The sequence below is a fragment of the Eikenella sp. Marseille-P7795 genome, assembly GCF_916618725.1.
GTDB classification, from domain to species: Bacteria; Pseudomonadota; Gammaproteobacteria; order Burkholderiales; family Neisseriaceae; genus Eikenella; species Eikenella longinqua.
In genome coordinates this window covers 164,721-218,256 of the sequence record NZ_CAKAJZ010000001.1, presented here as the reverse complement: position 1 = coordinate 218,256, position 53,536 = coordinate 164,721, and the positions used below count along the sequence as shown (strand labels likewise).

General features: G+C 58.0%; 60 protein-coding genes, 2 pseudogenes and 2 riboswitches (2 of these 64 only partly in view). Of the genes and pseudogenes, 26 read left to right on the top strand and 36 right to left on the bottom strand.

Annotation, left to right across the window (positions count from 1 at the left end; all coding sequences use genetic code 11):
* The 4 genes from LG371_RS01210 to LG371_RS01195 form a co-directional block, all read left to right on the top strand.
* Positions 1-331 carry the 3' end of an ABC transporter permease gene (locus tag LG371_RS01210; protein WP_225747518.1) on the top strand. Its footprint begins 794 nt before the window's first position, so only the last 331 of its 1,125 coding nucleotides appear in the window; the start codon falls outside the window, past its left edge; it ends in the stop codon at positions 329-331.
* Between the two features lie 120 nt (positions 332-451).
* Positions 452-1,816, top strand: a complete 1,365-nt coding sequence (locus tag LG371_RS01205) for a TolC family protein (RefSeq protein ID WP_225747517.1) — start codon at positions 452-454, stop codon at positions 1,814-1,816.
* A 168-nt stretch (positions 1,817-1,984) separates the two neighbouring features.
* A complete protein-coding gene (locus LG371_RS01200) occupies positions 1,985-2,518 on the top strand; it encodes an ankyrin repeat domain-containing protein (protein WP_225747516.1) in 534 nt (177 codons plus the stop codon).
* A gap of 124 nt (positions 2,519-2,642) precedes the next feature.
* Positions 2,643-3,071: an SRPBCC family protein gene (locus LG371_RS01195; protein ID WP_225747515.1), complete on the top strand. Its 429-nt coding sequence runs from the start codon at positions 2,643-2,645 to the stop codon at positions 3,069-3,071.
* A 17-nt stretch (positions 3,072-3,088) separates the two neighbouring features.
* Here LG371_RS01195 and LG371_RS01190 read toward each other — a convergent pair whose 3' ends face one another.
* Genes LG371_RS01190 through LG371_RS01180 form a run of 3 tightly spaced genes read right to left on the bottom strand, consistent with a single transcriptional unit; the run spans position 3,089 to position 5,526 of the window.
* Positions 3,089-3,757, bottom strand: a complete 669-nt coding sequence (locus LG371_RS01190; RefSeq protein ID WP_067594647.1) for a lysophospholipid acyltransferase family protein — start codon at positions 3,755-3,757, stop codon at positions 3,089-3,091.
* 4 nt (positions 3,758-3,761) lie between these two features.
* Positions 3,762-4,142 carry a hypothetical protein gene (locus LG371_RS01185; RefSeq protein ID WP_225747514.1) on the bottom strand — a complete coding sequence of 127 codons (381 nt, stop codon included), beginning with the start codon at positions 4,140-4,142 and terminating at the stop codon, positions 3,762-3,764.
* Between the two features lie 28 nt (positions 4,143-4,170).
* Positions 4,171-5,526, bottom strand: coding sequence for a phosphatase PAP2/dual specificity phosphatase family protein (locus tag LG371_RS01180; RefSeq protein WP_067594714.1), 1,356 nt, complete (start codon positions 5,524-5,526; stop codon positions 4,171-4,173).
* A 263-nt stretch (positions 5,527-5,789) separates the two neighbouring features.
* On the opposite strand from LG371_RS01180, the gene LG371_RS01175 reads away from it, so the two are divergent.
* Positions 5,790-6,158 carry an adhesin gene (locus tag LG371_RS01175; RefSeq protein WP_067594641.1) on the top strand — a complete coding sequence of 123 codons (369 nt, stop codon included), beginning with the start codon at positions 5,790-5,792 and terminating at the stop codon, positions 6,156-6,158.
* 48 nt (positions 6,159-6,206) lie between these two features.
* Here the strand turns inward: LG371_RS01175 and LG371_RS01170 are convergent, their stop codons facing one another.
* From LG371_RS01170 to LG371_RS01160, 3 genes and pseudogenes are all read right to left on the bottom strand, one after another.
* Positions 6,207-7,949: a bifunctional alpha/beta hydrolase/class I SAM-dependent methyltransferase gene (locus LG371_RS01170; RefSeq protein WP_225747513.1), complete on the bottom strand. Its 1,743-nt coding sequence runs from the start codon at positions 7,947-7,949 to the stop codon at positions 6,207-6,209.
* An 81-nt stretch (positions 7,950-8,030) separates the two neighbouring features.
* Positions 8,031-8,653: pseudogene (locus tag LG371_RS01165) on the bottom strand (DUF2238 domain-containing protein).
* A gap of 43 nt (positions 8,654-8,696) precedes the next feature.
* Complete coding sequence (locus LG371_RS01160; protein ID WP_067594635.1) at positions 8,697-9,296, bottom strand: CDP-alcohol phosphatidyltransferase family protein; 600 nt, start codon at positions 9,294-9,296, stop codon at positions 8,697-8,699.
* 281 nt (positions 9,297-9,577) lie between these two features.
* Between LG371_RS01160 and LG371_RS01155 the strand changes: the two genes are divergently transcribed.
* Entirely contained in the window at positions 9,578-9,937 is a 360-nt protein-coding gene (locus tag LG371_RS01155; protein WP_225747512.1) for a diacylglyceryl transferase, read from the top strand.
* A gap of 330 nt (positions 9,938-10,267) precedes the next feature.
* On the opposite strand, the gene secF is transcribed toward LG371_RS01155, so the two are convergent.
* The 5 genes from secF to LG371_RS01130 all read right to left on the bottom strand — a co-directional run bounded on the left by secF (position 10,268) and on the right by LG371_RS01130 (position 14,735).
* A complete protein-coding gene (gene secF, locus LG371_RS01150) occupies positions 10,268-11,209 on the bottom strand; it encodes a protein translocase subunit SecF (RefSeq protein WP_067594629.1) in 942 nt (313 codons plus the stop codon).
* Between the two features lies 1 nt (position 11,210).
* The gene (gene secD / locus LG371_RS01145) at positions 11,211-13,040 is read right to left on the bottom strand and encodes a protein translocase subunit SecD (RefSeq protein WP_225747511.1); all 1,830 of its coding nucleotides are present in this window, start codon (positions 13,038-13,040) and stop codon (positions 11,211-11,213) included.
* Between the two features lie 67 nt (positions 13,041-13,107).
* Positions 13,108-13,407 carry a preprotein translocase subunit YajC gene (gene yajC / locus LG371_RS01140; protein WP_067594711.1) on the bottom strand — a complete coding sequence of 100 codons (300 nt, stop codon included), beginning with the start codon at positions 13,405-13,407 and terminating at the stop codon, positions 13,108-13,110.
* Between the two features lie 266 nt (positions 13,408-13,673).
* Positions 13,674-14,381: a UDP-2,3-diacylglucosamine diphosphatase gene (locus LG371_RS01135; RefSeq protein WP_370632591.1), complete on the bottom strand. Its 708-nt coding sequence runs from the start codon at positions 14,379-14,381 to the stop codon at positions 13,674-13,676.
* Positions 14,382-14,384: 3 nt separating this feature from the next.
* Positions 14,385-14,735, bottom strand: a complete 351-nt coding sequence (locus LG371_RS01130) for an arsenate reductase (protein WP_067594620.1) — start codon at positions 14,733-14,735, stop codon at positions 14,385-14,387.
* A gap of 88 nt (positions 14,736-14,823) precedes the next feature.
* Between LG371_RS01130 and LG371_RS01125 the strand changes: the two genes are divergently transcribed.
* The 3 genes from LG371_RS01125 (at position 14,824) to LG371_RS01115 (ending at position 17,911) form a co-directional block, all read left to right on the top strand.
* Complete coding sequence (locus LG371_RS01125; RefSeq protein WP_156503579.1) at positions 14,824-15,441, top strand: hypothetical protein; 618 nt, start codon at positions 14,824-14,826, stop codon at positions 15,439-15,441.
* A gap of 504 nt (positions 15,442-15,945) precedes the next feature.
* Positions 15,946-17,283: a sodium-dependent transporter gene (locus tag LG371_RS01120; RefSeq protein WP_067594613.1), complete on the top strand. Its 1,338-nt coding sequence runs from the start codon at positions 15,946-15,948 to the stop codon at positions 17,281-17,283.
* A 193-nt stretch (positions 17,284-17,476) separates the two neighbouring features.
* Positions 17,477-17,911 carry a hypothetical protein gene (locus tag LG371_RS01115; RefSeq protein WP_082890793.1) on the top strand — a complete coding sequence of 145 codons (435 nt, stop codon included), beginning with the start codon at positions 17,477-17,479 and terminating at the stop codon, positions 17,909-17,911.
* Positions 17,912-18,111: 200 nt separating this feature from the next.
* On the opposite strand, the pseudogene LG371_RS01110 reads toward LG371_RS01115, so the two are convergent.
* The 11 genes and pseudogenes from LG371_RS01110 to LG371_RS01060 form a co-directional block, all read right to left on the bottom strand.
* A pseudogene (locus tag LG371_RS01110) lies at positions 18,112-18,935 on the bottom strand (LysR family transcriptional regulator).
* 872 nt (positions 18,936-19,807) lie between these two features.
* Positions 19,808-20,167 (bottom strand): hypothetical protein, encoded by a 360-nt coding sequence (locus tag LG371_RS01105; RefSeq protein WP_067594588.1) that lies wholly within the window; start codon positions 20,165-20,167, stop codon positions 19,808-19,810.
* Positions 20,168-20,361: 194 nt separating this feature from the next.
* Positions 20,362-21,459 carry a 5-methyltetrahydropteroyltriglutamate--homocysteine S-methyltransferase gene (locus LG371_RS01100; protein ID WP_067594586.1) on the bottom strand — a complete coding sequence of 366 codons (1,098 nt, stop codon included), beginning with the start codon at positions 21,457-21,459 and terminating at the stop codon, positions 20,362-20,364.
* Positions 21,460-21,742: 283 nt separating this feature from the next.
* On the bottom strand, positions 21,743-22,591 hold the full coding sequence (locus LG371_RS01095; protein WP_067594583.1) for an ABC transporter ATP-binding protein: 849 nt from the start codon (positions 22,589-22,591) through the stop codon (positions 21,743-21,745).
* Complete coding sequence (locus tag LG371_RS01090; protein WP_067594580.1) at positions 22,581-23,441, bottom strand: SDR family oxidoreductase; 861 nt, start codon at positions 23,439-23,441, stop codon at positions 22,581-22,583. Before LG371_RS01090 ends, LG371_RS01095 begins: the two co-directional genes overlap by 11 nt.
* Before the next feature lie 116 nt (positions 23,442-23,557).
* Positions 23,558-24,511 (bottom strand): zinc-binding dehydrogenase, encoded by a 954-nt coding sequence (locus LG371_RS01085; RefSeq protein ID WP_067594577.1) that lies wholly within the window; start codon positions 24,509-24,511, stop codon positions 23,558-23,560.
* Positions 24,512-24,553: 42 nt separating this feature from the next.
* Positions 24,554-24,940 carry a DUF664 domain-containing protein gene (locus tag LG371_RS01080; RefSeq protein WP_225747510.1) on the bottom strand — a complete coding sequence of 129 codons (387 nt, stop codon included), beginning with the start codon at positions 24,938-24,940 and terminating at the stop codon, positions 24,554-24,556.
* Positions 24,889-25,080: a hypothetical protein gene (locus tag LG371_RS01075; RefSeq protein ID WP_225747509.1), complete on the bottom strand. Its 192-nt coding sequence runs from the start codon at positions 25,078-25,080 to the stop codon at positions 24,889-24,891. The genes LG371_RS01080 and LG371_RS01075 overlap by 52 nt, the downstream gene beginning before the upstream one ends.
* Before the next feature lie 144 nt (positions 25,081-25,224).
* Positions 25,225-26,751 (bottom strand): ABC transporter permease/substrate-binding protein, encoded by a 1,527-nt coding sequence (locus LG371_RS01070; RefSeq protein WP_067594571.1) that lies wholly within the window; start codon positions 26,749-26,751, stop codon positions 25,225-25,227.
* A gap of 281 nt (positions 26,752-27,032) precedes the next feature.
* On the bottom strand, positions 27,033-29,201 hold the full coding sequence (locus tag LG371_RS01065; RefSeq protein WP_225747508.1) for a cation-translocating P-type ATPase: 2,169 nt from the start codon (positions 29,199-29,201) through the stop codon (positions 27,033-27,035).
* A gap of 214 nt (positions 29,202-29,415) precedes the next feature.
* Positions 29,416-29,625, bottom strand: coding sequence for a heavy-metal-associated domain-containing protein (locus LG371_RS01060; protein ID WP_067594565.1), 210 nt, complete (start codon positions 29,623-29,625; stop codon positions 29,416-29,418).
* Positions 29,626-29,733: 108 nt separating this feature from the next.
* Here LG371_RS01060 and cueR point away from each other — a divergent pair, with 108 nt between their 5' ends.
* Positions 29,734-30,126 carry a Cu(I)-responsive transcriptional regulator gene (gene cueR, locus LG371_RS01055; protein ID WP_067594562.1) on the top strand — a complete coding sequence of 131 codons (393 nt, stop codon included), beginning with the start codon at positions 29,734-29,736 and terminating at the stop codon, positions 30,124-30,126.
* A gap of 162 nt (positions 30,127-30,288) precedes the next feature.
* Here cueR and LG371_RS01050 read toward each other — a convergent pair whose 3' ends face one another.
* Positions 30,289-31,383, bottom strand: a complete 1,095-nt coding sequence (locus LG371_RS01050; protein ID WP_225747507.1) for a porin — start codon at positions 31,381-31,383, stop codon at positions 30,289-30,291.
* A gap of 372 nt (positions 31,384-31,755) precedes the next feature.
* On the opposite strand from LG371_RS01050, the gene LG371_RS01045 reads away from it, so the two are divergent.
* Both LG371_RS01045 and LG371_RS01040 read left to right on the top strand, forming a co-directional pair.
* A complete protein-coding gene (locus LG371_RS01045; protein ID WP_067594557.1) occupies positions 31,756-32,730 on the top strand; it encodes a PhoH family protein in 975 nt (324 codons plus the stop codon).
* Between the two features lie 99 nt (positions 32,731-32,829).
* Entirely contained in the window at positions 32,830-33,420 is a 591-nt protein-coding gene (locus LG371_RS01040) for a hypothetical protein (RefSeq protein WP_225747506.1), read from the top strand.
* A gap of 124 nt (positions 33,421-33,544) precedes the next feature.
* Here the strand turns inward: LG371_RS01040 and gcvH are convergent, their stop codons facing one another.
* The 5 genes from gcvH to gcvT form a co-directional block, all read right to left on the bottom strand.
* Positions 33,545-33,931: a glycine cleavage system protein GcvH gene (gene gcvH / locus LG371_RS01035; RefSeq protein WP_067594551.1), complete on the bottom strand. Its 387-nt coding sequence runs from the start codon at positions 33,929-33,931 to the stop codon at positions 33,545-33,547.
* A gap of 194 nt (positions 33,932-34,125) precedes the next feature.
* Positions 34,126-34,317, bottom strand: a complete 192-nt coding sequence (locus LG371_RS01030) for a YqaE/Pmp3 family membrane protein (RefSeq protein WP_067594548.1) — start codon at positions 34,315-34,317, stop codon at positions 34,126-34,128.
* 72 nt (positions 34,318-34,389) lie between these two features.
* Positions 34,390-35,226, bottom strand: a complete 837-nt coding sequence (locus LG371_RS01025; RefSeq protein ID WP_067594545.1) for a hypothetical protein — start codon at positions 35,224-35,226, stop codon at positions 34,390-34,392.
* Between the two features lie 54 nt (positions 35,227-35,280).
* Positions 35,281-35,940 (bottom strand): hypothetical protein, encoded by a 660-nt coding sequence (locus LG371_RS01020; protein ID WP_067594542.1) that lies wholly within the window; start codon positions 35,938-35,940, stop codon positions 35,281-35,283.
* Between the two features lie 101 nt (positions 35,941-36,041).
* Complete coding sequence (gene gcvT / locus LG371_RS01015) at positions 36,042-37,142, bottom strand: glycine cleavage system aminomethyltransferase GcvT (RefSeq protein ID WP_225747505.1); 1,101 nt, start codon at positions 37,140-37,142, stop codon at positions 36,042-36,044.
* Between the two features lie 32 nt (positions 37,143-37,174).
* A riboswitch (glycine riboswitch) is annotated at positions 37,175-37,268 on the bottom strand.
* Between the two features lie 45 nt (positions 37,269-37,313).
* A riboswitch (glycine riboswitch) is annotated at positions 37,314-37,405 on the bottom strand.
* Positions 37,406-37,786: 381 nt separating this feature from the next.
* Here gcvT and LG371_RS01010 point away from each other — a divergent pair.
* Complete coding sequence (locus LG371_RS01010; RefSeq protein WP_067594536.1) at positions 37,787-38,275, top strand: Lrp/AsnC family transcriptional regulator; 489 nt, start codon at positions 37,787-37,789, stop codon at positions 38,273-38,275.
* A 208-nt stretch (positions 38,276-38,483) separates the two neighbouring features.
* Complete coding sequence (locus LG371_RS01005) at positions 38,484-38,843, top strand: YbaN family protein (protein WP_067594709.1); 360 nt, start codon at positions 38,484-38,486, stop codon at positions 38,841-38,843.
* An 81-nt stretch (positions 38,844-38,924) separates the two neighbouring features.
* On the opposite strand, the gene LG371_RS01000 is transcribed toward LG371_RS01005, so the two are convergent.
* Positions 38,925-39,530 carry a nitroreductase family protein gene (locus tag LG371_RS01000; protein ID WP_225747504.1) on the bottom strand — a complete coding sequence of 202 codons (606 nt, stop codon included), beginning with the start codon at positions 39,528-39,530 and terminating at the stop codon, positions 38,925-38,927.
* Between the two features lie 591 nt (positions 39,531-40,121).
* Between LG371_RS01000 and LG371_RS00995 the strand changes: the two genes are divergently transcribed.
* Both LG371_RS00995 and LG371_RS00990 read left to right on the top strand, forming a co-directional pair.
* The gene (locus LG371_RS00995; protein WP_067594530.1) at positions 40,122-41,327 is read left to right on the top strand and encodes a DUF1294 domain-containing protein; all 1,206 of its coding nucleotides are present in this window, start codon (positions 40,122-40,124) and stop codon (positions 41,325-41,327) included.
* 11 nt (positions 41,328-41,338) lie between these two features.
* Positions 41,339-41,887 (top strand): DNA-3-methyladenine glycosylase I, encoded by a 549-nt coding sequence (locus tag LG371_RS00990; RefSeq protein WP_067594527.1) that lies wholly within the window; start codon positions 41,339-41,341, stop codon positions 41,885-41,887.
* Between the two features lie 242 nt (positions 41,888-42,129).
* Here LG371_RS00990 and LG371_RS00985 read toward each other — a convergent pair whose 3' ends face one another.
* Both LG371_RS00985 and LG371_RS00980 read right to left on the bottom strand, forming a co-directional pair.
* Positions 42,130-42,444: a hypothetical protein gene (locus LG371_RS00985; RefSeq protein WP_225747503.1), complete on the bottom strand. Its 315-nt coding sequence runs from the start codon at positions 42,442-42,444 to the stop codon at positions 42,130-42,132.
* A 458-nt stretch (positions 42,445-42,902) separates the two neighbouring features.
* Complete coding sequence (locus LG371_RS00980) at positions 42,903-43,808, bottom strand: LysR family transcriptional regulator (protein ID WP_067594520.1); 906 nt, start codon at positions 43,806-43,808, stop codon at positions 42,903-42,905.
* A gap of 156 nt (positions 43,809-43,964) precedes the next feature.
* On the opposite strand from LG371_RS00980, the gene LG371_RS00975 reads away from it, so the two are divergent.
* The gene (locus LG371_RS00975) at positions 43,965-45,077 is read left to right on the top strand and encodes an MBL fold metallo-hydrolase (protein WP_225747502.1); all 1,113 of its coding nucleotides are present in this window, start codon (positions 43,965-43,967) and stop codon (positions 45,075-45,077) included.
* Between the two features lie 177 nt (positions 45,078-45,254).
* On the opposite strand, the gene LG371_RS00970 is transcribed toward LG371_RS00975, so the two are convergent.
* Positions 45,255-45,740, bottom strand: a complete 486-nt coding sequence (locus LG371_RS00970; protein ID WP_067594513.1) for a cupin domain-containing protein — start codon at positions 45,738-45,740, stop codon at positions 45,255-45,257.
* Between the two features lie 515 nt (positions 45,741-46,255).
* On the opposite strand from LG371_RS00970, the gene LG371_RS00965 reads away from it, so the two are divergent.
* The 4 genes from LG371_RS00965 to rplT all read left to right on the top strand — a co-directional run bounded on the left by LG371_RS00965 (position 46,256) and on the right by rplT (position 48,014).
* Positions 46,256-46,597 carry a hypothetical protein gene (locus LG371_RS00965; RefSeq protein WP_225747501.1) on the top strand — a complete coding sequence of 114 codons (342 nt, stop codon included), beginning with the start codon at positions 46,256-46,258 and terminating at the stop codon, positions 46,595-46,597.
* Positions 46,598-46,775: 178 nt separating this feature from the next.
* Positions 46,776-47,297 carry a translation initiation factor IF-3 gene (gene infC, locus LG371_RS00960; protein WP_082890789.1) on the top strand — a complete coding sequence of 174 codons (522 nt, stop codon included), beginning with the start codon at positions 46,776-46,778 and terminating at the stop codon, positions 47,295-47,297.
* Between the two features lie 149 nt (positions 47,298-47,446).
* Positions 47,447-47,644 (top strand): 50S ribosomal protein L35, encoded by a 198-nt coding sequence (gene rpmI, locus LG371_RS00955; protein WP_067594504.1) that lies wholly within the window; start codon positions 47,447-47,449, stop codon positions 47,642-47,644.
* Positions 47,645-47,657: 13 nt separating this feature from the next.
* A complete protein-coding gene (rplT, locus tag LG371_RS00950) occupies positions 47,658-48,014 on the top strand; it encodes a 50S ribosomal protein L20 (protein ID WP_067594501.1) in 357 nt (118 codons plus the stop codon).
* Between the two features lie 410 nt (positions 48,015-48,424).
* Here the strand turns inward: rplT and LG371_RS00945 are convergent, their stop codons facing one another.
* The 3 genes from LG371_RS00945 to LG371_RS00935 form a co-directional block, all read right to left on the bottom strand.
* Positions 48,425-48,697, bottom strand: coding sequence for a hypothetical protein (locus LG371_RS00945; RefSeq protein WP_225747500.1), 273 nt, complete (start codon positions 48,695-48,697; stop codon positions 48,425-48,427).
* Between the two features lie 43 nt (positions 48,698-48,740).
* The gene (locus LG371_RS00940; RefSeq protein ID WP_064086528.1) at positions 48,741-49,217 is read right to left on the bottom strand and encodes a hypothetical protein; all 477 of its coding nucleotides are present in this window, start codon (positions 49,215-49,217) and stop codon (positions 48,741-48,743) included.
* 65 nt (positions 49,218-49,282) lie between these two features.
* Complete coding sequence (locus LG371_RS00935) at positions 49,283-49,561, bottom strand: helix-turn-helix domain-containing protein (protein WP_081253534.1); 279 nt, start codon at positions 49,559-49,561, stop codon at positions 49,283-49,285.
* 184 nt (positions 49,562-49,745) lie between these two features.
* On the opposite strand from LG371_RS00935, the gene LG371_RS00930 reads away from it, so the two are divergent.
* From LG371_RS00930 to LG371_RS00910, 5 genes are all read left to right on the top strand, one after another.
* Entirely contained in the window at positions 49,746-49,892 is a 147-nt protein-coding gene (locus LG371_RS00930) for a hypothetical protein (RefSeq protein ID WP_225747499.1), read from the top strand.
* On the top strand, positions 49,889-50,584 hold the full coding sequence (locus tag LG371_RS00925; protein ID WP_225747498.1) for a helix-turn-helix transcriptional regulator: 696 nt from the start codon (positions 49,889-49,891) through the stop codon (positions 50,582-50,584). The genes LG371_RS00930 and LG371_RS00925 overlap by 4 nt, the downstream gene beginning before the upstream one ends.
* Before the next feature lie 289 nt (positions 50,585-50,873).
* Positions 50,874-51,641 (top strand): SDR family oxidoreductase, encoded by a 768-nt coding sequence (locus LG371_RS00920; protein ID WP_067594498.1) that lies wholly within the window; start codon positions 50,874-50,876, stop codon positions 51,639-51,641.
* The gene (locus LG371_RS00915) at positions 51,638-52,126 is read left to right on the top strand and encodes a Fur family transcriptional regulator (protein ID WP_067594495.1); all 489 of its coding nucleotides are present in this window, start codon (positions 51,638-51,640) and stop codon (positions 52,124-52,126) included. Before LG371_RS00920 ends, LG371_RS00915 begins: the two co-directional genes overlap by 4 nt.
* Positions 52,114-53,043 (top strand): GTP-binding protein, encoded by a 930-nt coding sequence (locus LG371_RS00910; RefSeq protein WP_067594492.1) that lies wholly within the window; start codon positions 52,114-52,116, stop codon positions 53,041-53,043. The genes LG371_RS00915 and LG371_RS00910 overlap by 13 nt, the downstream gene beginning before the upstream one ends.
* A 223-nt stretch (positions 53,044-53,266) precedes the next feature.
* Here LG371_RS00910 and LG371_RS00905 read toward each other — a convergent pair whose 3' ends face one another.
* Positions 53,267-53,536, bottom strand: the 3' end of a protein-coding gene (locus LG371_RS00905; protein ID WP_156503575.1) for a hypothetical protein. Its footprint extends 285 nt past the window's final position; only the last 270 of its 555 coding nucleotides appear in the window; its start codon lies beyond the right edge, outside the window; its stop codon occupies positions 53,267-53,269.

Below are 53,536 nucleotides of genomic sequence, written 5' to 3'. Positions count from 1 at the left end.
GTACCTTTTTTCCATGGCCGGGCTGGGCGTGCTGCTGGCTACGCAGGCGCCCACCATGCCGCAGTTCAGCCTGTTGTGTATCATTGTGTATATCGCCGTGTTTCTGCTCTCCGGCAGCTCTTCGCCCATGGAAAATCTGCCGCCCGCCGTGCGCTCGCTCTCCGAGCTCTCGCCGATGACCCAGTTCGTCGCCATCAGCAAGGAAATCGTCTTCCGCGGCGCGGGCTGGAGCATCATCCGCCACCGCGTGCTGATTACCGCCGTTGCCGGCGCCCTCTTCACCGCCCTGGCCGTGATCCGCTTCCGCCGGATGCTGGCGCAGCAGAATTAGCCAAATAGAAAGGCTACCTGAAAAAGTATGTTTTACTTTTCAGGTAGCCCAAGATGCCCGAAAGTCTGCCTGAGCCCACCTCCCTTCTGTTTTCAGGTAGCCCACCCCAAGGAAACCACCATGTCCGCCTCCAAACTCCTCCCCATCGCCCTGGCCCTCCTTCTCACCGCCTGCACCGCCACCCAAATCAACCGCCAGTCCAACATCACGCTGCCCGAACACTTCCAGCACACCGGCCAATCCAACCCCGCCCCCGGCCCCGACCGCTGGTGGCGGCAATGGCCCGACCACCAGCTCGCCCGCCTCATCGAACAAGGCCTGCAACACAACCACAGCATCGCCCTCGCCCAAAGCCGGCTCGAAGAAGCCCGCGCCACCGCCCGCCTCGCCGAAGCCGACCTCCTCCCCAGCGCCGGCCTCGCCGCCAACGCCTACGGCTACCGCAACCACCGCCGCGACCCCTACCTCGGCAACGGCGGCCACCTCGCCTCCGCCAGCTTCAGCGCCGCCTGGGAGCCCGACATCTTCGGCCAAAAAAGCAGCGACGCCGATGCCGCCCGTGCCGCCGCCCTCGGCGCCCAAGAGCAGCTCCACGGCAGCCGCCTCCTCATCAGCGCCCAAATTGCCGAACACTACCTGCGCGCCGCCCACATCCAGCAGCAGCAAACCCTCATCGCCCAACAGCTCGCCACCCTGCGCGAACTGTCGCGCTACATCGCCGGCCGCTTCCAAGCCGGCCACGCCACCGCCCACGACACCGGCGCCATCGCCGCCCAAATCCAAGCCCTGGAAGCCCGACAAAGCACCCTGGCCGCCCAGTTCGATGCCCAACAGCGCAGTATCGCCGTGCTCATCGGCCAAACCCCGCAAAGCTTCCGCCTCGATAGCGAAGCCATGCGCCGCGCCGCCGAAATCCAAGCCCGCAGCGCCCAGCTCGCCAGCGCCAAAGCCGACCTCCTTCCCCGCTTCAACATCCAATTCCTCTGGCAAACCGGCCGCATCGAGCTCAACAGCGACCTCGCCCCCCTCAACCGCGCCCGCAGCGGCAACGGCGGCCTGCTCAGTATCGGCGTGCAGCTCCCCCTCTTCACCGCCGGCCGCATCCGCGCCAACATCCAAGCCGCCGACGCCCGATTGCAATCCGCCCTCATCCAATACGACCAAACCCTGCTGCAAGCCCTCGCCGACGTAGACAACGCCTACCAAGCCCAACACGCCCTCGCCGCGCAACAGCAGCAGCTTCAGCAAGCCGAGCGCACCGCCCGGCAGCAAGTGCGCAACGACCAACAGCTCTTCCGCTACGGCCGCAAAACCCTCGATACCCCCCTGCAATCCCGGCTCACCGCCGCCGACTACAGCCAGCACCTCCTCGACAACCAGCTCGCCGCCGGCCTCAACCTGCTCAACCTCTACAAAGCCATCGGCAGCGGCTGGCAGCAGGAAGGCAGCCAGCCCGCCGCAGCGGAAAGCGCAGCCAGGCCGTAAAATAGGCTACCTGAAAAATCTAGCTTCGCAGACACTTTGCTGCGCTGCGTTTTAACTTCATTGAAACTCACGTTTTCAGGTAGCCATAATAGAAAATGAATGGAGAAATGGCTGCGTTAGGCAGCATTAAGACCAGATGCTATTCTCTTGAGAACAGGAAAATAAATAATGACAGACCCATATGAAAACGATATTGGAATGCAGATAGCCCGTGCAAACCGAGAAGGTAATATCATTTTTCTGGAGGAAATGAGTGATACAGGTAAATTTGATCCGCTTTATATTACTGATCCTGAAAAATGGAACTATTTACATAGAGTTAATAGAAATGCTCATAACCCGGCTCCTCTCTCCACAGTCCTCTTCTATTTGGGAAAAGGCGTAGAGGTAAACGCCCAAGATGGCTACGGCATGACCCCGCTGCATTACGCCATGCTGGCTGAGAACGGCGATGCTGCCCTAGCCCTATTGGAAGCGGGCGCTAACCCCAATATACCCAATCGGGACAATGTGATCCCCTTGGGCATGATGGGCGCCATGCCGCATCGGCTGGATGTGTTGAAAAAAATGCTGGAAAACGGTGGGGATGTGCACTACCCCAATGCCAATAGCGGGATGGAACTGCTGGCTTTTACCAAGCACTATCGTTCCGAACGAGATGGCTTTAAAGAAATTATTGAACTGATGGAGCAATATGCTTAAATCACCATCGCAGCCGATGGATTGCCAAATTAAGGCTACCTGAAAAATTTCGCTTCGCAGACTCTGCTCCAAAACTCACATTTTCAGGTAGCCTCCACAGCCCTAGCCCCGAAGCTAAAGCATCATGCCCATCCAACCCCGAATCCGCCGCACCGTTCCCGCCGACATCCAAACCGTGTGGCGCACCGTTACCTCGCTCACCGACTATGCCTGGCGCAGCGACGTGCAAACCATCGAGCCGCTCGGCGCCGCCCGGTTTTGCGAATGCAGCACATCCGGCATCCGCACCCTGTTCACCGTCACCCAATCCCAGCCGCCGCACCTGTGGGCGTTCGATATGGAAAACGAGCTTTTCTCCGGCAGCTGGGTCGGCCGCTTCACCGCGCTGGGCCAGGGCCGCACCGGGCTGGATTTCACCGAATCCGTTACCCTGAAGCAATGGCGGCCGCGCTGGCTGGTGCGGCTCTACCTGCGCCGCCAGCAGCGCCGCTACTGCCGCGATTTATGCCGCAAATTGCAGCAAACCCTGCCGGAAACCGAAAAGGCTACCTGAAAAATGCCGCCACATTTTCAGGTAGCCTTTTCCTGTTCCCGGCCAGTTTGCGGCTTTAACGCCAGCAGGGCTTCGCGGGTGCGCGTGAGGAAACTTTCCTTGTCTTCGTTATCGCGCAGGGTCAGTGGTTCGCCGATGTGGACTTCGCACAACAACGGTACGGGCAATATCTTGCCTTTGGGCAGGACGCGGTTGATGTTGTCTATCCATATCGGCACAAACTCGGTGTCGGGTTTGCTTTTTGCCAGATGGTAAATGCCTGATTTGAAAGGGAGTAGGATGGAGTCGTCGTCCGTGTTGCGCGTGCCTTCGGGGAAGATGATCAGCGAATCGCCCGCTTGGAGCGCGTGGTTCATCTGTTCGGTAATCGCCTGCGGGTTGTCGCTGTGGCGCGGAATCAGGAGGGCATTGAAGACGTTTTGGATGATGAAGCGTTTGAGTTTGCCGGTCAGCCAGTAGTCCGAACCGGCAACGGGGCGCGTGGACTGCCGCCAGCGGCGCGGCAGGGAAATCCACACCAGCACGAAATCGCCGTGGCTGCCGTGGTTGGCGTAATACACTTTCTGCTGCGGGTTGAACGCCAGCTCGCGCGGGCTTTTGGGGCGCACGCCGGTGAGGAAGGATACCGACAGGGATAAGAGTTGGTCGGTCAGCCAGGCAAGTTGTTTTTTAAGAAAATTTTTCATGGCATCAGAGGATTTGGATAAGGAAGGCTGAGGATTGCGCGGCGGTCAGATACAGGCTTTTGCGCCACAGGGCAAGTGCGCCAGATACGCGGCGCGGCATGGAGGGGTCGTCTGAAACGCGGCGCAAACCGCTTTGCCGCAAGGATTGGTCGAAGGCTTCGGGCGTGTATTTCCCTTCTGCAAAATCTTGGAACACGCGGTGGTCGAACCCGATGCGGATGTGGCAGTACAGCAATGCCGCCGCCAAGACAAGCTGCACCGCCGACCACGCGCCGCCGCGCTGCGCGGAGAGGGCGAACAGCAAGGCATTGAACACGGCGGTGCAGCGGGAGGTGGCGAGCAGGCGGGCGGCAATCAGGCTGTCGGTTTCGGGTGTTGTGTTCATGTTTGTCCTTTTCGTTTCCGCAAAATTTTCAGGTAGCCCGTTTCAGACGACCTGCCGCGTTTTCCACTGCTTTTGCCGTTTCTTCGGGCAGCACCGTCTGCGGGCGCACCTGTTTCAGTTCCGCCGCCGCCTGCGCCAAATCGCGGCAGCCGCCGTAAACCAGCAGCCAAGTGAGTATCACCGCCGCGCTGCGTCCGTAGCCCAGCGCGCAACAGACCAAAACCTTGCCGTGTTGCCGGCGCAATGTTTCCAGCAACGAAGCCGCCTTCATCAAATCGTTTTCAGACGGCGCAACCATGTCCAATAGCGGCAAAGCGCGGTATGCGCCGCGATAACGGGGGCGGGGATATTCGGCGCATACGTCCAATACGGCGGGAAGGTCGTCTGAAATCCCTAACACACTGCCGATTGCCACATCATCGCGCACCCGAGCCGTTTTCGCCTTGCCGCGCAGCCAATAAGCCATGTTCAGCCGCACGCCCGCCAGATAAGGCAGCAGCAAAACCGTTGCCGCCGCCGACAACCTGCCGTCCGCCTGTTTTTGGAACACCGCCGCGTTGCCCGTCAAATAGGCAAACGCCACCAACGACAGCGAAACGCCGACCCACAAAACCCACAACCACGCGCCGCCAAGCAGGACGGGCAAGACCGTCAACATCGCGCCCGCCAGATACAACATGGCGGTTTTGCGTTCGTGGGAACGCGTTTTCGGAGTTTTAAGCCCGCAAACACCTGCATTTCCTGCTTTCAGACGACCTTGTGTTGCAAAAGGTCGTCTGAAACCTAAAGGCGATACGCCGTGTTGCGGGATTGCCCACAACACCAGCCAACCCAGCAGCGCGCCGGTCGGCACGTCGATAAAATGGTGTTGGTACGTCGTCAATACCGACAAGGCAATCAGGCTCTGCCACAGTAAAAGCGGCACGCGGATTTTGGGAAACCGCGTCCAATAAAACGCACCGACAATGACCGCCAGCGCGATATGCAGCGACGGAGCCTGGTTATACGGCAAATCGAATGCCGCCAGCGAATCAAAAAGCCAACCCCACAACCCGTCGGTAGGCGGCTTCGGCCAGCCGAAATGCAGCGGAAACAGCATGAAGCAAATGGTAGCGACGATTTGCGCCGTCACCAGCCGTGCGACGTAGCGGTTTTGTTCGCCCGCATCTCGGCAAAGGAAAAATGCCGCTGCATACATCAAATTCAACGACCAATACGGCACAATCGTCCACGCCCAAAACGGAATGTTGCGCTCCCACGCAAAAGCGATTTCCGGCACATAGGCCAGCGATGCCGCGTAGCGGTTGGACAGGCCATAGCTGGTGTAGAACAGTGCGCCGACCAAGGCAAGCTTGAGTAGAGAGGTTTTCAGGGTGGGTTTCATGGAGTGGATTGTAAACGTTCGGTGCAAATCAGATGAAATCTGCTTTTAATACAAGGCATGCTGATGTGGTGGCAGAAAGTAAGTTAAATTTCCATATCGGAAGCATAATATTATTTTACTGTTATGTTAGTTGCATATTCTTGCCGGAGGAATACAATAGCGCCCGCTGTTGGGCAGATTATTCATTTGCTTTAGAAGCAGCGCAGGCAGCTTTGAGGCTACCTGAAAAATTTCTTGATGCTCAATTAGGAGTCATAACTATTATGAAACTATTATCTGTTGTTACTGCGGCTGCACTGGCTGCCGTTTCCCTGAGTGCTGCGGCTGCGCCCGGCGGCATGGTTTCCTACACCTGCGACAACGGCAAACAGTTGAACGTGTTGTATGAGTTCAACCGCCAAGGCAAGCCGGTAAGCGCTGCGGTTAATGCCGCCGGTACGCAGGTAAACCTGGCTTATAACAGAAGACAGTCCGACAGCACTGGTACCACCTTTACCAACCGTCGCGGCTACTCTCTGTCTGCCGGCTACATCGACAGAAACACCCACACCACCTCCGATGTGGTGGGCTTGACCGCTCCTGGCGGCCGTTTCGTGGTGAAAAACTGCTCACCTGTGAACGCCAGCAACTAAGATTTTTCAATAAAAGGCCGTCTGATTTTCAGGCGGCCTTTTCTTATTTTATTTTTTCACCGCCAGACTTACGGTGAAAATACCGTATTCGTCTATCCATTGGCGGATTTTTTCAAAACCGGCTGTTTCAACCAGCTGATCCATTTCCCACTGGCTGCGGCGGCGCATTACCCAATTCGGGCTGCCTGCTTTGTGGCTGGTCAGCGCGCGGGCAATCATTTCGAGCTGCGGATGCCATGGCTGTCCGGTGTAAATCAGGTAGCCGCCTGTTTCAATCGCATCGCCGAAGCCGTAGAGCGAGTTCAAAATCAAATCGTTGTCGGCAAACAATTCATGCAGGCCGGAAACGATACCCAGTGTGGGGCGGGGCTGCAAATCCTGATAATTAGCGCGGTCGTAGGCATTAACTTCGTTAAAAGTAACCGTGTCTTGCAGGCCGCGTTCGGCAATCAGCTTGCGTCCGGCTTCGACGTTAATCGGGCTGTAATCGCGCAGGCGCACGGAATCGGGCAGCGTGTCGGCAGTCAACGCGTCGAGCACATAGCGGCCGTGCCCCGAGGCAATATCGAGAACGTGTACCGGTTTGCCCGCTTCGCGCAGCTTGGCAAATGCCGTCTGAATCGCTTTGCCGATATTGATTTTGCGTTGGCGGATGCCGCGCCAGCCGATGACGTTGAGATAGTGTTTGTCCACTGCCACACCAAAGGCATTGCTGCCCTGCGGCTGGTTGCGATAGACGTAATCCAGCGTGTTGCCCGAATCGAATCCCGTTTCCTTGCCGATTTTCAAGCCTTCACTCCAGCGTGCGCCGAGGTCGAGGGAGGCGCGGTAAGCTGCCCAGAATGCACCACGCGGCGACCAGACGGGCAGGGGCGTTGCCAGTTCGTCGGCTTCGCGGCGGCTTTCGCCGTGTAAGTGGGCTTGGGTCAAATCGACTTGATATAAAGGCTGATTGAAACGTTCACGGATAAAGCGGTGCATTTCGACAAAGGCAATTTCGCGGTTTTGCTCGCCCAATGTGTCGTGATAGAAGCCGGGCAGGATATGGCGTTCTTTGATGCGGCTGCCCAAGCGGTTGTAGAAATCGTGTTGCGGTTTGTGGTGGACAACCCAGTCGCTGCCGGAAATCAAAAGCTGCACGGGCGTAGTAATCGCCTGCGCGTCGGCGACGACGCGTTCGGCGGCTTCGTACAAACCGAGCAGGATGCGAACGGAAATGGCGCGGGCGATCAGCGGGTCGTTGTCGTAGTTGGTTTGGCGTTCTTTGTTGTGGGTCAGGTAATGGGCTTTGACGTAGCTGTTGACAAAGAAATTGCCGCGCCATTTCTGCATGATTTTCAAGCCGGTGCGGGCGAAGGGGACGTAGAGTTTGACTTTGAACGCGGGCGATGCCAATACGGTGCAGCGGATTTTCGGCGCGTAGTCGTGCAGCCAGGCGGAAACCAATACCGCGCCGACGCTTTGCGCGATGACGCAGATGTTTTCAGGTTTGATACCGTATTCGCTTTGGATGTGGCGGATGAAGTCGTCCACGTCGGCAACGGAAATGCTGATACTGGGGCTGTCGCCGCGCTCGCCCGGGCTGTGTCCATGACCGCGCGCGTCCCATGCGAAATAGGCAAAATCGTCGAAACCGAGTTCGTCGGCAACAAACATCATCCGTCCCGAATGTTCATGTCCGCGATGGAACAGGATAATGGCTTTATCCGCCGAACCGTCGGCAGCGGGTCGGTAACGGTAGAAAAGTTCGGTACCGTCTTGGGTGGCGAAGTGTTTTTGCATTTCCTGCATGGGTCGTACTCCTTGGTGAAATACATTTTAAAGAGGCTACCTGAAAATCGGTTTGATGCGTTTTCAGGTAGCCTTTAACAGTTAAGATTGGCTGCCCAAACGCTTGTCGGGGCGGGTGAATAGGAAAATACACAGCAAAGTCAGTGCGCCCAGTGTGTCGGCGAGCATATCTTTTTGCGCGTCCCAAATGTCGCCTTGCGAGCCGAGCACTTCCAAGCCTGCTTCGCCGCCGTCGATGACGGCATATTGCCACTCGATGATTTCGTATGCCGCCGCCACGCTCATGATGAAGAACAGGGAGAAAAACAGGGCGAGGGTAGGGCGGCAGAGTTTGCGGCGCAACAGCCATTCTGCCATCGGATAGGCGTAGAAACCGATGATGTAGTGTCCGACGCGGTCGAAGTGGTTGCGGTTTTCGCCCAAGAACGGGGCAAGCAGGCGGTTTGCCCAATCGAAGGGGCGTCGGCGAAGGTGTAGTGTGCGCCGACGGTGTGCATAATCAGCCAGAAACTCATGAATATGTACGCCAGATTGCTGAAACGGAAGCGGCGGTAAGTGGCAATCAGTGCGATGAATACGGCGGAAACGGGGAGGATTTCGGCGTACCAGACGACGCGGTCGGACGGGTTGATGCCCGACCAGACGATGAGTGCGGCGATGAAAATGGTGAGCAACAGGGGGATGGTGTGCAGGTTTTTTTGCATAAGGTTTTCTTTTATTGAGGGAAGAGAAGACGGGGAACGGGTTTCAGACGACCTTTAAGCCGTTGGCGATGCGCTTGTAGCAGGTGTAAGCCAGTGCTGCGCAAGCCAGCCACATGACGGCGTAGAAAACCGCATGGAAGCTGCCCGCCGCTGCGTACCAAACCGCCAGTGCGCCGATAAAGAACGCGCGGTCGCTTTTGCCGAAGGGTCCGTCATAACGCCTGCCGTTGCCGTGTACCTGCCCCAATGCGCCGCAAAATTCGGTCATTGCAGCAAGCCAGACAAACAGGGCGATTTGTGCGCCGCCAAACGGGGCGATGAAGGCGAAAGGCAGATAGAGCGCGGCATCGGCGGCGACGTCGGTGATTTCGTTCAGGTAGCCGCCCAGTGCCGACTGCTGGCCGAACTCGCGCGCCAGCATTCCGTCCACCGCGTTCAATGCCATGCGGACAAACAGCCACACGGGCAGCAGCCAGAACAGCGTCGGGATATGTGCAAACACGGACAGCAGCAGCCCGAGCGCGACGGATATGGCGCAGGCAAAAAGCGTTACCTGATTGGCGGTAATGCCTCTTTGGTAAAGACGCCGCACCAGTGGGCGCAGCAGGTTTTGGAATTTGGGTTTGAGGGCGTAGATGCTCATGGCCAGGAGCCGGGGCGGGATGATGGCGGCATTATAGTGAAAAAATGAATAATTGGATGCGCTTAGGCGGCGAAACCAGAAGAGGGCAGGGCGTTTTTGATGCGCGGGATAAACAAACCGGGCGTTGGCCGGATTTAGGAATTGTCAATAAATTGTAGGAAAGGGTAAAATAGATAGGATAAATTTAACGCAAAAGTCGGCCGGTTTGCCGGAAACCGATATTCGTAACAAACAGATTTTTAGATTTTGAACAGCACCGCTGGAAAGGGAAAATTATGTTGATGGCCTTTGTTTTGGGGTTTTGGTGTATTTGGATGGGCGAGCGCGAGCCGAGCGTGGCGCTGGAAGGCCTGTTCTTCACCATCATGGCGATTGTTGCCAACAGTTTTATGCATTGGACGATGCCGGAGCCGGATACCGTGTGGGCCTTGCAATGGGGCTTGGTGTGGGCTTGGGCTGTGCTGATGATGTTTTTGGTGGATAAGTTTGGCGAGAACGGCTTGATCAGGCTGGTGATTGCCTTGGCGGCTGGCGGCGGTTATTTCTGGCTGGAACGGAACGGTTGCGGCTTGGCTGCGGGCTGGCTGGGCACAGAAGCGGAATGCGTGAAAAGCGTGGCCAATGCTGCTCAGTTCCGCTAGAGCCGGCGCTTGAGGATTGAAGCCGGGCATGGCATCGCCAAACTGATTAGATTGTAAAAGGCTACCTGAAAATTTTAGCTCCACGAGTGGCGGCGGGGTTAAAGTTTTCAGGTAGCCTTTTTGTGCGGTATGGCATGGCTGCTGTGTGCGGTTTGCTGCGGTTTGCCGAAAAATGGCTTGGCTTGCAAGCGGCGGGATGCTACCTGAAAAATGGTTTCGGGCATAGTTAAGCCTTTTGTTTTGCCGGGGAAGGCGGATGATGCCGTGCAAAAAACAACACAGAGGTTTTCAGGTAACCTCTGTGTTGTTTTGTTTGCATGGCTGCCGGGTTTACACCACGGCTTCTTCTTTCTGTTTCTGCGGCTTGTGGATATTCTCGCGGGTGAGGCCGAAGAACAGCAGCAGGGGGCTGGCCACCAGCACGGAAGAATAAATGCCGAATACGATGCCGATGGTGAGCGCGATGGAGAAGCCGTGCAGTGCGGCGCCACCAAAAATCAGCATGGAAATCACCATGGCTTCGGTGGAGCCGTGGGTGATGATGGTGCGGCTCATGGTGGCGGTGATGGCGTTGTCGATCACTTGCGGGATGGTTTTGCCGCGCATGGCGGGCTTGTGGATGTTTTCGCGGATGCGGTCGAACACCACCACGGATTCGTTCACCGAATAGCCGAGCACGGCCAGGATGCCGGCCAGCACGGTGAGCGAAAACTCCCATTGGAACAAGGCGAAACAGCCGAGAATCACCACCACGTCGTGCATATTGGCGATGATGGCGGATACGGCAAAGCGCCATTCGAAACGCATGGAGAGGTAGATGATGATGCCGATTACTACCATAAGCAAAGCGAATATGCCGTGCTGTTTCAGCTCCTCCCCAACTTGAGGTCCGATAGATTCTACTTTTCGTAGGGTGACATCTGAACGATCTTGCTTCAGCAAATTCATTACACGATTTGATACTTCAGCAGTAGAAACGTTATCTTTATTAGGCAGGCGGATCAGCATCTGTTTGTTAGTACCAAGAGTCTGCACTTGAGCCTCGCCCATGTTGAGCGTGCTTAAGCGGTCGCGCACCTGGTTCGGATCGGCGCCTTGTTGGCTGTATTGCACTTCAATGATCGTGCCGCCGGTGAACTCAACCGAATAGTTCAGCCCTTTGGCAAACAGGAAAACCACGGCGGCGATGAAGGTGAGCAGCGAAATCAGGGTGGTGATTTTGCCGTAGCTCATAAACGGGATGTCGTGTTTCAAACGGTGGAAAAAATCCATCTCAGTGCTCCTTGACCGGCAGGGGGATGCCGATGGACAGGTTGCTCAGCTTGCGGCGGCGGCCATACCACAGATTCACAAAGGTACGGGATACCACCACCGAAGAATACATGGAAGTGAGGATGCCGATGCAGTGCACCACGGCAAAGCCGCGCACCGCGCCGGAGCCGAAAATCAGCAGGGCGATGCCGGCAATCAGCGAAGTGATGTTGGAATCCACGATGGTGTCCCAAGCGTGGTGGTAGCCCTCGCTGATGGCCTGCTGCGGCGACATGCCGTCGCGCAGCTCTTCGCGGATACGCTCGTTAATCAGCACGTTGGAGTCGATGGCCATGCCGAGCGTGAGCGCGATGGCCGCGATGCCGGGCAGGGTGAGCGTGGCTTGCAGCAGCGATAAAATCGCAATCAGGAACAGCAGGTTGGCGGTGAGCGCCAGCACGGAGAAAATGCCAAACAGGCGGTAGTACACCACCATGAAGCCGGCCACCACGAGGAAGCCCCACAGCGTGGAATGGAAGCCTTTGCTGATGTTTTCCTTACCCATAGACGGGCCGATGGTGCGCTCTTCGATGATTTCCATCGGCGCGGCCAGCGAACCGGCGCGCAGCAGCAGCGCGGTATCGTTGGCTTCGGCGGTGCTCATGCTACCTGAAATCTGCACGTTGCCGCCGGGAATTGGCTCGTTGATCACCGGCGCGGTTACCACTTCGGCCTTGCCCTGGTCGATGAGGATCATGGCGGTGCGGCGGCCCACATTATTGCGGGTGAGGTCGGCGAAAATGGAGGTGCCGGCACTGTCGAGCTTCAGGTTTACCGAAGGCTTGCCGTCTTGCGTGAAGCCCGGCTGGGCATCGTTGATGTTATCGCCGGTGAATTCCACCTGCTTGCTCACCAACACCTGCGCGCCATCGGAAGTGGGCAGGATTTCATAGCCGGCGGGCACGTTGCCGGCGGCGGCCTGCTGCTCCAGCACGGGGTCGTCGGCCACCATGCGCACTTCCAGCGTGGCGGTGCGGCCGATGATGTCTTTGGCTTTGGCGGTGTCCTGTACGCCGGGCAGCTGCACCGCGATGCGATCAGGACCAGCTTTTTGGATCACTGGTTCAGCCACACCCAATTCATTCACGCGGTTGTGCAGGGTGGTGATGTTTTGCTTCACAGCATCGCCTCGGATTTGCTCCCGCGTGCTTTCCGGCAGGCTCACCACCAGGTTGTTGCCATCGGCTCGCAGTTCGGCGTCGTTGGCGAGTTCCTTCAGCTTGGGCAGCGCGGCCTGGAGGCTGGCGGCGTCTTGGAAGGGGATCACCAGCGTATCGCCGTTGCGGCGGATGGTGCCGGTGCGGATTTTGTCTTTACGCAGCTGGCGTCGGAAATCGCCGGCGATGCGGTCGAAGGTTTTGTCGATGGCCGCGTGCATGTCCACGCGCATGGTGAAATGCACGCCGCCGCGCAGGTCGAGGCCGAGGAACATCGGATTGGCGCCGAGCTTGGTCATCCAATCCGGGGTGTTGGCGATGAGGTTGAGGGCGATGATGTAGTTGTCGCCCAGTTTGTGTTCGATGGCGTCGCGGGCTTTGCTCTGCACTTCTTCGTTGGGCAGGCGCACGCGTAGGCTGCCGTCGGCGATAAACATGCCGTTGTGCGGGATGCCGGCCTCTTTCAGCGCCTGTTCCACGGCCTGCTCGGTGGTTTGGTCGATGGCAACGGATTGGCGGTTAGTGGACACCTGCACCGCGGGGGTTTCGCCGTAGAGGTTGGGCAGGGCATACACGGCCGATACGATGACGGTGAGCGCCACCAGCAGGTATTTCCAAAGCGGATAACGGTTCATAACGGGCTTTCAGAAACGGAAAATGCGCAGCGTGGCCGGAAGGCTGCTGCGCCGTGCGGGATTCGGTTTAGACGTCCAGCTTTTTGAGGATGGCGTCGCGGTGGAATTCGATGACGGTGTCGGGAGAAACTTCCAGGCCGATGATGTCTTCACCGATTTTGAATACTTTGCCGAGCATGCCGGAGTTGGTCATGACTTTGTCGCCTTTTTTCAGTTCGGTGAGCATTTGGCGGCGGCGTTTTTCTTCTCTCTGCTTGGGGCGGATGATCATGAGGTAGAGCATGCCCATCAGCAGGAGCAGCGGCAGAACGTTCTTGACGAAGTCGGCGGGGGTGGCCACGCCGTCGGCAATGATGAAGTGGAACATGGGGTAAAACTCCAAAAAGAAACAAAGGAAACGAAAGGCCGCCATTGTAAACGCCCTGTGGGGTTTTTCCAACCCGTCGGGCGGATTTTTCGCAGAGCCGGGCGGCGTTGATTTTTTCAGGTAGCCTTATTAGGAGGGGAAAGAGGCTACCTGAAATTTGCTAGGGCTCGGCATGCGGTTTGCGGAATGGCATACCTGCATGAGGCTACCTGAAAATTTCGGTTTTCAGGAAGCCTCAATTTAATCCAGCGCAAAATGCTGTGTGCTCACGCCTTCGGGGGAAACGACGAGGCAGCCGCCTTCTTTGCCATACCAGTCTTGCAGCACGAAGCGGGTGAAGCTTTGGCCGTTGGGCAGGGTGTGGCGGTGGGCGGCGGGCGGTGGGTGTGGCCGTGGATGAGGTCGGCGCCGGGGTGCTGCGCCATGAGGGCGAGCACGGCTTCTTCGGTTACGTCGGAGACGGCGCTTTTGCCGTTTTCGGCTTTGCCTTGTTCGCTCATTTGGCGGATTTGCCGGGCGAGCACTCGGCGTTCGGCCAAGGGCTTGGCGAGTACGGCAGCCTGCCATTGGGGATGGCGCGATTGGGCGCGGAACTGCATATAGGGCAGGTCGGCGGTGCAGAGTTCGTCGCCGTGGGTGAGCAGGTAGGGGCGGCCGTAGAGGGTGAGCGCGTGCTGCTCAGGGAGGAGGGTCATGCCGCTGCGTTGGGCGAAGTCTGGGCCGAGCAGGAAGTCGCGGTTGCCGTGGGCGAAGTAGAGGGGGGTGTGTTGGGAAAAGCTGTGTAGCTCGGCGGCGATGCGGTCGGTGAAGGGGTTGCGGTCGTCGTCGCCGATCCAGGCGTCGAAGAGGTCGCCGAGGATGTAGAGCGCGTCGGCGCTGCCCTGCCATTGGTGCAGCTGGCGCAGGAAGAGCTCGGTGAGGGCGGGGGCTTCTTCGGAGAGGTGGAGGTCGGCGATAAAGATGGTGTGCGGCATGGTTTAGGCGAAGATTTCGGAATAGAGTTCGGGGGAAAAGCCAACGTGGATGCGGCCTTGGTGTTCGAGCACGGGGCGTTTGATCACGGAGGGTTGGGCCTGCATCAGGGCGATGGCGCCTTCGCGGCTGCCGGCGGCGGCTTGCTCGGCGGGGCTGAGTTTGCGCCAGGTGGTGCCGCGGCGGTTGATGAGGGTGTCTTCGCCCACGGCATCGAGCCAGCGGGCGAGCTGCCCGGCTTCGGGGGCGGCGGTTTTGAAGTTGGCAAAGGTGTAGGGCTCTTGCCGCTCGTCGAGCCAGGCGCGGGCTTTTTTGACGGTGGTGCAGTTGGGAATGCCGTATAGGGTAGTGCTCATTGTGTATAATCCGTGATATGGAGAAGCGGCCGTATTGTACGGGTTGCGTATTTTTTTGTCATGATGGCAAACTGAAGGATTGGAGCGAATGATGGATAAACGGATGCTAACGGCCTTGGCGGCCATCGGGCTTTTGGCCGGCTGCGGCGGGCAGGAAGCGGGCAAGGGCGCGTTTCAGGATGCGGTGGAGCGCTATGTGGGGCAGCACGAAATCTGCCTGCCGGTGGCGCTGGACACCGACGGCGGCGCGCCCGTGTGGCTCGGCGCGGAGCGGATTGTGCTGCCGCTGCGCGATGCCGCAGGCGAGAAAACCAATGCGGCGGCACTCAAGCAGCTGCGCACGCTGGCCGATGCCGGGCTGTATGACAAGCTGGACACGGAAAACGACGACGCGCCGGTGTTCGTGCTCACCGCCGAAGGGCGGCAGCATGTGCGCGTGAGCCCGGTTGCCCCGCTCTTGTGTATCGGCCACGAACGCGTGGAGAAGGTGCGCTACTACACCGAGCCGGCCACCACCGCCGACGGGCTCACCGTGTCGCGCGTGGTGTATGAGGCCAGGCTGGGGCCGTCCGGCTGGGGCAAACGCCTGCTGCGCCACGGCCGCGACGAATGGCGGCAGCGCCTGCCGCTGGAGCGGGTGGAACAGGCCACGCTGGTGAAAACCAACGACGGCTGGCGCGATTTGCGCGAACTGCCGCCGCAGTAAACCAAGTTGGCACAAAAGGCTACCTGAAAACTGGAAAATCGGTTTTCAGGTAGCCTTTTATCCGTATCGGATGGCTGGCAATATTTTTATAGTGAATTAACAAAAACCAGGACTACGTTGTCTCGCCTTGCCGTACTATCTGTACTGTCTGCGGCTTCGTCGCCTTGTCCTGATTTAAATTTCATCCACTATAACTCCGCAGAAGCTCCGCCTTGGCTGCGCCAAGACATTATTTTCAGGTAGCCTTCTGGCGGAGCAGCAGGCAATAAGCCGCTGGATTAGCGGTTAATCCGGTATTTATATGCAATTAAATTTCTATTTATAAAAATATAAGGTATTAAATTCCAATATTAGGCTAAAATGCCGTCTGCTGCGCCAAGCCGTCGGTGTTTCGGGCAGGAAAACTGCGTAATCGTGGGCCCGGCGGCGCGGGGCGGCTTGCCGTGCGCTAAATTTTGTTAAAATCGCGCCTTTGTTTAATTTGCTTGATTGGCGGTAAACGCTATGAAAACTCCTGCTTCTTGGTCGTCTAAAATCGGCTTCATCCTGTCTGCGGCGGGCTCCGCCATCGGTTTGGGCGCGATTTGGAAATTCCCCTACACCGCCGGCACCAACGGCGGTGCGGTGTTTGTGTTGATGTTTTTGATTTTTACCTTGCTGGTGGCGCTGCCGGTGCAGCTGGCCGAGTTTTATATCGGGCGGCGCAGCGGCAAGAATGCGGTGGATGCGTTTAAAACGCTGGCGCCCAACAGCCTGTGGCCGTGGATTGGGCGCATGGGCGTGTTTGCCTGCTTTATCTTGCTGTCGTTTTACAGCGTGGTGGGCGGCTGGGTGTTGAATTATGCGGTGCACGCCTTCGACGGCACTATCCACGCCGGCTCGGATTTCTCGGCGCTGTTTGGCCAAACCATTGCCAGCCCCGCAGGCTCGATTGCCTATCAGGGCTTGTTTATGCTGATGACGGTGTGGGTGGTGAAAAGCGGCATTGCTTCGGGCATTGAGCGGGCCAACAAATATATGATGCCGGCGCTGTTTGTGCTGCTGCTGCTGTTGGCGGTGCGCTCGCTCACGCTGCCGGGCTCGCTGGCGGGCGTTTCCTTCCTGCTGAAGCCGGATTGGTCGCATTTCACGTCGCAAACCATGCTCACGGCGCTGGGGCAGGCCTTTTTCGCGCTCAGCTTGGGTGTGTCTACCATGATTACTTATGCCGCTTATTTGGATAAGAAACAGGATTTGTTCCGCTCGGGCAATAGCATTATGTGGATGAATCTGCTGGTGTCTTTGCTGGCGGGCTTGGTGATTTTCCCTGCGGTGTTTGCTTTCGGCTTCGAGCCGGGGCAGGGGCCGGGGCTGATTTTTGTGGTGCTGCCGGCGGTGTTTATGAAGCTGCCGCTGGGCAATCTGCTGTTTGCGGTGTTTATGCTTTTGGTGGTGTTTGCCACGCTCACTTCGGCTTTCTCCATGCTGGAAACGGTGATTGCGGCCGTGATCCGCGAAGACGAGGGCAAACGCAGCAAAACCACTTGGATCATCGGCACGGCCATCTTTATCGTGGGCATTCCTTCCGCGCTCTCTTTCGGCGTGCTCTCGGATTGGACGCTGTTTGGCAAAACGCTGTTTGACCTGTGGGACTACATGATTACTGCGCTGATTATGCCCATCAGCTCGCTGCTGGTGGCGATATTCGTGGGCTGGATTCGGCAGAAGAGCGATGTGTTCGAGCACATGCGCGAGGGCAGCAGCGTGCCGCAGGCGGTGATTGCGCTGTGGCTCACCGCGCTGCGCTTTTTGGCGCCGGTGGCGATTTTGCTGGTGTTTGCCAACACCTTGGGCTGGTTGTAAGACGGCATGAATGTTTTCAGGTAGCCCCAAGCAGATGAGGGGCTACCTGAAAAAAAGAGGGGATGATTTCCCCATAGTTTATAGCGAACCAACTTAACTTTCGCTACGGCGTTAGCTCGCCTTGCCGTACTCCTGTACTGCCTGCGGCTCGCTGCCTAGTATCGAAAGCCAATTTGATTCGCTATAGGAGAGAATGATGAAAAAATTAGCCTGTTTGCTGCTGTTGGGCCTGGGCTGCCTGCCCGCTTATGCGCTGGATGCGCAAGACCAGGGCGACTATGTGATTCTGCACAGCCAAACCCAGCAGCCCACCGGCATGCAGATGCGCTTTTATTTGCAGGGGCGGCAGTGGATGATGGACGGCCGTCAGCTGCCGGAAGCCCGCTGGGAGCCGGTGTGCCGCGGCACGGGCGAATGCCGGCTGGCGGCTGCTTCGGCGAGCGATGTGGCGCAATGGAAAGCCACCCTGCCCGCATCTTGGCAGGCGCACCGCTTCAGCTGCATCAAAAACCAGGCGCTGGGCTTCTGCCACGTGGAAGACCGCAACCACCCTGGCCGCCGCGCCTATTGGATGTTTGCGCTGGTGAACGGCTATCCGCAGGCGATGATGGTGAACCGTTTGCGCTAGGCTGATGGGCGGTATCGAAAGGCTACCTGAAAATGTTTCGGCATTTTTCAGGTAGCCTTTCTGTTGTTGGGCAGGCCGGAAGGCTTTGCCTTGCGCGGCAGGGGATAAGGTTTCAGGTAGCCTTGGCACTGCGCTTGGGGCTACCTGAAAAATATCGCGTATTGCGGGCTGCCTGTATTGTCCGTGCCGAAGCTGATTTTTCAGGTAGCCTTTGCGGCGGCGGCGGTCGGCTCGGCGAAGCTTTCCTGCAAAATGTGCAGCACGGCGGTGATGCGGGCGGATTGGATGCGGTGCGGGGTAACGGCGTGGATGGCGATGGCGGGCAGCTGCCATTCGGGCAACACGATTTGCAGGCTGCCGCGCTGCACGGCGCCGGCGGCTTCGCCTTCGATGATGAGGACAAGGCCGAGGCCGGCTTCGCACAGGCCTTGCACGGCGGCGATGTGGTTGCAGCTTAAGCCGCTGCGGATGCTGAGCAGGTGGCGCTCGCGGCCGCGGGCAAGCTCGAAGTGCGGCGGCTGGTGGTATACCCATTGGTGGGCGTCGAGGCGGGCGGGGTGGGTGAGGGCGGGGCGGTTTTCAGGTAGCCGGGAGCGGCGCAGATGCGCCACGGCCATTCGGCGAGCTTGCGGGCGATGAGGTCGGGGGCGTCGAGGGCGTGTTCGCCGCCGCGCAGGGCGATGTCGATGCCGCCTTCGCGCAGGTCGGCCAGGGCTTCGCCCAATTGCAGCTCGATTTGCAGGGCGGGGTGTTCGCGGGCGATGCGCAGCAGGGCGCGGCGGAAGGCGGCGGCGTTGGCTAGGCCGGTGGGCGCGGCAAGGCGCACGCTGCCGGCAATGTCGGTTTTGAGGGCGGAGAGTGCGAGACGGGTGTCTTGCATGGTGGCGAGCAGGCGGCGGCAATGGCCGGCGAGCGCCTGGCCGGCGTCGGTGGGGGCAAGGCGGCGGGTGCTGCGGTGCAATAGCTTCACGCCGTGCAGTTTTTCCAGCCGCCTGATGTGCTGGCTCACGGCGGAGGGGGTCATGCCCAGCGCTTGGGCGGCGGCGTTCATGCTGCCGTGGGGGCGTTTTCAGGTAGCCTTTAATGGTGGGGGACGAAGCGGCTGCCGTTGAAGCGGTAGCGGAGGCGGTGTTGGGTGGGGGTGTGCGTGTGGGGGCTGATGTGGGGCTGGCTGATGGTGTGGCTGCCGGGGTCGTAGAAGAAGTAGTTGTTGGCGTGGCGGCCGCGGTAGCGAAGTGCAGGCGGTGGGTGGGCTCGGCATCGGGGGTGGTTTGGATGAGGGGCAGGGGCTGGAATTGCTCGGCGGCGAAGTGGAATAGGTGGAGGGATTTTTCGGTGTGTTCGCCTGCGCTGTGTTCGGCGAGGAGGAGGTAGGCGTTGCCGTGCGGGGGGAGACGGGCGGTGTGCAGGCGTTCGATGTGGCCTGCGGGGGTGAGGGCGGGGTGGGTTTGGGTGTGGCCGCCGGGGCTGCGGGGTTGGGGCAGGGGGGGGCGGCTGCCTTGGTGTGCCAGGAGAAGCTGCGCAGGCGGCCGTCTTGGCTGGTGTGGAGGATGAGGCCGGCGGCGCGGGCTTTGGGGAATCGGCAGGACCAGGATTCGGGTTTTGCAGGTAGGCGCTGAGGCTGGGGCGGGGTCGAGCCCGGCGGTGAGGCTGGCGGCGGTGTGGGCGTCGGCTTGGGCGGCGCGGCGGGCGCGCAGGGGGGTGGCGAGCAGGGTTTGCAGGGCGATGAGGGCGTGGCGGAGCATGGCGGCGGGTTTTGTTGGGGGGAGGTGTTTTAATGTCGTTGCAGCTTACGTTTTCAGGTGGCCTTTAGGGGGTGGGAAGGCTACCTGAAAAGGTGGCTTTCATGAGCTTTCTGCGGGGATAAAATGGGTTTGGCGATTGCTTTGGCTTGGGCTAGACGATGCCGTCTTCGCGGTTGTATTCGATCATGTCGTTCACGGCTTGGGCGAGCCATGCCCAGCAGGCGGGGAATTCTTGGCGCTGCTCCCAGCCGGGGCGGGCGAAGTCGTGGATGAGCTGGACTTTGCCGCCTTTGCCGATTTCGAAGCAGGCGGTGTCGTCGCAGTCTCCGCGTTTGGCGAAGGGGATGAGCTGCCGCTCGGGATAGCGGGTTTGCAGGCCTTGGTGCAGTGCGGCGGCCCAGTCGGCGTCGAGGAGGTGCCAAATGTCGAAATCAATTAGCTTCAGCTCGATTATTTTTTTAAACGATTCGGGGTATTGGAAGGAGGGAATGTTGAGCATATAGCTTTTCATGGATTGGCTCCTTATGCGGGGCTACCTGAAAATCAGGATGGCGGGAAGGCGGCTTATTTTTCAGGTAGCCTTTGGCACGGCGGATGAAGGCTACCTGAAAATGTGAGCTTCAACAAAGTTTCTGCCCGGCAAAATATCCGCATCGGCCGGGGCGCAAAAAACAGCAGGGCGAGCCTGCTGTTTTGGTGTGCGCATCAGTCTTCGCCCCACACTTCTTTGGCGATTTCTTCCACCAGCCGCACTTTCGCCCACTGCTGCGCTTCGGTCATGATGTTGCCTTCCTCGGTGGAGGCAAAACCGCATTGCGGGCTCAAGGCCAGTTGTTCCAGCGGCACGATTTGGGCGGCTTCGGCAATGCGCGCTTTCACGGCGGCTTTGTCTTCCAGCTCGGGGAATTTGGAAGTAATCAAGCCCAGCACGATGCGGCCTTTGTGCGGGTTGTCGTTGAAATATTTCAGGGGCTCGAAGCCGCCGCTGCGCTCGTTGTCGTATTCGAGGAAATAGCCGTCATACGCGGTTTTGCCGAACAAATCGGGAGCCACGGGGTCGTAGGCGCCGCTCAAAAGGTAGGACGATTTGTAGTTGCCGCGGCAAACGTGGGTGGTGATGGTCATGCCGGCGGGTTTGTCGGCCAGAATGGCCTGCACGTTTTCCAGCGCGTAGCGTTTGCTGTCTTCAAAATCGAAATCGGGCTTGCCGTAGTTGTTGCACAGCGTGCCCCAATACACGTCGTCGATTTGCAGGTAGCGGCAGCCGGCGTCATAAAAGGCGCGGATGGCATCTTTGTAGGTTTGGCGCACGTCTTCGGCAAAGGCCTGTTTGCTTTCATACACGCCGGTATCCCAAATAAACGGATACATCAGTTGGTTGGGGCTGGGGATGGTGTATTTCACAATGCCGCGCCCGCCCACGATTTTTTCAAGCGATTGATAATGTTGGATAAACGGGTGGTTTGGATTCCACGATACTTTGCCGTTGCAGCGGGTGTTGTATTTGCGGACTTCGGTGTCTTTGAAGGCGTAGGCCTGCTCGGGGATGAATCCTTCGATGCCGTTGAGGTTTTCGAGAAAGTCGATGTGCCACCACGAGCGGCGGAATTCACCATCGGTGATGATTTGGATGCCGGCATCAAGCTGGTCTTGCACCAGTTTGGCGATTTCTTGGTCTTCCACGCGGGTAAGCGCTTCGCGGCTGATTTTGCCTGCGGCAAAGTCGGCGCGGGCTTGTTTGAGCGCGGCGGTGCGCAGATAGCTGCCGACGGTGTCGGCGTGCAGGGGGAGGGTTTTGCTCATGGGATGTCCTTTTTGAAGAGGGAAGGGGAAGGCGTAATGCTAACGGGTGGGGGCGGGGTTGTGCAAATCGGCGGAAGGGTTGGTCTGTGCGGGAGCCGGTTTCAGGTAGCCTGGGTGGGCGGGGAAGGCTACCTGAAAAAAGGCTTGGCGTTTTGTTGGCGCTTTGTTTCATTCCGTTGAGGCGGGTGTTTCAGGTAGCCTTTGGGGAAACAGGCTACCTGAAAACGGGTTGCTGCGCAGTGAAAAATATTGGGCAAGCCCAAGCCGCAGTTTCAGGTAGCCTTCAGCGCCCGCCGCCCTGTTCCAAATATGCCCGCACCCGCGCTTTGCCGTTGGCATCCAAATTGAGGTAGCGTTCGATAACGGCTTCGGCGGAATCGGCAGGCTGTTGCGCCGCCGCGCCGAAGAGGGAGCGGACGTAGCTGTCGGCAGGGGTGTTTCGGATTTGGTCGGGCGTGCCGACCTGCACGAGCCTGCCTTCGTGCATGACGCCGATGCGGCAGGCGAGTTTGGCGGCTTCGTTCATGTCGTGGGTAACGAAGACGATGGTCGTGCCGAGTTTTTTGTGAATCAGGGATACGGTTTCCTGAAGGGAGGCGCGGGCGAGCGGGTCGAGGGCGGAGAAGGGTTCGTCCATCAGGAGGATGTCGGGTTTGGCGGCGATGGCGCGAAGGATGCCGATGCGCTGCTGTTCGCCGCCGGAGAGTTCGTGCGGGTAGCGGTCGAGGTAGGTGTCGGGCGGCATTCTGACCAGCTCGAGCAGTTCGTTGGCGCGGGCGGTGCGCTGCGGTTTGCTCCAGCCCAAGATGTCGGGCATCAGCTCGATATTCTGCCGCACGGTCATGGTGGGGAACAGGGCGATTTGCTGCAAGACGTAGCCGATTCGGTGGCGCAGGGGGCGGATATCGTAGTCTTTGATGCGCCTGCCGTTGAAATAGACGTCGCCGTCGGTCGGCTCGGTCAGCGCGTTAATCATGCGCAATGTGGTGGATTTGCCGCTGCCGCTGCCGCCGACCAAGACGAAAAATTCGCCTTGATAAATGGTAAGGTTGAGATTGCTGACGGCAGCGCGGTTTTCGTAGAGCTTACTGACGTTTTTGAACTCTATCAGCGGGATGCGTTCAGGCTGCATAAATTTCCTTTGCGGTTTCGGCAAAGCTGCGCGGCGCGTGTCCCAACAGTCGGCTAAGGTCGTCTGAAACGGCGGCAAGCTCGCCTTGGGCAATGGCGGTGTAGGTGGAAACCCAGGCTTCGATTTGCCAGTCGGGTGTGTCGGGGTAGTCGCGGCGGCGGTTGGCGAAGGCTTCTTCCACGGTTTCGTTGCGGTAACGGTGCGGTTTACCGGTGATTTCGGTTAAGGCGGCGGCGATTTCGGCGAAGTTTAAGGATTGGGAGCCGGTCAGGGTGTAGGTTTGGTTGTCGTGTTGCCCGCTGCCGCGCACGATGTCGGCGATGACGTTTGCCGCCGCTTGGGCGACGTCGCGCTGTGAAACGCAGGCAACGCGCCCGTCGGCGGCGGGGCCGGCAATCGTGCCGCCGGCATCGGCAATGGTTGCCATCATTTCGCTGTAAAAATTGTCGCGCAGGAAGGTGTGGCGCATGGCGGTTTGCCGGATTGCCTCTTCGGTAACAGCATGGGTGCGCGCCAGCGTGAAGGTGCTGTGCGGGCTTGCGCCTGCAAACGAGAGGTACACCAAATGCCCCACGCCCGCATCTGCGGCGGCGCGGACCAAGGTCAAATGCTCCTGCTCGCGCGTCGGGCTTTCGGCGGCGGACACCATAAACAATACGTCAGTGCCGTCCAATGCCTGTTTGGCAAGGGCGTAATCGCCGTAGGCAAAGCGGCGCGCTTCGCAGTCGGGCAGGTCGGGGGCTTTGGCGGGGTTACGCAAGGGAAGGACAAGCGGCAGTCCGAGTGCGCTCAAATGGCGGGCGACCATGCCGCCGATATTGCCGCTTGCGCCGGTGATGGCGATGTTCATGGGGTTTTCCTTGTGTGATGGAACGGATAGATAAAGGCTACCTGAAAAAAGGGGTTTTGGGGAGGGAGGGTTGGAGGCGGTTTTCAGACGACATTTTCAGGCAGCAGGCAGCAGGTTCATCCGTTCACCACCACCACTTTTCCAAACCCTTCCGCGCTTTGCAGGAAGCGGTGCGCTTCGGGGACTTGTTCCAGCGTGAATACGCGTTCAATCAAAATTTTCACGTCAAACCGGCGGATATGCTCAAAAAGCGCGTCCAGCTTGGCTTGCGACACATTGCCCGAATAAAACGCGGTGAGATAGCTGTTGTTTTTGAGTTCCATAATCGGGTCAAAATCGTTCACGCCCCAGACGTTGCCGAGCTGCCCCGTGTTGCAGACGATGCCGTATTCGTTGATGTGGGCGAAAGAATCGCGCAGGGTTGCCGGCCCTACCAGTTCCAAAATTTTGTCGTAGCTTTGGTCGGTTTGCAGCCTGCCGTCTGTTTCGATAACGGTTTCGTCGAATCCGACCGCCAGCAAACGGGCGGATTTGGCAGGATGGCGCGTCGAGCCGTGCAACACGGTATGCGGAAACTGCGCTTTGAGCAATCGGGCAAACGCCACGCCCACGCCGCTTCCTGCGCCGCGTACCAGCACGCGGTCTTGCGGCGCGATGCGAAGCTGCTGCAACGAACCGAACGCGGTGTAGTAGGTTTCGGGAATCGCGGCGAGGGTCGTCCAGTCCAAATCGGTGCGGACGGGGTAAATCTGCTCGTTGGGCAGCAAAACGTATTCGGCGTAGCTGCCGTCAAAAGCACGCCCCATTTCGCCCATAATGGAAACCGCCTTCTGCCCGACCGCCAGCGCGGGCGTGGAACTCTGCACCACTTCGCCCACGCATTCGATGCCTAAAATGCGCGGGAACTGCACGGACGGCGATTTGCCTTCGCGCGTGAAAATTTCGGAATGGTTGATGCCGAAGCCTTTGATTTTCAACAACGACCAGCCGTCTTTGATTTCAGGCAGCGGCACGTCTTGGTAAACCAGTTGCTCCGGCCCGCCGGCTTGGCGGATGACGATGGCTTTCATGGCGATTCCTTTTCTATGGGATGGGTGGGCAGGGTAATCCGTTTAATCGCTCAAACCCAGCAGCCGTCTGGCGTAAAACACCTGCCCCGAGTGCATGACCGCGTCGTCGATGATAGAAACCAAACGCACACCGCGAGTAACGGGCGGTGTCCAGTTTTCGTCCACGATGTCGTCGAGTTCGGTTTCGCGCAGTTTGGCGATATAGGCCGCCGCTGCGTCGGTGGCGGCTTTCAGGTAGCCCAGCAGTGTGCCGGTGTTGCCGGTGCGGATGCGTTGCGCCTGTTCGAGCGTGTGCCGCCAGTCTTGCTCGTCGTCGGCTACAGCGAAGGGGAAGCGGTCTTTCCAGCCTTGGCTGTGCCACAGCGGGGAGGTGCCGTTTAGGGCGGCAATCTGGAAATCCAGCTCGCGGGCGGTGTGCCAGCCAGCCATGCCATCGATTTGATTTGCGGCGCGCTGCCTGCGGCGGGAAAGGCGTTCGCCTGCTCTGCGCTCACGCCGTCAAAAGCGCGGACGAAGCGTTCGTAGGCGCGGTTGCAGGTATCAACCAGTAAATTGGGATAGGTGGTCATGTGAGACTCCTTGAATGGGCTTGGATGGAGTGATTTTCCGGCAGGCCGGACGCAACAGGCTACCTGAAAAACGGATTGGGTATTTTTAGCCTCGCAGAAACTCCGCTTTCTTCGGAAGCTCCGTTTTCAGGCAGTCCGGCTTGATTACCTTGCGCCGCCGATCAAGCCGTTTCTTTGCAAATAATCCCGCGCCACGTCGGCAGGTGTTTCGCCGCCGACTTTCACGCGGTAGTTCATTTCAATCATTTCTGCTTCGCTGATTCTGCCTGCCAGTTTGTCCAATGCGTTTACGATGTCGGAATGTTGTTCTGCAAACCCGGTTTTCATCAGCGGCGCGCCTTGGTAGGTGGGGAAGAGAGAGATGTCGTCTGAAAGTACGGCGAGGCGGTATTGGCGCAGTTCGCTGTCGGTGGAATAGGCTTCGATGAGGTCGATTTTGCCGTTGGCAAGCGCGGTGTAGCGCAGGGCGGGTTCGAGCGTGGAGAGGCGGGGGAAGCGTATGCCGTGCTGTTGCAGCCCTTTGTAGCCGTCGGCGCGGTCGGCAAATTCGAGGGTGAAGCCTGTGCGGATTTGGTTTTGCACGCGTTTGAGGTCGGATATTTTGTTCAGACTGTGCGCGGCGGCGTAGTCTTGGCGCACGGCAAGGGCGTAGGTGTTTTGGTATGCCATAGGCGGCAGCAGGGTCAGGTTGAACTGCTGCGCGAGCAGGGTTCGGGCGGCTTGGTAGGTCTGTTCGGGGGAAAGGCGGCGGTTTTGCTCTTCGGCGGGAACTTTAACCAGACTCTCGAGGACTGTACCCGTGAACTCGGGATAGATGTCGATTTCGCCGCTGTTTAGGGCGTTGAACAGGAACGAGGTTTTGCCGAAATTGGGTTTGAGCTCGACTTGGATGCGCGGATTGTTTTCTTCAATCAATTGTTTGTACATATTGATGAGGATGTCGGGTTCGCTGCCGAGCTTGCCTGCGATGGTGATTTTTTGTGCGGACGGGGTCGTCTGAAACATCGGGGCGAAGCCGAGTGCAATCATGAGGGCGAGCAGGACGGCGGTAATCGGCAGCCTGCGTTTGGATTTTTGCAGTATGCCGATCAGTCCGCTGACGGATACGGCGAGCAGGGCTGAGAGCAGCGCGCCGGTGAAGGTCATCGCCATGTTGTTGCGGTCTATGCCGAGCAGTATCAATTTGCCCAAACCGCCCGCGCCGATGAGGGCGGCGAGCGTTGCCGTGCCGACTATCATGACGGACGCGGTGCGTATGCCGGAAATCATGGCGGGCAGCGCCATCGGCAGCTCGATGCGCCACAATGCCTGCCAACGCGACAGGCCGAACGCGGTATGCGCTTCTTTGACGGCGGGGTCGATTTGGCTCAAGCCCAGATAGGTGTTCTGGAAAATCGGCAAGAGGGCGTAGAGCGTCAGCGCAATCAAAACCGGCGGCGAACCGATGCCGACAAAGGGAATCAGCAGACCGAGCAGGGCAAGCGACGGGATGGTTTGCAGGATATTGGTGATTTGCAAAACGCCTTCCGCCCAACGCCGCCGGTTTGCCAGCCATACCGCAGGCGGCACGGCAAGCGCAACGGCGCAAAGCAGGGAAATCAGGGAGAGGCGGAGGTGTTCGAGCGTCGCCTGCCAAAGCTCGGCGGGCGGAACGGGGAGAAAATCGGGCATAAGAGTTTGATAATATTGGAAAGCGGGTGTAGGCAGTATAACAGAAAGGCTACCTGAAAAACGGCCGGGCTTTGGGCTGCTGCGTCGGAGCGGCATTTATAGTGGATGAACAAAAACCAGTACGGCGTTGCCTCGCCTTGCCGTACTGCCTGTACTGTCCGCGGCTTCGTCGCCTTGTCCTGATTTTTATTCATCCACTATACATAAAAACCGCTCCGTCCGTTTAACTCCGTTTAAGCCCATGCTTTCAGACGACCTCTTCCTCCATCCAGCCCAACATATCAGTCAATCTTCACCCGTTTCAACCTTAAAGCATTGCCCAACACGGAAACCGAGCTTGCCGCCATTGCCGCGCCTGCGATGACGGGGTTTAGGAAGCCGAGTGCGGCGAGCGGGATACCCAAGATATTGTATAAGAAGGCGAAAAACAGGTTTTGCTTGATGTTTTTCAAAGTCGCCTGCGACACCAGCAGCGCGTCGGCGAGCTGGTTGACCGAATGCTGCATCAGCGTGGCGGAGGCGGTGTGTTCGGCAACGTCCGCGCCGCCTTTCATGGCGAAGCTGACGTTGGCGGCGGCAAGCGCGGGCGCGTCGTTGATGCCGTCTCCGACCATTGCCACGGTTTTGCCTGCGGCTTTGAGTTTCTGAACTTCGGCGGCCTTGTCGCGCGGACTCATGTTGCCGAAGGCGTGTTCTATGTCCAGTTGTTTGGCGACGTATCCGACCGTGCCTTGGTTGTCGCCGCTCATGATGTACACGTCGATATGATGTTTTTTCAGACGACGTATGGCTTCGGCGGTGTCGGTTTTCAACGCGTCGGCGAGTGCGAACGCGCCTGCGGGTTTGCCGTCAACAGATACGGCGACGATGGTGGCGATGTTCCAAACGTCGTCTAAAAGGTTTTCAGGTAGCCTTAATTCGGCAAAATCAAGTTTGCCCGCTTTTACCAAACCTATCCCTTCAACTTCGGCGGCAATGCCTGCGCCGACAACGGTTTGCGCGTTTTGTGCGGCGGGAATGTCCAAACCGCGCGCTTGGGCGGCGGAGACGATGGCGCGGGCGAGCGGGTGGGCGGCGGTCTGTTCGACGGCGGCGGCGGTGCGGAACAAAGCGTCTTCGTCCAAACCGCCCTCGGGTGCGAGCCAGACGGCGGCGACTTGCGGTTTGCCCTCGGTCAGCGTGCCGGTTTTGTCCAACACGACGGCATCGACGTGGGCAGCTTCTTCCATCGCCGCCGCGTCTTTAAACCAAATGCCGTGTTTCACTGCTTTGCCCATGCCGACCATAATCGCAGCGGGCGTTGCCAAACCGAGCGCGCACGGACAGGCAATCACCAGCACGGCAACGGCGTGCATCAGCGCGACCGTCCAATCGCCTTTCACCAGCCAAGTGGCAATGAAAGTCAGAAGCGCGATGCCCACGACGGACGGCACGAACACCGCCGCCGCCTTGTCCGCCACACGCGCAATCGGGGCTTTGCTGCCCTGCGCTTCGGACAGCGCGTTCATCATGTCGCCGAGCAGGGTTTGGCTGCCGAGCTGCGTGGCACGGTACACCACGCTGCCTTCGGTCATCAGCGCGCCCGCCAACACTTTGCCGCCCGCTTTTTTCTCTTCGGGATTGGATTCGCCGGTGAGGTGGCTCTCGTCTGCCCAGCCGCTGCCGCTTTCGATGATGCCATCGGCAGCGATACGTTCGCCGTGGTTGGCGCGGATAAGGTTGCCGATTTGCACTTGGTCGATGGGCAGCTGTTTCCACCCGCCTTCACGCTGCACGTTCACTTGCGCGGGCGTGAGTTTCAACATCAAAGACAGGCTGTTTAAGCTGGATTTTTTGGTGCGGTGTTCCAAAAACTTGCCCAGCGACACAAACCCGATGACCATCACGCCCGCTTCAAAATAAACGTGCGCCATGCCGCTGTGCCCCATCGCGCGGTGGTGGAACAGCATATAGACGGAATACAGGTAAATCGACACCGTGCCGACGGTAACGAGTACGTCCATATTCGCCAGCCCGCCCTTAATGCTCGCCCACGCGCTTTTGTAAAACGGCACGGCAAGCCAAAGCTGCACCACACTTGCCAGCACAAACTGCCACAACGGCGGCAGCATCCAATCGTGCCGACCGACCATCATCCCCGCCATACCGATAAGGAACGGAATATTGATGGCAAACAGAAGCCACAGCCGCCAGCCTATATGTACGGCTTCTTCGGCTTGCGGCAGCGCATCTTCCGTCTTCTCCTTCGCACCGTAACCCGTCTTCTCGATGATTTTGGCGATGTCGGCGGCGGAAGTTTTGCTGCCGTCAAACACGACCTGCGCCTCCTCGCTGGCGAAATTCACACCCGCCGATTCGACAAAATCCTTCTTATTCAATACCTTTTCAATGCGCGAAGCACAAGCCTGACAGGTCATGCCTTCGATTTGGAAACGGACTTTTTGTTGCATGGCGTTTGGCCTCTTGTGTGTGGTGGAGGCTACCTGAAAAACAGTTGGGCTGTTTGAGATTGGGCGAAGCTGGCGTTTCAACGAAATTCGCCCCGCTCATTTTAACTCCGTTACAGCGCAGGTTTTAGCTTCGCAGAAACTCGGCTGCGCTGCGTTTTAGCTTCGCAGAAACTTCGCTGCGCTGCGTTTTCAGGTAGCCTTGGGTGCGGCAGGCTTACAGAGCCGCATCGTAGCCGCCGTCTTCCACGGCTTCAATCAGCGCGGCGGCATTGGTTTTCGCCGGATCAAACTCGATAACGGCGTTTTGCTTTTCCAGGCTCACCTCGGCTTTGGCCACGCCTTCGGTGTTTTCCAGAATGCGGGTAACGCTTTTCACGCAGCCGCCGCAGCTCATGCCGCCGATGTTGAGGGTAAGAGTTTGCATGGGGATTCCTTTCTATTTTTCAGGTAGCCTCAAACGATGGAATGCGGGCTTGTTTTCCCGCCGTGTGCCGCCACTATAAAGCTTCACCCCGAGTAAAGGTCAAGCGCCATGATGAACATTAGCCAAGCCGCTGCCGCCAGCGGCCTTTCCGCCAAACAAATCCGCGATTATGAAACACACGGGCTGCTCACGCCTGCCGAGCGCAGCGAAGCGGGCTACCGCCGCTACAATCAGGCAAACCTTGCCCGCCTGCGCTTTATCCGCCATGCACGCGAAGTGGGCTTTTCGCTGCCGCAAATCGGCCGACTGCTGCAGTTGCAAGACAATCCGCAACGTACCAGTCGCGAAGTGAAGGCGCTCACCGCCCAACACATCTCCGAGCTGGAAGCGCAAATCGGCAAACTGCAAAACATGGTGGCCGAGCTGCAACGCTGGCACGATGCCTGCGCCGGCAGCGATTGCCCGGAATGCGCGATTCTGGCGGGGCTGGAGGAAAGCTAGGCACTGCCGGCGGAATGGAAAAAGGCTACCTGAAAACGCAACGCAGTGAAGTTTCTGCGAAGCTAAATTTTCAGGTAGCCTTTTTGATGTTGCCAACAGCATAGAAAAAGGCTTGCCGAAGCAAGCCTTTTCGTTGGGTTACTAGACTAAGCTAGCCACAAATTAGAATTTGTGTACCAAGCCAGTACCAATGCCCCAAGAGTTCAAGTGTTCAGCGTCAGAGTTGACTTTGTCGCGCAACCAGCCTACAGATACCAAACCGGTAGTGCGGCGAGAGAAGGCGTAGTCAGCGCCAACGATGGCTTGCAGGTAGCGGGCGCCATCAGTACCTCTAAAGTTGGTATCAGCACGACCGTAAGCTACAGTAATCTTCGGTGTAACGGCACCGAAAGTGTAAGCTGCGGAAATTTGAGCCTCTTTGGTTTTGGCGTCAACTTCATTGCCCGCAGAGATAGCGATATCGTAGGGATCTGGGTTGACAGCAGGATCATTAAAGCTCGGGTTTACGTTTTTACCGTATTGGAAGGCACCGGCAACATACAGGTTGTTTGCATCATAGCCAACGCTCAGGTTGTGTACATGAACATCCTTCTGGTCGCCAGAAGCACCAGCAGCGCGGCGGGCATATTCAACAGCGTAACGACCGAAGAAGCCGCTGTTTTTGTAGCCCAAGCCCAAACCGAATACCGGTCTGCCGTCATTGGTAGTGGTGTCGCCACCATGGGCGTTTTTACCGGGGGTCAGCTGGAAGCCGAAATCAAAGCCGCCGAAATCAGGAGAATGGTAGTTCAAGCTGGCACGGCGTTTACCGAAGCGGCCATAACGACCCAAGCCCAAATAGTTGCTGTTGTATTCCCAGTTGTCTTGGGCGTCAAGGGTTTCTTTCAGGGGAGAGGTTACATGACCCAGTTTGAAGGTACCGAAGCCGCCTTCCAAGCCGATGAAGGTGTCGCGTTTGCTGCTGTCAGAGCCGCTACCTTTATCAGCCAGATTAACTCGGTTTTCTACCTGCCAAATAACTTTCAGGTTGCCACCGAGGTCTTCCGAACCCTTGAAGCCGATGTAGCTGCTGTAGTCTACTACGCTCCAAGAATTCTTCTGGTAGTTTTCTGCGGAGCCGGCGGGCCCTTGATTTTTGCTTTGAGCACCGTCACGAGTAAATTCAACACCGCCACGGATTTTACCGTACAGAATCACTTCTGCAGAAGCGGCAACCGGCAAGGAAACCAATGCTAATGCAATCAGGGTTTTTTTCATGCTGCATTCCTTTATCTATGTCTAAACTAAAAAATACACACTTAAAAAAGAAACTTGTCTTTCTTTCTAAGCTCTCACGCAATCGCCGCATTAGCGATTTCATGGCTGCAATATAATTGTTTGGCGGCAAAAAAACAAATCCAATCGCAGGCAAAAGGGCAGATATGGGCGAAAGTGTATGCTTCATGCAACAATGTATCGCGGTGGCGGCGGGCGATTTCGGCTGCACGGCGCTTGCCGCTTTCAGGTAGCCTTTTATGCCACAAAAAGGGATTTGCCCCGCTGCGCGATACGGCCTATCATCTTATTAATTGTATGTGTTCCGGCTGCCCGGCAGGGCTGGGTGGCGGCTTAAACGAAGACTGGGAGCTTATGAGCCATACTGTACATTTGAAGTTTGACGACATCGACAACGCGGTTTTGCAGCGGCTGTGCGGGCCGCTGGAGGAAAACCTGGAAATGCTGGGTAAGGCGCTGTCGGTGGAAATCGGGCGGCGTTTTGCCGAATTCACCTTTATCGGCGCCAATGCCCACGCGGCGCGGCAGGCGCTGCTGAAGCTGGCGGATATTGCCGAGCGGCGCGATTTGGATAACGGCGACATCCAGCTGGCGGCGGTGGAAGCCAAAACCGCCGATGCGGAGTTTGTGCCGCAGAGCGAGCCGGGGCACCAATATTTCCTGCAAACGCGGCGCGGCAAGCTGGGCGGGCGCACGCCGCGCCAAAACGGCTATATCCGCGCCCTTTTAAACCACGATATCGTGTTCGGCCTCGGCCCGGCGGGCACAGGCAAGACTTATCTGGCCGTGGCGGCGGCGGTGGATGCCATGGGCAAGCACGAGGTGGAACGCATTGTGCTGGTGCGCCCTGCGGTGGAGGCGGGCGAGAAACTCGGCTTCCTGCCGGGCGATTTGGCGCAGAAAGTGGATCCCTACCTGCGCCCGCTGTATGACGCGCTGTATGACTTGATGGGCTTCGACCGCGTAACCAAGCTGTTGGAAAAGGGCACGATTGAGATTGCGCCGCTGGCCTATATGCGCGGGCGCACGCTCAACGGCGCCTATGTGATTCTGGACGAGGCGCAAAACACCACGCCCGAGCAGATGAAGATGTTTCTCACGCGCATCGGCTTCGGCGCCAAGGCGGCGATTACCGGCGACATCAGCCAAATTGACCTGCCGCGCAACATCAAATCCGGCCTGAAAGACGCGCGCGAGAAGCTGCAAGGCATCGAAGGCATTTATTTCCACACCTTTACCAGCGAAGACGTGGTGCGGCATCCGCTGGTGCAGAAGATTGTGGATGCTTACGATGCGGCAGATGCGGCGCGGGAAAGTGAAGAGGCTTAAGGCAGGTTTTCAGGTAGCCTGTTGCGGCATTAGGGCTACCTGAAAATGGTTTGACAGGTTTTTCAGGTAGCCCGAGTTATATATAGGAGAAAGAATAGGATGCAGAATATCCGTTTCCCTTTGCGTTTTCATTTTAAGATTTTCACGCCGTCCAACGATTTCAGCGTGCTGGATGAGGGCGGGCAGGAGATTGCCTACACGCGCCAGAAGATTTTCAAGCTGAAGGAAGAAGTGGAGATTTTTCGCAGTGCGGATCGGCGCGAGCGGCTGTACCGCATCTGTGCCGACCGCATCATCGATTTCAACGCCTGCTATCGGATTTTCGGCGAAAACGGCGCGGAGCTGGGCTCGGTGCGGCGCGACGGGATGCGCTCGCTGTGGCGCGTGCGCTACCGGATTTTCGGCGCAGACGGGCAGCCGCTCTACCAAATCCAGGAGAAAAACCCGTGGATTGCGTTTTGGGACGGGCTGGTGGGCGAGATTCCGCTGATTGGCGCGCTCAGCGGCTATATTCTTAATCCGAGCTATGAGATTACCGATGCTTCGGGGCAGCAGGTGTATCTGCTGAAGAAAGAGCCTTCGCTGGTGGAGCGGCGTTTCAGCTTGGAGAAAACGGGCACGGCGGCGCATGATGAATTGGTGGTGTTGTCGCTAATGATGCTGATGCTGCTGGAGCGCTCGAACGGCTAGGGCGTGCAGGAGGCGGGCATGGCAAACCCGCCGGCCAAGCAAAAAGGCTACCTGAAAAATTTTAGCTTCGCAGAAACTTCGCTGCGCTGCGTTTTCAGGTAGCCTTTTTGTGTAACGCGGGCGGTTAGCCGAGCTCGGCGGCGTATTGCTCGGCGTTCATCAGGCCGTCTAAATCAGCGGGGTTGGCGGGTTTGAGGCGGAAGAACCAGCCTTCGCCATAGGGGTCGCTGTTTACGGTTTCGGGGGCGTCGGGCAGGCCTTCATTCACAGCCACCACTTCGCCGGCGATGGGGGAATACACATCAGACGCGGCTTTCACGGATTCCAGCGCGCCGGCTTGGTCTTCGGCGGCCAGGGTGGCGCCCACTTCGGGCAGCTCGACGAATACGATTTCGCCCAGCAGCTCTTGCGCGTGGTCGGTTACGCCAACGGTTACGCTGCCATCGGCTTCGAGGCGCAGCCATTCGTGGCTGGCGACATATTTGAGTTCGGCGGGGATGTTGTTGCTCATGGTTTTTCTCCGTAGTTAGAGGGTGGGAATGGTTAGGGTCATTCACATTATACAGGTTTTGCCTGTATGGGGTTTGCGCTGGCGCAAGGCTACCTGAAAAATCGGGCGGCCTGCGCGGCAAATTTGTTGTTGTGTGTGTGAATTGTTTGGGCTTTCGGAAGGGCTGCGTTTGGATTTGCAGTTTTCAGGTAGCCTCAACGCTCTTGCAGGGCGCGGCGGATTTTCTGGTCGGTTTTGTATTGGCTCAGGGCATACACCGACCAGATGGCGGCGGGCAGCCAGCCGATGATGGTGAGTTGCAGAATCAGGCAAATGGTGCCGGCAAACGGCCTGCCGATGGTGAAGAATTGCAGCCAGGGCAGGAGCAGGGCGAGGATAAGGCGCATGGTGGTTCCTTTCTTGATGCGGGTGGGTAAGGGGTTGGTTATGTTGAAGCTAATGTTTTCAGGTAGCCTAAATTATTGTTGCCGGACTTGCAAGGCGCGTTCGAGGGCTTGGCGCCTTTCGGCAGGCCAGCTGGCGGTATGCTGTTCTACCAGGGCTTTGATTTGCGGGTATTGCTGCATATTGGAGGCAAGCGACCAGCGGGCGGCGCCGTAGGTTAGGATGTTTTCGGCATCTTGCTGGGTGGGGTTGGCCGGTTTCTCGTCGAGCAGCTTGGTGTTGTCGGCCACATAATCGACGATGCGGTAGATGTATTCGGGCTGGCCGGTGGCATAGAAGCTTGCCCAGTGGATGTCGAGGGTTGCCGGCGCGAAGTTCAGGCTTAGGAAGTTTTCTGCGGTGGGGACGGGTCTAATCAATACTTCCCTGTATTCGGGCGGCAGTTCAAGCTGGCCTAGGCACTTGCCGCTATCCGGCGTACCGGAGAGTTTGAATATCAGGATGAGCTGATTATTGGGGTGTTGCTGCCGCAACTCCTGACACCACGCCATGGTTTGATCCGGATGTGTGGCCAAGATTTGCGCTGCCCAAACGGAGAAGTTGTTGAACGGGCCGGGCTTGGCTCCGGGCGTGGTCATGATTGGGTCGTTCAGTCCTTGATGCAGGATGGCGAGCGCACGTTTCAAACCGGGGTCGGGCGTTTGGTAATACACGGGCACGGCATCTTTCCACGAGCCTTCCAGCGCAACGGGTGCGGCGGCGGTTGGTGCCTCGGCAACAGGCGCGGGAGCGGAAGCGGCGGCAGGCGCGGAGGCGGCAGCAGTTGGCGTGCTTGGGCTGTTGTCCTGCGGCGAGCAGGCGGCCAAGCCGAATACGGCGAACAATAATGAAATCAGCAGGTTTTGGCGCATGGTGGGGAGCCTTTGCAAAATAGCGGAATCGGTTTTCAGGTAGCCTCTATGTTGTTATGGGCAGATGCCGACGGCAAGCAGCTCGTTTAAGCGGGCATGGTGTACTTTCGCGGCCTCGGCGATGCCGGCTTGGTTTTGGCGCCATTGTGTTTTGATGTTGTCCGGTATGCCGGTGGCGGCGGAAAAATCAAGCGTGGCAGACTGCACGGAGCGGTTGGCCGGGTTTTTCGCTGCTACGCCGCTACTGCGGAAGACAAAGCGGTTTTGGTTTTGATGCCTGCCTTGGTAGTACATATTGTCGGCAATTTTCACGGCCACGCCTTTGCTGCGGTAGTCAGTGCAAATGCCGTGTGTGGCGCGGACATGGTTTACTTCAATCGTGCCGGCATTTTTGCTGAACACATACGCCGTGAAGCTTTTGGCGTTGGCTAAGGCTTTCAGGTTTTCGGCGCGGCTGTTGCCTGCGTGGTCGCGGATAGCGATGCTCAAATCTGCATTCATGCGCACGATGTTGAGCGAAAATTGGTTGCTGATGGTAACTTCGCCGGCGATTTTGCCGTCGCCGCCATAGGCGGTCATAAAGGAAGCGGTGTGCAGCCGACCGTTTGTGTCGGAAAAGGGGATAGGCTGGGTATCGCCACTGCCAGCCAGCCCGGCGCAGCCTGTTAGGGCAAGGCAGAAGAATAGGGCTGCTGGTTTGAATTGGGATGTCATGGATGCGGTTTCCGTGGTGGGAAGCTGCTTTTTATTTTCAGGTAGCCTCTATGCCCGATTGGGCATCAGGCTACCTGAAAACTTTCTACACGGCCTGCGGTTTAATCAAACTGTTTTTGGCCGTTGCGCACGAAGGGCAGCTTCAGCACGCGCACTTCCACTTCGCGGCCGCGGATAACGGCTTTGGCGGTGCTGCCTTCAAAGGCTTTGGGCACGCGCGCGATGGCGATGGACTGCTTGAGGCTGGGGGAGAACACGCCGCTGGTGGTGATGCCTTTGCCGGCGTCGGTGATCACTTCCATGTGTTCGCGCAGCACGCCGCCTTTGGCCAGCAGGAGGCCGACTTGTTTGACGCTCACGCCTTTTTCTTTCAGCGCGAGGAGCGGGGCTTTGCCCACGAAGTCGCGGTTTTCGTCTTTCAAGTCCACCGTCCAGGCCATGCCGGCTTCGAGCGGGCTGGTGTCGTCGTCCATGTCGTTGCCGTAGAGGTTCATGCCGGCTTCCATGCGCAGGGTGTCGCGCGCGCCTAGGCCGCAGGGTTTCACGCCGGCTTGCTGGAGGGCTTTGAAGAAGGCCACGGCTTCGCCTGCGGGCAGGATCACTTCCACGCCGTCTTCGCCGGTGTAGCCGGTGCGGGCGACAAACCAGTCATGGCCCAAATCGGCGCCTTGGAAGGGTTTGAGGCCGTTTACGGTGTCTGCCCATTCGGGTTTCACGGTGAGCAGCTTGGCGATGGCTTTGGGGCCTTGCACGGCGAGCATGGCCAAGTCGTAGCGCGGGGTAAGCTTGATGCCGAACTCGGCGCCGATTTTCTGGAATTGGGCGGAGTCTTTTTCGCGGGTGGCGCCGTTGGACACGATGCGGTATTGCGTTTCGGCTTCGTTGCCGCGATACACGATGAGGTCGTCGATGACGCCGCCTTTGTCGTTGAGCATGGCGGAATAAAGCGCTTTACCCACGAAACCGAGCTTGGTCACGTCGTTGGCCAAAAGCTTGCGGAAGAAGGCTTTGGCTTGGTCGCCGGCCACGTCGGTAACCAGCATGTGCGATACGTCGAACATGCCGGCGTCGGTGCGCACGGCTTCGTGTTCGGCGATTTGCGAGCCGTAGTGGATGGGCAGCTCCCAGCCGGCGAAATCTACCAGCTTGGCGCCGGCGTCGAGGTGGGCTTGGTGGAAGGGGGTGGTTTTGATTGCAGACATGATTCGGAGTCTCCGTTGGCAGTAATGGGGAAGCCTCCCTATCTGTCCGGGGTACCTGAGATTTTCGGCAGGGGATGCCTTGTATCCTTCGGTGGGCAATGAATGCCGCTCTCCAGATGAGGCCGTTTCAGGTAGCCCGCGCGGGCAGGCAGGGGAAGATGATTGTTTTGAAACGGGCTTGCAGTCCTTTTACCTGAGCGATTTAAGGGGTTTTGCGCCTTCGGTGCCGTTGTTGTATTAACGGTCTCTCCTGCAAACGTCTTGATTATCGCTCGAAAGTAGGAAATTGGGCAAGATTATTGCCTATTGTCAAGCATAAATTGATGGTTGGAATAGCAATTCTAGCGGCAAAGGTGTAAACTAAAACCGTAGAAAGCGAGAGGTTGTTTGAGATTGGAGCCGGTGCTTTCCGGCCAAACCGGCTTCGGAAATGCCCAAATGACGTAGAGTTAAGGCGGTATATTTCGCTATTAATGAAAATTATGGCGGATTATTCCAACACAAATACAATATAATATGCACGAATTTTCGTGCATGCAGCACAGGCCGGCCACAAGCCGGCCATATTGTTGTCGCCCCGGCTGCCTGCCCGGAGTGGCGCACATACTGCCTTTAAACCAGAAAGTATGATTGGATACCGAATCATGACAACTACTGTTTCGCTGGATAAAATCGACCTGAAAATCCTCCAGGCTCTGCAACACAACGGCCGCCTGAGCAATGTGGAGCTGTCCGAACGTGTTGCGCTTTCCCCTTCGCCCTGCCTCCGCCGCCTGAAACAGTTGGAGTCCACCGGCATCATCCGCGGCTATGCGGCACTGGTACACCCTTCTGCCGTGGCGCTCGGCTTGCAGGTGTTTATCCGTGTGTCGGTGGATAAGGCCAACCACCTGCGCGACGGCTTTGCCGAATCTGTGCGCAAATGGCCGCAGGTGTTGCGCTGCTTCGCGCTTACCGGCGAAACCGACTATATGCTGCACGCCTTTTTCTCCGATATGGAAAGCTTCTCCCATTTCATCCTGGATACGCTGCTGGCGCACCCCGGCGTGGTGGATGCGCGCTCCAGCTTTGTGTTGCAGGAAGTGAAAAACTCCACCGTGTTGCCGCTGGATCATCTGCAAACCGCCGAATAGCTTGGCTGGAAAACTGTTTTCAGGTAGCCTTTATGCCCGATTGCGGCATCAGGCTACCTGAAAATTTTTTTTGCGGGGCGGAATGGATAATATCAATATTGCAAACAACCCTATATGGCTCGGCGCGGCTTTTTTGGCGGCAGGGCTGGCGGCGGGCGTGCTGTGGATACGGCGGCGGCGCTTGTGCGGGCGCGATTCCTGGCTGCCGCTGTGGCGGCCGCTGGTGTGGCTGGCGGGCTGGCTTTCGCTGCTGTTGGGCATCATCGGCATTTTCCTGCCGGGGCTGCCCACCGTGCCTTTCGTGCTGCTGGCGGCGGGCTGCTGGTCGCGCACTTCGCCTCGTTTCCACCGCTGGCTGAGCACGCACCGCTATTTCGGCCCGATGGTGCAAAATTGGGAGCGCAAGCGGGCGATTCCGCTCAAGGGCAAGATTTTGTCGGCGCTGATGATGACGGCTTCGTGCGCTTGGATGTTTTACCGTTTTCCGGAGCGCTGGTGGGCAGGCGCGGGGATGGCTGCAGTGTGTTTGGCGGTGGCGTTGTGGATGTGGCGGCTGCCGAGCGAGTGAATGCGGTGGAAAAATGTGCCAAAAAGGCTACCTGAAAAATGTTTGTGCACTTTCAGGTGGCCTTTTTTGGTTTATGGCTGTTTACAGCCCGTACACTTTAAAGCGCTCGGCAACCGGGGCGAATTGTTTTTCGCCGGCGGGCGCGGCGATGCCGCCGAATACGAGCTGGGCGCGCAGTGTCCAATCGGCGGGGATTTGCCATTGTTCAGCCACAGCGGCGTCGATCACCGGGTTGTAGTGTTGCAGGTTGGCGCCGATGCCGGCGGCGGCGAAGGTGGTCCACACGGCGTATTGGTGCATGGCGTCGGCGTGCTCGGCCCACACGGGGAAGTTGGCGGCGTAGGCGGGGAACTGCGCTTGCAGGCCGCGCACCACGGATTGGTCTTCAAAGAAGAGCACGGTGCCGGCTGCGGCGGCGAAGCCGGCCAGCTTTTGGGCGGTGGGGGCGAATTTGTCGGCGGGTACGATTTGGCGCAGGGCCTGCTCGGTGAGCTGCCAGAGTTTTTCGTGTTCGGCGCCGAAGAGCACTACCACGCGGGTGGACTGGGAATTGAAGGCGGAAGGGGTGTGCAGCACGGCGTGCTCGACGATGGCGGCCACTTCTTCGGCGGGCAGCGGCAGGGTTTTGTTCAGCGCGTAAACGGAGCGGCGGGCGCGGGCGGCTTCTTGCAGGGTTTGGTGGGTCATGATGTTTCCTTTTGATGGGGTGGATAATGGGGCGCAGTATAACGCGCTTGGCGGAAGAGGGGTTAGCCGTGCTGGGAAAGGTGGTGTTTCCGGATAGGAAAACGGCGCGGCGGGCTGGAAAAGGCTACCTGAAAAACAGGCTGAAGCGGTTTCAGGTAGTCTTTCTGCGTTGTTGGCTCTCTATTCTATGAGAGAAGGGTGTGTAAACCTTAGGTTCGATTGAATTTCGATACTAAATGAATTTTCAGGTAGCCTTTTACTATTCATACCTTGTTTACTTTTGCGCCTCATGCCGGCGCGGGCACTTCCTTTCTTTGCTTCGCCAAAGAAAGGAAGCAAAGAAAGGCGACTGCGGGCACAGGTTTGGCTTTGCCAAACTTCCCTCACTCCGCACGGTTTTTCGGGCGGGCTCGCAACTTGCGGCTGCGCCGCTTCGAACATGCAAGCCCTTGTTTCCCGAAAAACCGCGCTCCATTCGGCTGCGCCAGCAGAGAACGGTGCAGCTCCAACCTTTTGCGCTCAATATGTTGTGCGTGGGGATGCAAAAAGTTTTAATGGAAGGAGAAAGGCTACCTGAAAACCTTTATCCGCTTGGCAGGCGCCACCTTTTCAGGTAGCCTTCCCGTTTTTGCCCAAACTGTTTCCTTGCCCGCCATGAACACCGAACACGAAGTGCAAACCGCCCCCGACATTCTCGAAGAAACGGCTGCCGAAAACGCCGCTGCCGCCGCGCCGGAGCCCGCCGCTGCCGATGCGGCCGCAGTGGAAGAAACGCCCGCCGCGCCTGTATCCCATCCCGCCGAAGCGGAAGGCGAGGACGATGAAGACGCCGCCGAAACCGGGCGCGAATGGCGCGAAGGCCGGATTGTGGACGCCGCCGTGCGCGTGTGGGACGCAGCCGAGCGCACCGGCATTGCCGACGTGGTGAGCAACAGCGAAGACGAACCACCGATCAGCGTGTTTTTGGTGGGCGACCTCTTCGCCGCCACCGACCTTTCCCCGCAGCCGGGCGACGTGTTGCGCGGCGTGTTGCAGAGCCACCCCTTCGGCGGCCACTGGCTGCTCGACAGCGCCGAAAACGCCGCCACTTCCAGCCTGCAACGGCGCAGCCCGGAAGAAGAGGAAGCGCTGTTTAAAGAGCGCAAACAGGCCAAACGGCAAGATAAATTGGTCAACGGCGAAACCTATGTGGGCAAAGTGGTGCGCTGGCGCGACGAAGAGCGGGCGGGCTACATCAAGGTGAAATCCATCAAAGCGCGCGTGTTTTTCCCGCAATCGGCCTTTGTGTTCCGCGACAAACGCCCGGCCAAACACCAACAAGTGAGCTTCGTGCTGGGGCGGCGGCGCGGCGAATGGGTGGCCACCCGCGTGATTCCGCAAGGCTACGAGCTGGGCTGGGCCGACCGCGAAAGCACGCCCTCCGGCACGGTGTTGGGCGGCGGCTTCAGCGAAACCCTGCTCGGCAGCGCGTTTATCCTGCTTTATTTGGCCGCCGTATCGTTTATCTCCCTGCCGCTGGCCTCGGCCTACCTGCTGGCCAGCTGCCTGCTGCTCATCCTCTACCGCACCGACAAGCGCAGCGCGCAAAACGGCCGCACCCGCGTGCCCGATTTCGTGCTGCACCTCCTGGCCGTGCTCGGCGGCTGGCCGGGCGGCTTGTTGGCGCAGATGCGCTACCAGCACCACACCGCCAACATCGGCTTCGTGCGCGCCTTCTGGTTCAGCGTGGCGCTCAATGCCGTCGGCAGCTACGTTTTGCTGGTGTATTTGGTGGGCAGCCTGCCTTCGTCTTCCTGAAGAACTGAGCGATGGATTATTGCACTTTCGCCCACAGCCTGCCCGACGACGGCAGCAACCCCAACAAACACTACCACGACCACCTCTACGGCTTCCCCATTGCCGACGACAACGAGCTCTTCGGCCGCCTGCTGCTGGAAATCAACCAGGCCGGCTTGAGCTGGACGCTGATCCTGCAACGCGCCGAAGGCATCCGCGCCGCCTATGCCGGCTTCGATATCGCCGCCGTGGCCGCCTTCGGGCAGGCCGAGCGCGAACGCCTGCTGGCCGACCCGCGCGTTATCCGCAACCGCCGCAAAATCGACGCCGCCATCCACAACGCGCGGCAAATCCTGCGCCTGCAACAAGAATCTGGCTCCTTCAAAAGCTGGCTCGACAGCCACCATCCGCAAGACTTGCCCGCCTGGGTGAAGCTCTTCCGCCAAACCTTCCAATTCACCGGCCCCGAAATCGTGTGCGAATTCCTCGTGAGCACCGGCTACCTGAAAGGCGCGCACCGCGACGACTGCCCCGTTGCCGCCCAAGCCGCCGCAGCCAATCCGCCTTGGCAGAGGGGCTAGGGCGGAGGGAAGGGCTACCTGAAAACGAGTTTTGCGGGTTTTTGCGAGCTAAAATTTAGCGGCGCAGAAACTTGTTGCGCTGTGTTTGATTACGTTTTAATTTTGTTGAAGTTGCGTTTTCAGGTAGCCTCTAAGCCAAGAGGCTACCTGAAAAATTTGGCGGCATAGATATAGCAAAAGGCTACCTGAAAAAGAGCTTTGCGAGTTTCTGCGAGGCTAGGGTTTTCGGGTAGCCTTTTGGTTTAAACGGATGGGCCGAGCCGGCGGATGGCGGCGTTGATTTCCTGCGCTGCTTGGTAGATGGGGTAGCGGGCGAGGGTGGGGAAATCCGGCCGCTGATATTCGTTCCAATAGCTGACGATGCGGCGCTGCTGGGTTTGCCAGTAGCGCGGGTTTTGGGCGCAGAGGCGGGCGAAGGCGGCGGGGTTGAGGCGGAAGAGGTGCACGGCGTCTTCTTGAATGGGCAGGATGTATTCGCCGAGCAGGGCGAGGGCGAAGGGCAGCACGAAGTCGGCCTGCCCGGCGCGCACCAGCCGCCGGAATGCGGCTTGGCGCACGAAGCCGTTGTGGTGGCGGCTGTGCAGGCAGTCGGCGATGAGTTGGGCGGTGTTGTTTGGCTGGGTGGCGTGCGGGTGCGGGGCGGGGTGGTAGAGGCGGCGGGGAGGTGCAGGGTTTCGCCGTTGAGGCAGACAGCTTGGCTGGGCATGTCGGCGGGCTGGATGTGCAGGCGGCGGATGACTTCGTCGGCAGTGTCGTGCAGCGCGGCGGGGAAGGCGGCGGTGAGGGGGAGAGGGTGCATGGTGTTGTGGTTTGAGCGGTGATGCGGAGGCTACCTGAAAATGGGTGAAGCCAAGGCATGGGTTTTAAGGAAGATAAAAACGCGGTGCATATTTTCAGGTAGCCTCAATATGCCGAAAGAGGCTACCTGAAAAAGATAGTGAGTTAAATTTAAAACGCTACGGCGTTGGCTCGCCTTGTCCCGTTTTTTGTTAATCCACTATAACTTTGCCGTTTTTCAGGTAGCCTCTCGCTGCACGGCGCCTTCCAGCACGCCGCGCATCCATTGCTGCACGGGGTCGAAGTGGGTGCGCTCGTGCCACAAGAGCAGTTTGTCGTAGCCGGCGCTGGGGAAGGGCAGGGGCAGGGTGGCGAGGCGGTTGCCGGGCTGCACCAGCCGCGAGGGCACCACGGCGAGCAGGTCGCTTTGGCGCAGGAGCTCGGGAATCAGGGCGAAGTTTTGCACGGAGAGGGCCACGCGGCGGCTGCGGCCGAGCTTGGCCAGCTCGCGGTCGATGGCGCCGGAGAAGCTGCCGCCGTAAAACGAGCCGAGCGCGAAGGTTTGGCGGCAGAAGGTGTCGAGCGTCCATTCTTGTTGCAATACGGGGTGGTGTTCGCGCAGGGCGCAGATGAAGTGTTCGTGGTAGAGCTTTTTGTGGCGCAGGTTGTCGGGCGCGGCGGGGTGCGCGGCGATGGCGGCGTCGAGCCGGCCTTTGGCGAGCTTTTCTTCCATTTCTTCGCGGCGCAGCTTGAAAAAGGCCACGCGGGTGTGCGGGGCGAGGCTTTGCAGTTGGGCGGCGAAGGGAATGCCCACGGTGCGGAAGCTGTTGTCGGTGGTGCCGATTTTGAACTCGGCCTCCAGCTCGGCGGGGGAAAATTCGAGCGGCTGCACCAGGGTTTCAATCTGGCCGATGATGCGTGCCAGCGGTTCGGCCAGGGCTTCGGCGCGGCTGGTGGGCATCATGCCTTGGGCGGTGCGCACCAAAAGCGGGTCGTCGAAATACTGGCGCAGGCGGGCGAGCATGCCGCTCACGGCGGGCTGGGTGAGCGAGAGGCGGGCGGCGGCGCGGGTAACGTTGCGCTCTTCCAAGAGGGCGTGCAGGGCTTTGAGCAGGTTGAGGTCGAGGTTGTGCAGGCGGCGCATGGCGGGGAAATTGCAAAATGAGATAAGGGGTATGCGATTTTATGATTTTGTTTATGCGAAAGATAGCGCTATGATGGGCAACGGGTTTTATCTTGCCCGCGCAAACGGTTATACTGCCGCCCCTTTGTGTTGCCTTCTTTGCCGGAAAAGCGATTTATGTGGAAACGCCTGATATTGAAAACGTTTAAAGTGTTGCTGATTTTGCTGGTGGTGCTGGCTGCCGCCGGCTTTGCTTTTTATCAATTCCACCCCGTGTTCGGTGGGCAGCCGGATGAGGCGAGCATGGCGAAAATCCGCGCCTCCAAAGCGTTTAACGGCAGCGAGTTTGAAAACCTCGAGCCCACGCCGCTGATGACGTCCGACGAATCGCCCTCCATTCTCGAATGGGGCTGGAAAATGCTCAATCCGCCCCCGGGCAAACACCCGGCCAAGCCCCTGCCCACCGTGGCTCTGGACACATCGCAGCTCCAAGACGGCAGCGTGGTGTGGTTCGGGCATTCCACCGTATTGTTCCGCACCGGCGGGCAAACCTTTATCACCGACCCCGTGTTCTACCGCGCCTCGCCCGTGCCCTTCACCGGCAAGCCTTTCGCCATGAGCCACGTGCCCACCGTGGGCGAGCTGCCCGACATCGACGCCGTGCTGATTTCGCACGACCACTACGACCATTTGGATTACCAAGCCATCCGCGAAATCAACGCCAAAGCCAAGCGTTTTATCGTGCCGCTGGGCGTGAAAGCGCACCTACAACGCTGGGGTATCCCCGACAGCAAAATCACCGAAATAGATTGGGAAGAACAAACCCGCGTGGGCAGGGTTGCCGTTACCTACGTGCCCGCCCGCCATTTCAGCGGCCGCACGTTTGAGCGCAATAAAACCCTGTGGGGCGGCTATGTGGTGAAATCGCCCGAATTGTCCATTTATTTCAGCGCCGATAGCGGCTACGGCAAACATTTTGCCAACATCATCGCCCAACACGGCCCCTTCGATTTCGCCATGATTGAAAACGGCGCCTACGACCCAGCCTGGGCGCTTATCCACGAAACCCCCGAAGAAGCCGCCAGCGCCGTGGCCGACATCGGCGCGCCGCTGGTGATGCCGATACACTGGGGTAAATTCGACCTCGCCAACCACCATTGGAAAGACCCCATCGAACGCTTCACCCGTGCCGCCGCCGAACGGAATCTTCAGGTGGCCACCCCGCGCATCGGGCAGATGTTCCAAATCGGCAAGCCGCCGCAGGAGAAATGGTGGGCGGATTTGGAGTAAAGGCGCGGAAGGCTACCTGAAAAAGTTAAAAGGGCTACCTGAAAATGTGTTTTCGTTTTCAGGTAGCCTTTTTCAGGTAGCCTCTTCGGCTCAAGCGTAAAGGTGCGGTGTAAAACATCAGGCGGCAATAAAGGCAGCCCGCACCAAGAAGGCTGCCTTTATTGCCGTTAAACAGAATTAGTGTGCGGCCGGAGCGTTCGGCAGCTGGCCGATGAAGTTGATGAAGCGCAGCGGACGGTGGCCGGTGTTTTTCAGCGCGTGCGACTGGCCGGGGCGGGCGATTGTAATGTCGCCGGCGGCTACCGGAGTTTCCTTGCCGTTGGAATCCACGAAGGTGCCGCGGCCTTCCACAATCAGATACACGTCTTCATTGTTGGCGTGTTTGTGCAGGCCCACGGAGGCGCCGGGCGGCAGGGTCATCCAGCCGATTTCGCGGATGGCGTCTTGGTCGTTGGTTTGGTGGCGGGTGTAGGCGAAGCGGCCGAGCAGGTGGCCTTGGCCGCCTGCGGCTTGGTCGCGGTCCCAGCGTTGCAGGTCGGCGCGGCGGTATACTTGCACGCTGCGGTCTACCGGCTCTTTGCTCGGCTCGTTGATGTCTTTCGCCCAAGCGCCGGCACTGGCCAGCAGGGTGGCGGCAATCAGGGATACGGCTAGTTTTTTCATGCTTGCTCCTTAGGGGTGCTTGAAGGGGTGGAAACGTTTAATCCGGCGGGCATGCTATGCGGTTTGCCGAAACGGGGTCAAGACGGCGGCGCGGCAGGCGGGGATTATCTGGCGATTATTTGATATAGGCCAAAACGATGTGAATATGGCAGCCGCGTTTCAGGTAGCCTCCATGCGGCGGAAGGCTACCTGAAACGCGGCTTCAATGCAGTGAAAACGGGCAGGGCGGGCGTTTGTGCAGGCAAAACGCGGGTTGCAGCGGAGCGGGAAGCGGCAAGCCCGCCCTCAGTCTGGTTTGGGTGCGGCAGCCAGCTGCGTAAGAAAGCCAAAACAATCCGACTGTTGGCGGGAAGTGTCGCTTTTGCGCGGCGCGGCACAGGTTTTTGGCGTATTGCGGGCGAAACTTGCTATAATCGCGGGCGCATTGCAGCGGCTTGCTTTTTAAACTTCATTGAAGCCCACACTTTCAGGTAGCCTGTTGCCGATGTTTTAAAGAGGCTACCTGAAAAATTAGCATGGCAGAATTTAAGGAGAAAGGCATGGTCAAGCGTTCCATTCTAGGCTGGATGAAGCTGGTCTGCCTGTGCGGCATGATGATCCTGCTGTGGCGGGGGAACGCCGCTTATGCCCTGCTTCCTTTGTTGGCCTATGCCGCTGCCGAAATACAGCAGAGGCGTAACGAACGCGCCGCCCTTGCCGCGTTCCGCGCCAATCCTGAAGCCGCCCGCCAATGGTTTGCCGAACACTTAAGCGGCGAACGCATCGCCGATATTAAAGCCGTCCGCGCCCGGTTCAGCCTCTCGTTGCGCGATGCCGTGGCTGTGTTGGGCGAACACGTGCAGCAGGAAAAGGATTGAATTGGCAGGGAAATTGCTGCCAGTCAAGCATATTGCAAACACATCAGGCCGCCTTTGAGGCTACCTGAAAAATTTCCGGAGCAGCCGGCGCTCCGCTCGATACGCCGGCACAGCGGCGCGCCGCCGGCCACTTTGGCTAAACTAGGCGCGCCAACCCATTCATCTTGATAGGAGATTCATCATCGCACAAGAACGCGAAGCACGCATCAACGGCGAAATCAGCGCCAAGGAAGTGCGTTTAATCAGCGGCACGGGCGAGCAGCTCGGCATCGTAACCGTGAAAGAAGCCTTGGCCATGGCCGAAGAGCAAGACGTGGATTTGGTGGAGATTTCCCCCACCGCCAAGCCCCCCGTCTGCAAACTGATGGACTACGGCAAATACAAATACGAGCAATCGAAAAAGCGCGACGAAGCCAAGAAAAAGCAGAAGCAGGTGCAGATTAAGGAAATCAAATTCCGCCCCGGCACCGACGAAGGCGATTACCAAATCAAAATGCGCAACGTAAACCGCTTCCTCGCCGACGGCGACAAAGTCAAAATCACCCTGCGCTTCCGCGGCCGCGAAATGGCCCACCAGCATTTGGGCGCGCAGCTTCTGGAGCGCGTGAAGGCCGATTTGGCCGAAGTGGCCGCCGTGGAGCAGTTCCCCAAAATGGAAGGCCGCCAGATGGTGATGATGGTTGCGCCGAAGAAGAAGTAAACGTATAATCCGCCGTTTTCCGCTCCGCCGCACGCGGGAAACGGCTTTGATGTTGTGTGCGGCATAAAACCGTGGTGCCGGGTTGCAAGCGCCGCCTGATTTCAGGCAGCCTCCCGATGCCTAATCCGATAAACCGATGGAGTTTTCCCATGCCTAAAATGAAAACCAAATCCAGCGCGAAGAAACGCTTCAAAGTGCTGGGCAACGGCGGCGTGAAACGCGCTCATGCGTTCAAACGCCACATCCTCACCAAAAAAACCACTAAGAACAAACGCCAGCTGCGCGGCACCTCTATGGTGAACGAGCGCGACGTGGCTTCCGTTCACAGAATGTTGCCCTACGCATAAAGGAGTCTGAAACATGCCACGCGTAAAACGCGGTGTAACCGCACGTGCCCGTCATAAAAAAGTATTAGCTCTGGCCAAAGGCTACCGCGGCCGCCGTAAAAACGTCTACCGCGTTGCCAAGCAGGCGGTAATGAAGGCAGGCCAATATGCCTACCGCGACCGCCGCCAGCGCAAACGCCAGTTCCGCCAGCTGTGGATTGCCCGTATTAATGCCGGCACCCGCCAAAACGGTCTGTCTTACAGCAAATTCATGAACGGCCTGAAACGCGCCGCCATCGAGCTGGACCGCAAAGTGTTGGCCGATTTGGCTGTGTTCGACAAAGCTGCTTTCGCGCAGCTGGTTGAAAAAGCCAAAGCCGCTTTGGCCTAAGCCAAGTAAGCAAGTAAGTGAATAAAGCTCAGCCGGGAAGGTTTCCTTTCCCGGCTGAATTGCGTTTGGCGAAAGCAAAATGGGAGGGCGGCGTAGCAACCCGCCCTCCTGCGGAAACCTGGTTTCAGATAGCCAGAGTAGGGCTGGGCGATTTTTTAGGTAGCCTCAATAAGCAAAGGCTACCTGAAAGCACAACTTCAACATCGTGAAAACGTAATCTTCAATGCAGTGAAAACCCAGCGCGGCATCGTTGCGGCGAAGCTAAAAAAATAGAACGGCGCGAACTTTTGCCATTTTTGGCGAGTTCTTTTGCCCCCTGCTCATAAAAAATTGACAGTTCTTTTGCCACTTTTAACCCCCGTTTAACGACCTGTTAAGCGGGGGTTTCACACGCCTGCTTGAGCCCGCCGTCAGAACTTATAAATCAGGTGGTCATCGTAGCGCGAATTGCGGTTGATGGTGCTGCCCACTGTCAGGGTTTGGCAGCCTGCAAAACGCTCCCAACCGGGCAGGCGCAGCTCGGCTACAAGGTCGAGATAGGCGGGCAGCTCGCTGCGCGTACTCGAAAAGAATATGAAGGGCGGCCTTACCATTGCCATCAGGCGCAGGAACTCGACCATGCCGAAGTAGGCTGCCTTACGGTAGTTTCCCTGCTGGGTGCAGACGTAGGGCGGGTTAGGCAATACCGCTATTTGGAGAGCAACCAATTCCCCAGCGCTTAAATAATCACTCATAATCATCCCCAAACATCAGCTCCGGCGTTTCGGCCTTTTTGACGTTTTCGCGGTGGTAGGCGAGCAAGGCCAATACACCGGTCAGGGCTTCGATGGTCTCATCCACACCACTGCCGTCTTCGTGCCATTTAGCCAATAGGGCGATGGCTTCCGCTGTTTGGCTCTGTACTTTGGCAATGTCTGCGGTAGAGCCTTTGCGGCCGCGTGGGATTTCAATGACTACACGGTCGCCATGCAGCACGCTCAAATACTCGCTGATGTAGCGACTGCCAGTTAAAGCCTCAAACTGGGCTATCCGGTTAAGTGGCATGGTGTTTTCGAGTAGCCAGCGGTAGTACGTTTTGAGCTCCACGCCCATCAGGTCAGCCATTACCTTGGATGGCAGCCTGCGTTCTTTAGCATGGCGCTTGGCCAGCTCGATGGCATGGTCGAGCGAGGTGGCTTTGGGCTGTTTTTTGATGTTTCTCATAGTAAAAATCTACTGGGCGGGATTTTGAGAGCGTGATTTTTTCGTTTTTATTCCGTACAATGTACTTAAGCATTAACAGCATGGCGTAAAACTGGATGGTAATTACGAGCAGCGTATCGTTGCGGCCAAATCTGCTCAGGATTCATATCCAAAGCTGCTGCAATAAGCCGCTCACTCTTCGGGTACGGTTTATGCAAAGCACACCAAATTGTGCTGCGGTGTACATTAGCCTCGCGCGCCAATGCACTTATCGTCCATCCTCTTTTTTTTAGGGCAGCCATAATGTCTGCTGGATGCCAGTCTTGAGACACAAGCTGGAGATTTTGAGCTGTATTTTTTTTCATCTTAAATTACCTACATGTTGTCTGTTATCGTCTTAACTACATGTCGGCATATCAAACGTAAATCTTAAAACTTTCAAGGTTAATCTTTAGATTTTGGCTATTATTTAGTTATACGTCTGATTATATTGTAGATTTAAGTTTAGTTTAACGTTAAACTTGCTTTAAACAAAAGGTTAAACTTTCCATGAGTAACGCGAACCTAGAATTTGCCGACAGAATGGCTAAAATTTTGGATATTTTTAACGGCAATGTTTCAGAGCTCGCCAGACAGGCCGGTATTGCCCCCCTTCCGCGCAACGATGGATTGATGGCGAATCTGATCCGAAAATGAGTAACCTCTTGAGGCTTGCAGATGCAGCTAATGTGAATCTGTTATGGCTTGCAACAGGGCAAGGCCCTATGTTTGCCTCAGGTGCTAACCGCTTAAAAGAACCTCAGGCATCCTATAACGTTTCCGAGCAAGACGAAGGCCGCCGGCTGCTGCAACAGCGGCTGGCTGAAACGAAAAATACATTGAACAATATTAGAAAAGCCGAGCGTGGAGAGCCGACCAAAGAAGGCTGTGCCTTTGACGTACAAGGCAGACCTGTTGATATAGATGAGTTTGTATTTATCCCGTTATATGACGTGGCTTTATCAGCCGGGCATGGTGCATGGGCAGATGATATACCGCCAAAATCTACCTTGGCTTTCCGGCGCGACTGGTTGGAAGCATTTGTTACAACAGATTTTAATACCTTATCTGTAGTTATGGTTAAGGGTGACAGCATGGCCGGTGTCCTCAACGACAAAGATGCCATCCTCGTCAATCACAGCCGCACCGAGGCTAGTGACGGCCTGTATGCCCTCCGGATCGGTAATGAAATATTTGTAAAACGGGTACAGCGCTTACCGCATGCCCTGCGAATTACCAGCGCGAACCCTGAATATGACCCATTTGAAGTACCCCTGCAGAATGGCGACAGCAGTGATAACAGTGTCAGCATCATCGGCAAGGTGGTATGGCTAGGTCGTGCCCTTTAACCGGCGTTTAACACCCGGTTAAATCCAGCCCATTTTTTCCGCTTTTTTGCCCACTCCCATCCATTCCCTGACCATTCTGCACCAAAATTCTGCCCATTTTTGACCACTTTTAGGAAAAAGATCTGTCAATTTTTTTTAGTCAGTAAAATGGCCGAAATCCGCGTTGTTAAAGGATTCCGGCCATTTTCTTGTTGTCCCGGTCAGGGGGTAAAAGATATCACTCCCCCAGTAAAAATAGCGCCAGCCGGTGTTATACTATCGCACCTTTCACCAACCACAGGGGGCGATGATGAGCATTTTGGTAACCGGCGCTTCGGCCGGGTTCGGGCGGGCAATCTGCCGCAGGCTGATTGGGGCGGGCTACCGCGTGATCGGCGCGGCGCGGCGTGCCGACAAATTGGCTGCATTGCAGGAAGAGCTGGGTGCAAACTTTCTGCCGCTGGCAATGGACGTGGGCGATACCGCTTCGGTGGATGCCGCCTTGCAAGGGCTACCTGAAAATTTCGCCGAGATAGATTGCCTGGTAAACAACGCCGGCCTGGCGCTGGGCTTGGATCCGGCTTATCAGGCCGATTTTGCCGACTGGCAAACCATGATTCAGACCAATATCATCGGCCTTTCCTACCTCACCCGCCAAGTGCTGCCCGGCATGGTGGCGCGGCACCAAGGCTATATTATCAACCTGGGCTCGGTGGCCGGCACCTATCCCTACCCCGGCGGCAATGTGTATGGCGCCACCAAAGCCTATGTGCGCCAATTCAGCCTGAATTTGCGCGCCGACTTGGCCGGCACCGGCGTGCGCGTGAGCAATATCGAACCAGGCTTGTGCGGCGACACCGAGTTTTCCAACGTGCGCTTCAAGGGCGACGACCAACGTGCCGCCGCCCTCTATGCCGACGTGGATTTCATCCGCCCCGAAGACATTGCCGACACCGTGCTGTGGCTGTATCAGCGCCCGGCGCACATGAACGTGAACAGCATCGAAATCATGCCCGTGGCGCAAAGCTTTGCCGCTTTGCAAGTAACGCGCAAACCCGCCGGGAAGGAGTCGCCATGACCGACCATTCCGCACTCAGCCACAAAGAAAGCATTATCGAGCGCGCCCGCGCACAAGGCTTGCAAATCACCGCCCTGCGCGAGCAGGTGCTCGACATCGTGTTGCAGCAGGATGGCGTGATTAAGGCCTACACCGTGCTGGCGCAGATGCAGCAGCGCAGCAAAGGCGTGGTGGCGCCGCCCACCGCCTACCGCGCGCTGGATTTTTGGGCGGAACACGGCGTGCTGCACAAAGTGGCTGCGGTGAACGGCTATGTGCTGTGCAGCCACGCCCGCCACGATTGCGACGAACATTGCCACAGCCCCGACGAGCAAAGCCGCCACCACAGCGCCTTCATTTTAGTGTGCACCGAATGCGGCGCCACGGATGAGCAAACGCTGAGCCGAGAATGGCGCGCGCTGCGGGCGGGCGTGGCGGCGCGCGGTTTCAAACTCAAAGAGGAACACGTTGTTTTAACAGGAATATGTAAAGAATGTCAGAAATAAAGAAAGCAAAAGTGCATTTGGTGTCCGGCTTTTTGGGCACCGGCAAAACCACCGCCCTGCGCCACCTGATGGAGCAGAAAAACCCCGATGAAAAATGGGTGATTGTGGTGAACGAATTCGGCGAAATCGGCATCGACGGCGCCGTGTTGAGCGACAACGGCATCCCCGTGGCCGAGATTGCCGGCGGCTGCCTGTGCTGCGTGGCCGGCGCGCAGATGGGCACCACCATCAACCGCATGGTGAGCGGCAACAAGCCCGACCGCATCATCATCGAAGCCAGCGGCCTGGCGCACGCGGCCAGCGTGATCGACGAGCTGCGCGCCAAGCCTTTCGACCAAATGCTGGACATCGGCGCCGTGTTTACGCTGGTGGACCCGCGCCAGTTTGTAAACCCGGAATACGCCAACCAGCCGCTCTACCGCGACCAGGTGAGCGTGGCCGACGTGCTGGTGGCCAACAAGGTGGATATGTGCTCGCCCGAGGAGCTGGCCGAGTTCCGCAGCCGCGCCGCCAAGCTGTTTCCGCCCAAGGCGGAGGTGGTGGAAACGCAGGATGCCTATTTGGACATCGCGCTGCTGGAAACGCCGGTGGCGGAGAAAAGCCGCTATCGTATCAAGGAGCTGGCCGACAACACCATGGGCTTCCAATCGCAGGGCTACACCTTCCCCGCCGACAGCAGCTTCGACGGCGAAAAGCTCACCAAGTTTTTCAATGATCTGCCCAAGCTGTGCGACGGCCTGGTGCGTGCCAAGGGTGTGTTTAAGGTCTTGGGCAGCTGGGTGTGGCTGAACTGGAGCGAGGGGCAGTGGGGCGCCAACCAAGTGGCGTGGCGGCGCGACAGCCGCTTTGAAGTGATTGCCAAATCGTTCGACAGCGACGTGCTGGAGCAGAGGTTGCAGGCAGCGCTGGAGAAATAAGCGGAAGGCCGGCTAAAAAGCAAAGTGCGTTTTCAGGTAGCCCTAGTTTGACGGCAGGCTACCTGAAAATGTGGGCGGCAATGCGATGGTGAAGAAACAAGCGCCTGCAAGTTAAGCCATCAGTGCTGAATTTCTCTGCTTCGGATGACCGTCAAACCAATTTGAGGCTACCTGAAAACCCGTTTTTCAGGTAGCCTCAATATTCATGGAGGCTACCTGAAAGCTATTCGGAATATTCATCCTGTTGCTTGCGCACTTCTTCGGCCAGGGTATGCTCGGTTTTGCCGATTTCCTGATGTTCGACACGCATCAAGGCTGCTGCCGCCAACACGGCAAATGGTGCCACCAGCCAAACTGGAATATCGGGCAGGCGGTTCTTTGCCACAGCGATGAGGCCGAGAGCGAGGGCAGCGCCAATCAGCCATGCCGGTTTTTTCCGCCGTGCGGCGCGATGCCGCATTTTCTGTTCGGTGAAGTCAGCGGGATTTTGCAA

What these genes read in the sequence shown, in the direction of transcription:
- LG371_RS01180 (WP_067594714.1), bottom strand. Translation starts at nt 5,526, where the DNA reads ATGAAACCCACCCTGAAAACCTCTCTACTCAAGCTTGCCTTGGTCGGC.
- LG371_RS01155 (WP_225747512.1), top strand. Translation starts at nt 9,578, where the DNA reads ATGGCCTTTGTTTTGGGGTTTTGGTGTATTTGGATGGGCGAGCGCGAG.
- LG371_RS01070 (WP_067594571.1), bottom strand. Translation starts at nt 26,751, where the DNA reads ATGCCCGATTTTCTCCCCGTTCCGCCCGCCGAGCTTTGGCAGGCGACG.
- LG371_RS00935 (WP_081253534.1), bottom strand. Translation starts at nt 49,561, where the DNA reads ATGAAAAAAAATACAGCTCAAAATCTCCAGCTTGTGTCTCAAGACTGG.
- cueR (WP_067594562.1), top strand. Translation starts at nt 29,734, where the DNA reads ATGATGAACATTAGCCAAGCCGCTGCCGCCAGCGGCCTTTCCGCCAAA.
- LG371_RS01085 (WP_067594577.1), bottom strand. Translation starts at nt 24,511, where the DNA reads ATGAAAGCCATCGTCATCCGCCAAGCCGGCGGGCCGGAGCAACTGGTT.
- LG371_RS01010 (WP_067594536.1), top strand. Translation starts at nt 37,787, where the DNA reads ATGACAACTACTGTTTCGCTGGATAAAATCGACCTGAAAATCCTCCAG.
- LG371_RS01080 (WP_225747510.1), bottom strand. Translation starts at nt 24,940, where the DNA reads ATGGCTGGCTGGCACACCGCCCGCGAGCTGGATTTCCAGATTGCCGCC.
- LG371_RS01040 (WP_225747506.1), top strand. Translation starts at nt 32,830, where the DNA reads ATGCAGAATATCCGTTTCCCTTTGCGTTTTCATTTTAAGATTTTCACG.
- LG371_RS00915 (WP_067594495.1), top strand. Translation starts at nt 51,638, where the DNA reads ATGACCGACCATTCCGCACTCAGCCACAAAGAAAGCATTATCGAGCGC.
- rplT (WP_067594501.1), top strand. Translation starts at nt 47,658, where the DNA reads ATGCCACGCGTAAAACGCGGTGTAACCGCACGTGCCCGTCATAAAAAA.
- gcvT (WP_225747505.1), bottom strand. Translation starts at nt 37,142, where the DNA reads ATGTCTGCAATCAAAACCACCCCCTTCCACCAAGCCCACCTCGACGCC.
- LG371_RS01120 (WP_067594613.1), top strand. Translation starts at nt 15,946, where the DNA reads ATGAAAACTCCTGCTTCTTGGTCGTCTAAAATCGGCTTCATCCTGTCT.
- secF (WP_067594629.1), bottom strand. Translation starts at nt 11,209, where the DNA reads ATGGATTTTTTCCACCGTTTGAAACACGACATCCCGTTTATGAGCTAC.
- LG371_RS01095 (WP_067594583.1), bottom strand. Translation starts at nt 22,591, where the DNA reads ATGCAGCCTGAACGCATCCCGCTGATAGAGTTCAAAAACGTCAGTAAG.
- LG371_RS01105 (WP_067594588.1), bottom strand. Translation starts at nt 20,167, where the DNA reads ATGAAAAGCTATATGCTCAACATTCCCTCCTTCCAATACCCCGAATCG.
- LG371_RS00965 (WP_225747501.1), top strand. Translation starts at nt 46,256, where the DNA reads ATGGCAGAATTTAAGGAGAAAGGCATGGTCAAGCGTTCCATTCTAGGC.
- secD (WP_225747511.1), bottom strand. Translation starts at nt 13,040, where the DNA reads ATGAACCGTTATCCGCTTTGGAAATACCTGCTGGTGGCGCTCACCGTC.
- LG371_RS01030 (WP_067594548.1), bottom strand. Translation starts at nt 34,317, where the DNA reads ATGCGCCTTATCCTCGCCCTGCTCCTGCCCTGGCTGCAATTCTTCACC.
- LG371_RS00910 (WP_067594492.1), top strand. Translation starts at nt 52,114, where the DNA reads ATGTCAGAAATAAAGAAAGCAAAAGTGCATTTGGTGTCCGGCTTTTTG.
- LG371_RS01135 (WP_370632591.1), bottom strand. Translation starts at nt 14,381, where the DNA reads ATGCCGCACACCATCTTTATCGCCGACCTCCACCTCTCCGAAGAAGCC.
- LG371_RS00990 (WP_067594527.1), top strand. Translation starts at nt 41,339, where the DNA reads ATGGATTATTGCACTTTCGCCCACAGCCTGCCCGACGACGGCAGCAAC.
- LG371_RS01020 (WP_067594542.1), bottom strand. Translation starts at nt 35,940, where the DNA reads ATGACATCCCAATTCAAACCAGCAGCCCTATTCTTCTGCCTTGCCCTA.
- LG371_RS00925 (WP_225747498.1), top strand. Translation starts at nt 49,889, where the DNA reads ATGAGTAACCTCTTGAGGCTTGCAGATGCAGCTAATGTGAATCTGTTA.
- LG371_RS01125 (WP_156503579.1), top strand. Translation starts at nt 14,824, where the DNA reads ATGATGGATAAACGGATGCTAACGGCCTTGGCGGCCATCGGGCTTTTG.
- LG371_RS01195 (WP_225747515.1), top strand. Translation starts at nt 2,643, where the DNA reads ATGCCCATCCAACCCCGAATCCGCCGCACCGTTCCCGCCGACATCCAA.
- LG371_RS00975 (WP_225747502.1), top strand. Translation starts at nt 43,965, where the DNA reads ATGTGGAAACGCCTGATATTGAAAACGTTTAAAGTGTTGCTGATTTTG.
- LG371_RS01000 (WP_225747504.1), bottom strand. Translation starts at nt 39,530, where the DNA reads ATGACCCACCAAACCCTGCAAGAAGCCGCCCGCGCCCGCCGCTCCGTT.
- LG371_RS01205 (WP_225747517.1), top strand. Translation starts at nt 452, where the DNA reads ATGTCCGCCTCCAAACTCCTCCCCATCGCCCTGGCCCTCCTTCTCACC.
- LG371_RS00970 (WP_067594513.1), bottom strand. Translation starts at nt 45,740, where the DNA reads ATGAAAAAACTAGCCGTATCCCTGATTGCCGCCACCCTGCTGGCCAGT.
- LG371_RS01075 (WP_225747509.1), bottom strand. Translation starts at nt 25,080, where the DNA reads ATGACCACCTATCCCAATTTACTGGTTGATACCTGCAACCGCGCCTAC.
- gcvH (WP_067594551.1), bottom strand. Translation starts at nt 33,931, where the DNA reads ATGAGCAACAACATCCCCGCCGAACTCAAATATGTCGCCAGCCACGAA.
- rpmI (WP_067594504.1), top strand. Translation starts at nt 47,447, where the DNA reads ATGCCTAAAATGAAAACCAAATCCAGCGCGAAGAAACGCTTCAAAGTG.
- LG371_RS01190 (WP_067594647.1), bottom strand. Translation starts at nt 3,757, where the DNA reads ATGAAAAATTTTCTTAAAAAACAACTTGCCTGGCTGACCGACCAACTC.
- LG371_RS00980 (WP_067594520.1), bottom strand. Translation starts at nt 43,808, where the DNA reads ATGCGCCGCCTGCACAACCTCGACCTCAACCTGCTCAAAGCCCTGCAC.
- LG371_RS01025 (WP_067594545.1), bottom strand. Translation starts at nt 35,226, where the DNA reads ATGCGCCAAAACCTGCTGATTTCATTATTGTTCGCCGTATTCGGCTTG.
- LG371_RS00930 (WP_225747499.1), top strand. Translation starts at nt 49,746, where the DNA reads ATGAGTAACGCGAACCTAGAATTTGCCGACAGAATGGCTAAAATTTTG.
- LG371_RS01115 (WP_082890793.1), top strand. Translation starts at nt 17,477, where the DNA reads ATGATGAAAAAATTAGCCTGTTTGCTGCTGTTGGGCCTGGGCTGCCTG.
- LG371_RS01045 (WP_067594557.1), top strand. Translation starts at nt 31,756, where the DNA reads ATGAGCCATACTGTACATTTGAAGTTTGACGACATCGACAACGCGGTT.
- LG371_RS01130 (WP_067594620.1), bottom strand. Translation starts at nt 14,735, where the DNA reads ATGAGCACTACCCTATACGGCATTCCCAACTGCACCACCGTCAAAAAA.
- LG371_RS01100 (WP_067594586.1), bottom strand. Translation starts at nt 21,459, where the DNA reads ATGAGCAAAACCCTCCCCCTGCACGCCGACACCGTCGGCAGCTATCTG.
- LG371_RS01060 (WP_067594565.1), bottom strand. Translation starts at nt 29,625, where the DNA reads ATGCAAACTCTTACCCTCAACATCGGCGGCATGAGCTGCGGCGGCTGC.
- LG371_RS00920 (WP_067594498.1), top strand. Translation starts at nt 50,874, where the DNA reads ATGAGCATTTTGGTAACCGGCGCTTCGGCCGGGTTCGGGCGGGCAATC.
- LG371_RS01065 (WP_225747508.1), bottom strand. Translation starts at nt 29,201, where the DNA reads ATGCAACAAAAAGTCCGTTTCCAAATCGAAGGCATGACCTGTCAGGCT.
- LG371_RS01185 (WP_225747514.1), bottom strand. Translation starts at nt 4,142, where the DNA reads ATGAACACAACACCCGAAACCGACAGCCTGATTGCCGCCCGCCTGCTC.
- LG371_RS00940 (WP_064086528.1), bottom strand. Translation starts at nt 49,217, where the DNA reads ATGAGAAACATCAAAAAACAGCCCAAAGCCACCTCGCTCGACCATGCC.
- LG371_RS01200 (WP_225747516.1), top strand. Translation starts at nt 1,985, where the DNA reads ATGACAGACCCATATGAAAACGATATTGGAATGCAGATAGCCCGTGCA.
- LG371_RS01170 (WP_225747513.1), bottom strand. Translation starts at nt 7,949, where the DNA reads ATGCAGGAAATGCAAAAACACTTCGCCACCCAAGACGGTACCGAACTT.
- LG371_RS01160 (WP_067594635.1), bottom strand. Translation starts at nt 9,296, where the DNA reads ATGAGCATCTACGCCCTCAAACCCAAATTCCAAAACCTGCTGCGCCCA.
- LG371_RS01050 (WP_225747507.1), bottom strand. Translation starts at nt 31,383, where the DNA reads ATGAAAAAAACCCTGATTGCATTAGCATTGGTTTCCTTGCCGGTTGCC.
- yajC (WP_067594711.1), bottom strand. Translation starts at nt 13,407, where the DNA reads ATGTTCCACTTCATCATTGCCGACGGCGTGGCCACCCCCGCCGACTTC.
- LG371_RS01175 (WP_067594641.1), top strand. Translation starts at nt 5,790, where the DNA reads ATGAAACTATTATCTGTTGTTACTGCGGCTGCACTGGCTGCCGTTTCC.
- LG371_RS01090 (WP_067594580.1), bottom strand. Translation starts at nt 23,441, where the DNA reads ATGAACATCGCCATCACCGGCGCAAGCGGCAATATCGGCGGCATGGTC.